Source organism: Streptomyces sp. NPDC048420, assembly GCF_040651535.1.
Lineage (GTDB): Bacteria > Actinomycetota > Actinomycetes > Streptomycetales > Streptomycetaceae > Streptomyces.
This window is the reverse complement of sequence record NZ_JBEZKG010000046.1, coordinates 1-44719: the sequence shown is the minus strand read 5'-3', so window position 1 is coordinate 44719 and position 44719 is coordinate 1. Positions and strand designations below refer to the sequence as shown.

The 44719-nt window shown below is 69.9% G+C and carries 40 protein-coding genes and 2 pseudogenes; 22 read left to right on the top strand and 20 right to left on the bottom strand.

What is annotated here, in order from left to right; genetic code table 11:
• The first annotated feature begins 146 nt into the window (after window positions 1-146).
• Window positions 147-539, top strand: a complete 393-nt coding sequence (locus AB0D34_RS44680; RefSeq protein ID WP_362673342.1) for a hypothetical protein — start codon at window positions 147-149, stop codon at window positions 537-539.
• A 2-nt stretch (window positions 540-541) separates the two neighbouring features.
• Entirely contained in the window at window positions 542-3013 is a 2472-nt protein-coding gene (locus AB0D34_RS44675; protein WP_362673341.1) for a DUF4132 domain-containing protein, read from the top strand.
• Window positions 3014-3100: 87 nt separating this feature from the next.
• On the opposite strand, the gene AB0D34_RS44670 is transcribed toward AB0D34_RS44675, so the two are convergent.
• Window positions 3101-3886 carry a hypothetical protein gene (locus tag AB0D34_RS44670; RefSeq protein WP_362673339.1) on the bottom strand — a complete coding sequence of 262 codons (786 nt, stop codon included), beginning with the start codon at window positions 3884-3886 and terminating at the stop codon, window positions 3101-3103.
• A 350-nt stretch (window positions 3887-4236) separates the two neighbouring features.
• Between AB0D34_RS44670 and AB0D34_RS44665 the strand changes: the two genes are divergently transcribed.
• Window positions 4237-5049, top strand: coding sequence for a hypothetical protein (locus AB0D34_RS44665; RefSeq protein WP_362673337.1), 813 nt, complete (start codon window positions 4237-4239; stop codon window positions 5047-5049).
• Here the strand turns inward: AB0D34_RS44665 and AB0D34_RS44660 are convergent.
• From AB0D34_RS44660 to AB0D34_RS44630, 7 genes are all read right to left on the bottom strand, one after another.
• Window positions 4987-5673: a hypothetical protein gene (locus tag AB0D34_RS44660; RefSeq protein ID WP_362673335.1), complete on the bottom strand. Its 687-nt coding sequence runs from the start codon at window positions 5671-5673 to the stop codon at window positions 4987-4989. The genes AB0D34_RS44665 and AB0D34_RS44660 overlap by 63 nt on opposite strands.
• A 425-nt stretch (window positions 5674-6098) precedes the next feature.
• Complete coding sequence (locus AB0D34_RS44655) at window positions 6099-6719, bottom strand: hypothetical protein (RefSeq protein WP_362673333.1); 621 nt, start codon at window positions 6717-6719, stop codon at window positions 6099-6101.
• 149 nt (window positions 6720-6868) lie between these two features.
• Entirely contained in the window at window positions 6869-7648 is a 780-nt protein-coding gene (locus AB0D34_RS44650; protein ID WP_362673331.1) for a succinate dehydrogenase iron-sulfur subunit, read from the bottom strand.
• Window positions 7648-9402 carry a succinate dehydrogenase flavoprotein subunit gene (sdhA, locus tag AB0D34_RS44645; RefSeq protein WP_362673329.1) on the bottom strand — a complete coding sequence of 585 codons (1755 nt, stop codon included), beginning with the start codon at window positions 9400-9402 and terminating at the stop codon, window positions 7648-7650. Before sdhA ends, AB0D34_RS44650 begins: the two co-directional genes overlap by 1 nt.
• Before the next feature lie 22 nt (window positions 9403-9424).
• Complete coding sequence (locus AB0D34_RS44640) at window positions 9425-9907, bottom strand: succinate dehydrogenase hydrophobic membrane anchor subunit (RefSeq protein WP_362673326.1); 483 nt, start codon at window positions 9905-9907, stop codon at window positions 9425-9427.
• Between the two features lie 5 nt (window positions 9908-9912).
• Window positions 9913-10293, bottom strand: a complete 381-nt coding sequence (sdhC, locus tag AB0D34_RS44635; RefSeq protein WP_362673324.1) for a succinate dehydrogenase, cytochrome b556 subunit — start codon at window positions 10291-10293, stop codon at window positions 9913-9915.
• 252 nt (window positions 10294-10545) lie between these two features.
• Window positions 10546-11058 (bottom strand): 2-oxo-4-hydroxy-4-carboxy-5-ureidoimidazoline decarboxylase, encoded by a 513-nt coding sequence (locus AB0D34_RS44630; RefSeq protein WP_362673322.1) that lies wholly within the window; start codon window positions 11056-11058, stop codon window positions 10546-10548.
• Between the two features lie 155 nt (window positions 11059-11213).
• Here AB0D34_RS44630 and AB0D34_RS44625 point away from each other — a divergent pair, with 155 nt between their 5' ends.
• The 4 genes from AB0D34_RS44625 (at window position 11214) to AB0D34_RS44610 (ending at window position 15034) form a co-directional block, all read left to right on the top strand.
• Window positions 11214-12872 carry a glycoside hydrolase family 20 protein gene (locus tag AB0D34_RS44625; protein ID WP_362673319.1) on the top strand — a complete coding sequence of 553 codons (1659 nt, stop codon included), beginning with the start codon at window positions 11214-11216 and terminating at the stop codon, window positions 12870-12872.
• Window positions 12873-13014: 142 nt separating this feature from the next.
• Entirely contained in the window at window positions 13015-13749 is a 735-nt protein-coding gene (locus AB0D34_RS44620; protein ID WP_362673317.1) for a DUF4328 domain-containing protein, read from the top strand.
• Between the two features lie 87 nt (window positions 13750-13836).
• Window positions 13837-14376: a hypothetical protein gene (locus AB0D34_RS44615; protein WP_362673314.1), complete on the top strand. Its 540-nt coding sequence runs from the start codon at window positions 13837-13839 to the stop codon at window positions 14374-14376.
• Window positions 14377-14452: 76 nt separating this feature from the next.
• Window positions 14453-15034, top strand: coding sequence for a hypothetical protein (locus tag AB0D34_RS44610; protein WP_362673312.1), 582 nt, complete (start codon window positions 14453-14455; stop codon window positions 15032-15034).
• A gap of 264 nt (window positions 15035-15298) precedes the next feature.
• On the opposite strand, the gene AB0D34_RS44605 is transcribed toward AB0D34_RS44610, so the two are convergent.
• The gene (locus AB0D34_RS44605) at window positions 15299-15760 is read right to left on the bottom strand and encodes a DUF1877 domain-containing protein (RefSeq protein WP_362673310.1); all 462 of its coding nucleotides are present in this window, start codon (window positions 15758-15760) and stop codon (window positions 15299-15301) included.
• Window positions 15761-16005: 245 nt separating this feature from the next.
• Between AB0D34_RS44605 and AB0D34_RS44600 the strand changes: the two genes are divergently transcribed.
• Together AB0D34_RS44600 and AB0D34_RS44595 are read left to right on the top strand one after the other, a co-directional pair.
• On the top strand, window positions 16006-16401 hold the full coding sequence (locus tag AB0D34_RS44600) for a hypothetical protein (RefSeq protein ID WP_362673349.1): 396 nt from the start codon (window positions 16006-16008) through the stop codon (window positions 16399-16401).
• A 74-nt stretch (window positions 16402-16475) separates the two neighbouring features.
• Window positions 16476-17948 (top strand): MFS transporter, encoded by a 1473-nt coding sequence (locus tag AB0D34_RS44595; RefSeq protein ID WP_362673308.1) that lies wholly within the window; start codon window positions 16476-16478, stop codon window positions 17946-17948.
• Between the two features lie 4 nt (window positions 17949-17952).
• Here AB0D34_RS44595 and AB0D34_RS44590 read toward each other — a convergent pair whose 3' ends face one another.
• The gene (locus AB0D34_RS44590) at window positions 17953-20070 is read right to left on the bottom strand and encodes a peptidoglycan recognition protein (protein ID WP_362673305.1); all 2118 of its coding nucleotides are present in this window, start codon (window positions 20068-20070) and stop codon (window positions 17953-17955) included.
• A gap of 269 nt (window positions 20071-20339) precedes the next feature.
• On the opposite strand from AB0D34_RS44590, the gene AB0D34_RS44585 reads away from it, so the two are divergent.
• The 4 genes and pseudogenes from AB0D34_RS44585 (at window position 20340) to AB0D34_RS44570 (ending at window position 22987) form a co-directional block, all read left to right on the top strand.
• Window positions 20340-20957 carry an RNA polymerase sigma factor gene (locus AB0D34_RS44585; RefSeq protein ID WP_362673302.1) on the top strand — a complete coding sequence of 206 codons (618 nt, stop codon included), beginning with the start codon at window positions 20340-20342 and terminating at the stop codon, window positions 20955-20957.
• Window positions 20954-21706 (top strand): hypothetical protein, encoded by a 753-nt coding sequence (locus tag AB0D34_RS44580; protein WP_362673299.1) that lies wholly within the window; start codon window positions 20954-20956, stop codon window positions 21704-21706. The genes AB0D34_RS44585 and AB0D34_RS44580 overlap by 4 nt, the downstream gene beginning before the upstream one ends.
• Window positions 21618-22862, top strand: a pseudogene (locus AB0D34_RS44575) (ATP-binding protein); the annotation flags it as partial. The gene AB0D34_RS44580 and the pseudogene AB0D34_RS44575, both read left to right, overlap by 89 nt.
• Complete coding sequence (locus AB0D34_RS44570; RefSeq protein WP_362673296.1) at window positions 22793-22987, top strand: LuxR C-terminal-related transcriptional regulator; 195 nt, start codon at window positions 22793-22795, stop codon at window positions 22985-22987. The pseudogene AB0D34_RS44575 and the gene AB0D34_RS44570, both read left to right, overlap by 70 nt.
• Before the next feature lie 53 nt (window positions 22988-23040).
• Here AB0D34_RS44570 and AB0D34_RS44565 read toward each other — a convergent pair whose 3' ends face one another.
• From AB0D34_RS44565 to AB0D34_RS44555, 3 genes are all read right to left on the bottom strand, one after another.
• The gene (locus AB0D34_RS44565) at window positions 23041-23418 is read right to left on the bottom strand and encodes a tetratricopeptide repeat protein (RefSeq protein WP_362673293.1); all 378 of its coding nucleotides are present in this window, start codon (window positions 23416-23418) and stop codon (window positions 23041-23043) included.
• 500 nt (window positions 23419-23918) lie between these two features.
• A complete protein-coding gene (locus tag AB0D34_RS44560; protein WP_362673291.1) occupies window positions 23919-24308 on the bottom strand; it encodes a hypothetical protein in 390 nt (129 codons plus the stop codon).
• Between the two features lie 79 nt (window positions 24309-24387).
• Window positions 24388-24891: a transposase gene (locus tag AB0D34_RS44555; RefSeq protein ID WP_362673346.1), complete on the bottom strand. Its 504-nt coding sequence runs from the start codon at window positions 24889-24891 to the stop codon at window positions 24388-24390.
• 214 nt (window positions 24892-25105) lie between these two features.
• On the opposite strand from AB0D34_RS44555, the gene AB0D34_RS44550 reads away from it, so the two are divergent.
• Window positions 25106-25768: an RNA polymerase sigma factor gene (locus AB0D34_RS44550; RefSeq protein ID WP_362673289.1), complete on the top strand. Its 663-nt coding sequence runs from the start codon at window positions 25106-25108 to the stop codon at window positions 25766-25768.
• Window positions 25768-26901 (top strand): hypothetical protein, encoded by a 1134-nt coding sequence (locus tag AB0D34_RS44545; protein ID WP_362673287.1) that lies wholly within the window; start codon window positions 25768-25770, stop codon window positions 26899-26901. Before AB0D34_RS44550 ends, AB0D34_RS44545 begins: the two co-directional genes overlap by 1 nt.
• A 232-nt stretch (window positions 26902-27133) precedes the next feature.
• Here AB0D34_RS44545 and AB0D34_RS44540 read toward each other — a convergent pair whose 3' ends face one another.
• Window positions 27134-27991, bottom strand: coding sequence for a L,D-transpeptidase family protein (locus AB0D34_RS44540; RefSeq protein WP_362673285.1), 858 nt, complete (start codon window positions 27989-27991; stop codon window positions 27134-27136).
• Window positions 27992-28103: 112 nt separating this feature from the next.
• Between AB0D34_RS44540 and AB0D34_RS44535 the strand changes: the two genes are divergently transcribed.
• Together AB0D34_RS44535 and AB0D34_RS44530 are read left to right on the top strand one after the other, a co-directional pair.
• Window positions 28104-29684, top strand: a complete 1581-nt coding sequence (locus AB0D34_RS44535) for a methylmalonyl-CoA mutase family protein (RefSeq protein ID WP_362673282.1) — start codon at window positions 28104-28106, stop codon at window positions 29682-29684.
• 38 nt (window positions 29685-29722) lie between these two features.
• Window positions 29723-29886 (top strand): annotated as a pseudogene (locus AB0D34_RS44530) (Uma2 family endonuclease); the annotation flags it as partial.
• Between the two features lie 3 nt (window positions 29887-29889).
• On the opposite strand, the gene AB0D34_RS44525 reads toward AB0D34_RS44530, so the two are convergent.
• Window positions 29890-31290 (bottom strand): FAD-dependent oxidoreductase, encoded by a 1401-nt coding sequence (locus AB0D34_RS44525; RefSeq protein ID WP_362673280.1) that lies wholly within the window; start codon window positions 31288-31290, stop codon window positions 29890-29892.
• 71 nt (window positions 31291-31361) lie between these two features.
• Here AB0D34_RS44525 and AB0D34_RS44520 point away from each other — a divergent pair, with 71 nt between their 5' ends.
• The gene (locus AB0D34_RS44520; RefSeq protein WP_362673277.1) at window positions 31362-32039 is read left to right on the top strand and encodes a TetR/AcrR family transcriptional regulator; all 678 of its coding nucleotides are present in this window, start codon (window positions 31362-31364) and stop codon (window positions 32037-32039) included.
• Here AB0D34_RS44520 and AB0D34_RS44515 read toward each other — a convergent pair.
• The 5 genes from AB0D34_RS44515 to AB0D34_RS44495 all read right to left on the bottom strand — a co-directional run bounded on the left by AB0D34_RS44515 (window position 32005) and on the right by AB0D34_RS44495 (window position 39445).
• Window positions 32005-32883, bottom strand: coding sequence for a class I SAM-dependent methyltransferase (locus AB0D34_RS44515; protein ID WP_362673275.1), 879 nt, complete (start codon window positions 32881-32883; stop codon window positions 32005-32007). The two genes, AB0D34_RS44520 and AB0D34_RS44515, sit on opposite strands and share 35 nt — an antisense overlap.
• Window positions 32884-32969: 86 nt before the next feature.
• On the bottom strand, window positions 32970-34112 hold the full coding sequence (locus AB0D34_RS44510) for an acyltransferase (protein WP_362673273.1): 1143 nt from the start codon (window positions 34110-34112) through the stop codon (window positions 32970-32972).
• A 166-nt stretch (window positions 34113-34278) separates the two neighbouring features.
• A complete protein-coding gene (locus AB0D34_RS44505; protein ID WP_362673271.1) occupies window positions 34279-36942 on the bottom strand; it encodes a glycosyltransferase family 4 protein in 2664 nt (887 codons plus the stop codon).
• A 173-nt stretch (window positions 36943-37115) separates the two neighbouring features.
• Complete coding sequence (locus AB0D34_RS44500) at window positions 37116-38459, bottom strand: alpha-2,8-polysialyltransferase family protein (RefSeq protein ID WP_362673269.1); 1344 nt, start codon at window positions 38457-38459, stop codon at window positions 37116-37118.
• Complete coding sequence (locus AB0D34_RS44495) at window positions 38459-39445, bottom strand: glycosyltransferase family 2 protein (protein WP_362673268.1); 987 nt, start codon at window positions 39443-39445, stop codon at window positions 38459-38461. The genes AB0D34_RS44500 and AB0D34_RS44495 overlap by 1 nt, the downstream gene beginning before the upstream one ends.
• 198 nt (window positions 39446-39643) lie before the next feature.
• Here AB0D34_RS44495 and AB0D34_RS44490 point away from each other — a divergent pair, with 198 nt between their 5' ends.
• The 4 genes from AB0D34_RS44490 (at window position 39644) to AB0D34_RS44475 (ending at window position 44488) form a co-directional block, all read left to right on the top strand.
• Complete coding sequence (locus AB0D34_RS44490) at window positions 39644-40987, top strand: DUF6716 putative glycosyltransferase (protein ID WP_362673265.1); 1344 nt, start codon at window positions 39644-39646, stop codon at window positions 40985-40987.
• Window positions 40988-41104: 117 nt separating this feature from the next.
• The gene (locus tag AB0D34_RS44485) at window positions 41105-42370 is read left to right on the top strand and encodes an N-acylneuraminate cytidylyltransferase (protein ID WP_362673263.1); all 1266 of its coding nucleotides are present in this window, start codon (window positions 41105-41107) and stop codon (window positions 42368-42370) included.
• An 11-nt stretch (window positions 42371-42381) separates the two neighbouring features.
• Window positions 42382-43323, top strand: a complete 942-nt coding sequence (locus AB0D34_RS44480) for an N-acetylneuraminate synthase family protein (RefSeq protein WP_362673261.1) — start codon at window positions 42382-42384, stop codon at window positions 43321-43323.
• Window positions 43324-43426: 103 nt separating this feature from the next.
• Window positions 43427-44488: a hypothetical protein gene (locus tag AB0D34_RS44475; protein ID WP_362673344.1), complete on the top strand. Its 1062-nt coding sequence runs from the start codon at window positions 43427-43429 to the stop codon at window positions 44486-44488.
• Window positions 44489-44719: the final 231 nt, after the last annotated feature.

Sequence of the window (44719 nt, the reverse complement as noted above, 5' to 3'; positions counted from 1 at the left end):
CCTCCGCCTTGCAGCTGCACGCACCAGACCCCGCTCACCTGCACTGACAAGGCGCCGTTCCTTGGAGCCGGCCTGATCCGCCGGACAGGCCCTAGCCCCCTCTCGTCCGGACCCCGTTGTCAGTGGTGCCTCGTACTGTCGTCGGCATGGGAATCGTGATGTTCGTCGACGAGACGACAAGCGGGAGCCGTAGCGACGGCTGGGGTCTGGAGATCGCCGAGGAGCGGCTCGCCGTGCGCGAGTTGATCCGGCGCCGGGTCTTCCAGGAGGTCGCCGAGTTCAACGCGCGCACACCCGCTGTCTTCCAGGGCCTGGTCCAGCCCGAGGACACCGAACGCGTGCTGAACGGCTACGCGTTGCGCGAGCCCCGCCGCATAGACCCCGAGACCCAGACCGAGCTCGCCCTCAGGGCCTTCGCGGGCAACGGCTTCCTGGTGCTCGTCGGCGACCGTCAGGTGACCGAGCTCGACGAGGAGATCGACCTCGTACTCGGCACCGAGGTCACGTTCCTGAAGCTCGTTCCGCTGGTGGGTGGCTGACGATGGCTCAGATTCAGAGGATCAAGGACCTGATCGGGCAGCGGGCCACCGACGGTGACCTGGAGGAACTCGCGGTCGACCTGCTCAAGGCCGCCATCGCCAACAACGGCAACTGGACCGGCCTGTGGGGCGGCGTGCTGACCCGGCTCCTCGAACTGCCGCCGGACGCGCGGTCGCGGGTCGCCGACGGCCTCGTCACGCAGTACCACTCGGAGCAGGCGGGCCCGAACGCCCGGGAGAACGCGCTGATCCTGCTGGGCATCGTCTCCCGGGACCTGCCACCCCACGACCGCCTGGCCGCGGAACGCCTGGCCCTGCTCGACAGGATCTCCCGGCAGCACTCCTTCTGGTACGGCGCCCGTTACGAGACCCTCATCGAGGCCGAGCTGGCCGCGGGCCGCCCGATCGCGCCCGCCGTCGTCGCCACCGTCCGCCGGGCCGTTCTCCACGCCTACCAGAACGAGGACCTGCCCAGGACGGCGAAGAAGCTGACCGAGCCGCCCCTCAACGTCGGTGAGGAGTGGGCCGAAGCAGCCCTGCGGGAGACCGACACCGCCTGGCAGGCGCTACTGACCCACATGGCGACCGCCACCGCGGCCAAGCCCAACGCCAAGTGGGACAAGCAGGCCGCCGCCCTCATCGACGCCCTCGGAGCCGACCGCGTCCGCGAGACCGCGCTGCCCTGGCTCGCCCTCGTCGGCCGCCCCCGTACCTTCGAACTGGAACGCGGGCGGTACGAACCCGACGTCAACAGCGCCTACGACCCCTACAACGCCAACGCCCTGCGCGGTCTAGCCTGGCTGCTCTCCCTCCTCCCACCGCACCCCCACACCGCCCGTGCGCTCGGCGCCCTCGTCGAGACCTCCCTCAAGAAGGTCGCCGGGCTCGGACCCCGCAACCCGAAGGTCGCCAACGCCGGGGTCAACGCCCTCGCCCGTATCGACAGCGAGGCCGCCCTCGCCGAACTGGCCCGGCTGGCCACCCGGGTGACCTACAAGAACACCGCCAAGCTGCTCGACACGGCCCTGGAGGCCCGCGCCGTCGCCCTCGGCCTGAGCCGCGAGGAGATCGAGGAACTGGCCGTACCGGCGTACGGACTCACCGAGGTCGGACACGCCGAGCACCGGCTCGGCGAGGCCACCGCCGTCCTTGAAGTCCAGGGCGCCAAAGCCGTGTTGACCTGGCACAACGCGAGCGGCAAGCCGGTCAGGAGCGTGCCCGCGGCCGTACGACGGGACCACGCGGAGGAGTTGAAGGAGCTCAAGGCGGCCGTCAAGGACATCGACAAGATGCTCTCGGCCCAGAGCGAGCGCCTGGACCGCCAGTTCCTGGCGGACCGCACCTGGTCCTACGCCACCTGGCGCGAGCGCTACCTCGACCACCCTCTGGTCGGCACCCTCGCCCGGCGCCTCCTGTGGACGGTCGACGGCACGACGGTCGGATACGCCGAGGGCTCCCTGCGCACCGTCACGGGCGCCCCGGTCACCGACGGCGCGGAAGTCCGTCTCTGGCATCCGGTGGACCACACCCCCGTCGAGATCGTCGCCTGGCGCGACTGGCTGGAGCGGCACGGAGTCACCCAGCCCTTCAAGCAGGCCCACCGGGAGGTCTACCTGCTGACGGACGCCGAGCGCACCACCGGCACCTACTCCAACCGCTTCGCCGCCCATGTCCTGCGCCAGCACCAGTTCCACTCCCTGGCGGCCGCCAGGGGCTGGCGCGACAAACTCCGCCTTGCCGTCGACGACGAGGCTCCGCCGCCCCGCCGCGACCTCCCGCGCTGGGGCCTGAGAGCGGAGTACTGGGTCGAGGGCGAGGGCGGCGAGGACTACACGGACATCACCGACTCCGGCACCTTCCTGCGTCTGCGCACCGACCAGGTCCGCTTCTACCCGATCGACGCCCCGGAGAACTCGGCGCACTGCTGCGGAGGCGAGTACCGCATGTGGCTCCGCGACGGAGCCGACCCGGTGGACCCTCTCCCGCTGACGGAGATCCCGCCCCTGGTCCTCTCCGAAGTCCTGCGCGACGTGGACCTGTTCGTCGGCGTGGCCAGCGTCGGCAACGACCCCACCTGGCAGGACGGCGGCCCCGGCGGCCGCTTCCGCGAGTACTGGACGTCGTACGGCTTCGGAGAGCTCAACCAGAGCGCCGAGACCCGCCGCCTCCTCCTGGACCGCCTGATCCCGAGGCTCGCGATAGCCGACCGCTGCACCCTGGAAGGCCGCTTCCTCCACGTCAAGGGCGACCGCCACACGTACAAGATCCACCTGGGCTCGGGCAACATCCTGCGCACGCCGAACGACCAGTACCTCTGCATCGTCCCGAAGTCCAACCCGTCCAACCCGTCCAGCCCGCAGGCCGGTTACCTCCCCTACGAGGGCGACCGCATGCTCGCGGTCATCCTCAGCAAGGCGATGATGCTGGCCGACGACACGAAGATCACGGACCCGACGATCCTGAGCCAACTGTGACCGGCCGAAGCGGAGGCCAGTGACCCTCGTGCCGTCCCTGGGTGCAGCAGTACGATCACGCCCGGCACAGCGGGCGCAATCCTCGGTTCAGCTCCCGTTTCCGCAGCCACCCACTCGCCGTGTGGACAGCGCGATGTCGTCCATGCGGATGTCGTACGACGACGGCGTCGGGTCGGCCTGATAGAGCTGCCAGCCCAGCTTCAGCCTGTCGAAGCCCGGGAAGACGAAGTCGTCCGCCGAACCGCCGTGGACCTTGGTGGACACGGTGAGATCGGACTGCTGCACCCCGCCCAGGTACACGGTGACGCGATTGTCGGTGGCATCGAGATGGAACTCGACGCACTGCCAGCCCCCGCCGACGGCCGGCGCGGACGTCTTCCAGGACGTCCAGTCACCGGTCGGCCCGAGATCCGACCCGACCCCCCAGAAGTTGCCGCCGTCCGTGGGCGCGTACTGCCCGCCGAGCGGCCGCACCAGCGTCGGCGAATCCGCCCCCGACGCCTCCGCGATGGTCCAGTGCGCCCAGTCGGGAGCGGTGGGAAACCCACCGACCCGCAACCGGACCCGCCCCCAGAAGCTGTTACCGGGCGCCGAGAGCCCGTCGAACACAAGGAAGGCCCGCCCGTTCCCCTCCGTACGAATCCGAAGCTCACGCCCGCGCCCGGTGGAACTGGAAGCGACGGTCAGCGTGCCGTTGTCGGTGTCGGCGGTCCAGCCACGTCCCTCGGTGACCTGCCCGAGGGGAAGGCGGTCGAAGTTCTCCCGGGCCAGGGTGCCGTAGGGGGTGGGGGTTGCGGAGGCAGTGGGGGGTATCGCGAGCAGCGCGGCCACGGCGACGGAGAGCGCGGCGGCGGCTTTTCTCATGAGTGCCATGGGGGCAGTCTGCGACTTCAGCCCCACAAGTCACAACAACCGCAGAGCACTTGACCCCGCTGGATACGCAGAACTGACTGGTGAGACTCCCTTACCGCGGACGATCTCACCAGTCGTTGTTCCGTCCATGCCACCAGCTGTGTCCTGAAGTCATACTGATGAGTGTTCAGTGACGTGTGAGACAGGTGAGCAAGTCAGCCGGACCACTGGGGGACTTCGTGCGGAGGGTGTTGGCGGTGCATTTCGTGCCGTGCGCTCTCTTCGTCGTGTCTTTCTGGGCTGCTCTTCAGGCAGATGCCTTCAGCGGGCCCAGCCATTGGCAGCGAGTGCTCCCGACAACGCCGGCGGCCATGGCTGGAACCCTGACGGTTCTCGTCGGGTGTACGTCGGTCCTGGCCTTGTTGCTCACACCGTTTCAGGTACGGGCGGTGCGGGTGCTGGAGGGGTACTGGTACCGCTGGTCTGCGACAGCCGGGCTGGCCGGCGTGCTGGTCGAAGTGCAGCGCAGGCGATGGGAGGCGCTGCGCCAGCGAGTGGGGGAATCGGCGCCAAGCGCACCCGCCCGTGAGGTGCGCGCGGACGCCGGTCGCCGACTGGGCGCCCGCCCACCGGTGGATCTTCTGCTGCCGACTGCGCTCGGCAATGCCTTGCGGGCCGGTGAGCTGAGTGCCGGTGAGCGGTACGGTCTTTCCACACTCGCCTCGTGGCCGCGCATCTATATGCAGATCTCGGACCGCATGTCCGAAGCACTGAATTCGACCAGGGACGCTCTGGACACCGCTGTCAATCTTTGCTGGAGCTTCCTGGCTGTGGCTCTGACATACGGAGTGGCTCTCTATGACGAGCCGAACTCATGGTGGCTGTGCGGTGGGGCGGTGATACTCGCGGGTGTCGCCTACAAGGGAGCGGTCATCGCGGCGCAGGCCTACTCCGGGCTGATGCATGTGGTCTACGATCTGCACCGGTTCGAGTTGCTCGACGCACTGCACCGCCCCTTGCCAAAGGACACGGTGACCGAGAAGGAGACCTTCGCCGAGGTCACTGCCCAGTTCACAGGACAAGGACACCTTCACGGCGACTACCGTCACGGCGAGGCCCGGTCACACGCGCACAATGCCGACCGATCCGCATACGCCCAGCACATGGATGACGAATCCGGTTGAGGGATCAGGCGGTTCACCAGGTGCGGGTCCCGTTTCGGTCGTGTGCGTCAGCAGGGCTCCCGAGGTGTTCACCTTGACCCACCGGTCGCGAGGGATGTCCACCCGCACATGACCGACGACAGTGGTGACATTCACTGTGGTCAGGCTTCCCGCCGACTTTCGTGTCAGATCGGCCCTCAGCTCACCGAGCACAGACCGGAGCGTGAGGGTTTCGCCTGCGTCCGCGGGTATGACGACCCTTCCGGTCGTCAGAGTCCGACTCCAGCAGTTGTTCCGGCGGTTCGGAACCGCCGAGCCGATGAGCAGGGCACCGCCGAGTGCCAGCACTGCGGGCAGCCCGAAATCGATGATGATGCGGGTGCTGATATCGCCGGCCGACAGCAATGCGGCCGTGGACACGGCAGCAAGCACAAGCGGAGCGATGAGGGAGGCGGGAGACACGGCAGCGCGCAACAGATTGAACGCGGCCAGGCCGAGCAGCGCCCAGGGCCACCATCTGGCACTGAACTCCCAAGCAGAATGGGCGCGTTGTGCGGGGGCGCCGATGAGATAGCAGCCGACGACCACCGCGAACAGTCCGAGCCTCCTTCTCGCCCGCGACGCCCGCTGCGCGTCCTCCACCATTGCCGGCCGACTCCCACTCTCGCCGCATTGCGGCGGCGCGGCGTCATCGTAGCGGGGCGGGGAGACGGGACGGGCAGCGGGTCGGGGCGTCATCCGGTGGAGCGTTGGCGGGCTTCCCAGAGTTTTTGGCGGTAGTGGAGGGCGGTCGGCCTGTGCATGAACCACATGACGACAGGCGGGAGTTCACCGTATTCGCACTCCGGATGGTGCCTTGGTTCCTTGCCGAGCGGGTCCGGGAACACCGGACCGGGCGATGACAGTGTGGCTTCCCAGTCCTGGAGATGCTGCGGCTGGTAACCGGGCCAGTCCGCTGGTTCGTCGGGGACGATGAGCCGCTGACATTGGAAGCAGACGGGTTGCTTCCTTTGATTCGGTGGAGGCAAGGGCGGCGGGAATCCTGGTAGCTCGGTGTGGATGAACAAATGTCATCCCCTCCTTCTCAGTCGTATCCGGGCGAGTCGTCGCACGGTTGTGTAGAACCAGTTACTCGTCCTTCCGAATGCGCTCATGTGCATGTAAAGCACCCAGACCGCATCGGCCAGCGTGGCCGTCAACACGACTGCGGCCGCAGCCCACCGGCACTCGATCTGTTTGCCGCAGTCCGGCGGTACCAGCGCGGCAGCGATGCCGAGCCCCAACAAGATGGTGCCGAAATTGAAGGCGTGAACTGCCCACAGCTGATATCTGGCCCAGACCTCCTGATCCTTTTCCTGTTTCACCCGCAGGTCCGAAGCGAAGGCCTTGACGTGCGCGGGCCCCAGCCAGCACTCCAGATCGTCGTAGGAATAGAGATACAGGCGGGCGTGATAGGCGAACTGAATGCTCGCGATCAGCGCAAGGGCTGCGATGACAAGGAGGAGCAGGGTGGGACCGGGCCATTGGAACTCGTCGTCGGCACCCCCGACCACGCCGGCCAGCCCGAGGGCAGCGGCCGTGAGGAGAGGTGCTGCGATGAAGAGGGCTGATGTGCTGCCTTGTCCGTAGCCGTACGGCTCAGGCGCAGCCCAAGGATCTCTCTCGCCTGTCGGCGCCAGGTATTCCGCCACACCTCCCCCTCCGGCAGCGCTGCAGAACACGCGCTTCGGAGTGTGCCGGTGAAACCTGCTCAACGGTAGGAGCGCGAACCGGCCAAAAACACCAGAGGGCCCTGTTTCCGCAGTGACGGAAACAGGGCCCTGAGGTCAGAGCTGGAAGATCAGAAGCGGCGCGTGATCAGCGCCCTCTTCACTTCCTGGATCGCCTTCGTGACCTCGATGCCGCGCGGGCACGCGTCCGTGCAGTTGAACGTGGTGCGGCAGCGCCACACGCCGTCGCGGTCGTTCAGGATCTCCAGGCGCTGCTCGCCCGCCTCGTCACGCGAGTCGAAGATGAAGCGGTGGGCGTTGACGATCGCGGCCGGGCCGAAGTACTGGCCGTCGTTCCAGAAGACCGGGCACGAGGAGGTGCAGGCGGCGCAGAGGATGCACTTCGTGGTGTCGTCGAAGCGCTCGCGGTCCTCCGCCGTCTGGAAGCGTTCCCGCGTCGGCTCGTTCGTGTCCTTCGTGATCAGGAAGGGCATCACGTCCCGGTACGCCTGGAAGAACGGCTCCATGTCGACCACGAGGTCCTTCAGGACCGTCAGGCCCTTGATGGGCTCGACCGTGATCGGCTTCTCCGGGTTGATGTCCTTGATCAGGGTCTTGCAGGCCAGACGGTTCTTGCCGTTGATCCGCATGGCGTCCGAGCCGCAGATGCCGTGCGCGCAGGAGCGGCGGAACGTCAGCGAGCCGTCCAGGTCCCACTTGATCTTGTGGAGGGCGTCGAGGACACGCTCCTTCGGGTCGATCTCCAGCTGGAAGTCTTCCCAGACCGCTTCCGCCGAGACCTCGGAGTTGAAGCGGCGCACCCGGACGGTGACCGTGATGTACGGGGAGTCGGCGAAGCCGGGCTCGGGCTCGCCGGCCGCGTCCTTCTTGTCCAGAACAGGGGTTGCCATCAGTACTTACGCTCCATCGGCTGGTAGCGGGTCTGGACGACCGGCTTGTAGTCGAGACGGATCGACTCGGCGCCGTCGTCGCCCACCTCGCGGTACGCCATGGTGTGGCGCATGAAGTTGACGTCGTCGCGGTTGGGGTAGTCCTCGCGGTAGTGACCGCCGCGGGACTCCTTGCGGGCCAGCGCGGAGACCGCCATGACCTCGGCGAGGTCCAGCAGGTTGCCGAGCTCGATCGCTTCCAGCAGGTCCGTGTTGAAGCGCCGGCCCTTGTCCTGGATCGCCACGTTCTTGTAGCGCTCGCGCAGCTCCGCGATCTTCTCGACCGCCGTCTTGATCGTCTGCTCGGTGCGGAACACCATGACGTTGGCGTCCATGGTCTCCTGCAGCTCGCGGCGGAGCACCGACACACGCTCGGTGCCCGTGGAGGACCGCAGCGCCTCCACCTGGCCGACCACCAGCTCCGCCGGGTTCTCCGGCAGCTCCACGAAGTCCGCCTTCTGGCTGTACTCCGCCGCCGCGATACCGGCCCGACGGCCGAACACGTTGATGTCGAGGAGGGAGTTGGTGCCCAGACGGTTCGCGCCGTGGACGGACACGCAGGCGACCTCGCCGGCCGCGTACAGGCCCGGCACCACCGTCGTGTTGTCCGACAGGACCTCACCCTCGACGTTCGTCGGGATACCGCCCATCGCGTAGTGCGCGGTGGGCTGGATCGGGATCGGGTCCGTGTACGGCTCGATACCGAGGTAGGTCCGCGCGAACTCGGTGATGTCCGGGAGCTTGGCGTCCAGCTGCTCCGGCGGGAGGTGCGTGAGGTCGAGGTAGACGTGGTCGCCCTCGGGACCGCAGCCGCGGCCCTCACGGATCTCCGTGTAGATGGAGCGGGACACCACGTCACGGGACGCGAGGTCCTTCATGACCGGCGCGTACTTCTCCATGAAGCGCTCGCCGTCCTTGTTGCGGAGGATGCCGCCCTCACCACGGGCGCCCTCCGTCAGCAGGATGCCCATGCGCCAGATGCCGGTCGGGTGGAACTGGAAGAACTCCATGTCCTCCAGCGGCAGCCCGCGACGGTAGACCGCGGCCTGGCCGTCACCGGTCAGGGTGTGCGCGTTGGACGTCACCTTGAAGAACTTGCCGCAGCCGCCGGACGCGTAGATCACGGCCTTCGCCTGGAAGACGTGGATCTCACCGGTGGCGAGTTCGTACGCCACGACACCGGCCGACTTCTTGACGCCGTCGACCTCGGTGATCAGCTGGTCCAGGACGTAGAACTCGTTGAAGAACTCCACGCCCTCCTTGACGCAGTTCTGGTACAGCGTCTGGAGGATCATGTGGCCGGTGCGGTCGGCCGCGTAGCAGGAGCGGCGGACGGGCGCCTCACCGTGGTTACGGGAGTGACCGCCGAAGCGCCGCTGGTCGATCGTGCCGTTCGGGGTGCGGTTGAACGGCAGGCCCATCTTCTCCAGGTCGAGGACCGAGTCGATGGCCTCCTTCGCCAGGATCTCGGCGGCGTCCTGGTCGACCAGGTAGTCACCGCCCTTGACCGTGTCGAAGGTGTGCCACTCCCAGTTGTCCTCCTCCACGTTGGCGAGCGCGGCGGCCATGCCGCCCTGCGCGGCGCCCGTGTGGGAGCGGGTGGGGTAGAGCTTCGTGAGCACGGCGGTACGGCTGCGCTTCGTCGACTCGATCGCGGCGCGCATGCCGGCGCCGCCCGCGCCGACGATGACGGTGTCGTACTTGTGGATCTTCATCAGGAATTCCTCAGCCCCGTGCCTAGCGGATGTTCGGGTCGAAGGTGAAGATCACCAGCGTGCCCAGCAGGATGGTGAACACCGTGGCGGTGTAGAGCAGGCCCTTGACCCACAGCCGGGTGTTCGCGCGCTCCGCGTAGTCGTTGATGACCGTGCGCAGGCCGTTGGCGCCGTGCAGCATCGCGAGCCACAGCATCAACAGGTCCCAGACCTGCCAGAACGGGGACGCCCAGCGGCCCGCGACGAACGCGAAGCCGATCTTCGAGACGCCGCCGTCCAGCACCAGCTGGATCAGCAGGTGGCCGATGACCAGGACGACCAGCACGATGCCGGACAGGCGCATGAACAGCCAGCCGTACATCTCGAAGTTGCCCCGGGTGGACTTGGGGGACTTCTTGGTGCGCTTGCGCGGGGCCTCGATGAGGGGCGCCGGGTTGTCGACGCCGATGCCGGAACCGCCCTCGACGGGGCCGATGCCGGACGCGGTGGTTTCAGTGGTCGCCATCGGTATCAGCTCCCGAACAGTTCACGAGCGGCGTGGCCGAGGACGGGGTAGATCGCCCCGATCATGAGGATGACCCACAGGCCTACGACGGACCAGAGCATCTGCTTCTGGTAGCGCGGTCCCTTCGACCAGAAGTCGACGGCGATGACGCGCAGGCCGTTGAGCGCGTGGAAGAGGATGGCGGCCACGAGGCCGTACTCCAGCACAGCGACGATCGGGGTCTTGTACGTGTCTACGACCTTGTCGTAGTCCTCGGGGGAGACACGGACGAGAGCGGTGTCCAGCACGTGAACGAACAGGAAGAAGAAGATGAGGACGCCGGTGACTCGGTGAGCCACCCAGGACCACATTCCTTCCCGGCCGCGGTACAGCGTTCCAGCCGGCACGGAAGTCCCTCCGGGAGCGGGGTATCAGGGCCTGCCGGCTTGTGCTGTCGGTCGGCCCGGCCGGGTACGGTCCACCGGCCCCCAGCATCGTAGCGACGTGTTGTCGGAACGCTTACGCCGGGCCTATCTGTGTGATCAAAGTGGCACGCGGATGGGGTAACTGGGCGGCAAATAGGGTGGTCTCGACTGTTATGCGCCGGGTGCGGGCTCGTGGTGGCTGGTCGCGCCCACGCGGCGGTAGCCGCAAATGGACTAGAGCCCCGCACCCCTGAGTGAAGACACCAACCGGCCCCTTGCGATGCGGCGGAGCTCCTCTGCCGCCACCACCCGCTCCTCTTCCGGATCGTTTGTCAATCGTGACCGGATGCCTGCCAGGACGTGGTCGAGGGCCTCGCCCGGCGGTAGACCGTCCAGGCAGATGACGAACGCGTGTCCGAAACGGGCCTCGTAGGCCGCGTGGGCCGCGTCCATGGCCATGTGGGCAGCCGAGTAGGCGCCGTCCGGCAGGGCGGGCAGGGTCTCGGCCGCCAGGGCCTCGGAGAGATCCGACACGGTCAGGTCGTACGCCGCCTCGTCCGCGGCCGCGAGCAGCGCGTCCACGGTCGGATAGGGGCGGTGGGCCACGACCCGCTCCGCCCAGCGGAGGCTGCGCAGGCAGTCCAGAAGGAGGCCCCGGGCCTCGTCGGCGGGGGCGGAGTTGAAGGCGTCCAGCATGAGGGGCAGGGACGGTATGGCCAGTCGGCCGGGAGAATGTGTGGGCGTCACGTGTGTTTCGGCAGGGGAAGCTGTGAGCGATGTGACGTCACGTTATCGAGAGTGGACATGACCTGTCCGACGGATGCCCGGATTTCACCCGGACGGGAGAGTTTCGGAACGTGCCGTGGACGCGGACGTTTTACCGAGGCCCTAGCGTGGACGGTGTGAGCCAGCACAAAAAGCGACCGGAGAAGCAGGCGCGTGGGCTGATCGCGGGAGCGGTCGCCGTGACCGTGGCGGCCGGGGTCGGCCTCGGACTGTGGGCCGGGGGCGACGACAGCGAACCCAGCGGATCGGCACAGACGCAGGCACAGGCACAGTCGCGGGCCCCCTCCGCCGCCGAGTCCGCCGCCTCACAGGGCCGCCGGACCCCCACCCCCAGCCCGACCCGGTCCTACCCCCTCTCCACCACCCCCCGCACCATCCCGGCCGTCCGCGCGCACACCCCGGCCCGCGGGCCCGGCTGGCGCCCCGCCGCCGGGCTCCGCGTCGTCGTGAACGACGCCGGCCTCGCCGACGAGGGGCGGCTGCTCGCCGGTGAGCTCGGGATGACGTACGCCGGGAAGAAGGCCGACACCCGAGCCGGGGACGTACGACTGGCGCTCAGCAAGGGCAGAGGAGCGGACCCGGAGTCGTACAGCATGACCGTGCGCGGCGGGCGGGTCGTCATCAGCGGGCCGGGCGAGGCCGGGGTGTTCTACGGCACCCGCACGCTCAAGCAGGAGGTGCACGGCGGCGGTACGGCGCCGGAGGGCGTCGTGCGCGACGAGCCGGCCAAGCCGGTGCGCGGGTTCATGCTGGACATCGCGCGCAAGCCTTTTACTGCCGGGTGGATCGAGGACCGGGTGCGGGAGCTCGGTGATCTGAAGTTCAACCGGCTGGGTCTCCACTTCTCCGACGACCAGGGGTTCCGGATCGAGTCCGACTCGCACCCGGAGATCGTGTCCGAGCAGCACCTGACCAAGGCGCAGGTGAGGAAGATCATCGCGCTCGCGGCCCAGCGGCACATCACCGTCGTACCGGAGATCGACTCGCCCGGGCATCTGGGCGCCGTCCTCGCCGCGCACCCCGAGCTGCAACTGCGCAGCGCGGCGGGGTACGTGGCGCGCGGGGCCGTCGACATCTCCAATCCCGCTTCCGCCAGGATGGTCGACGACCTGCTGAACGAGTACGCCGACCTGTTCCCCGGGGCCGACTGGAACCTGGGCGGTGACGAGTACCGCGCGCTGATGGTGTCCAACCCGGAGGGGACCTATCCGCAGCTCGCCACCGCCGCCCGGAAGGCCTACGGCACCGGCGCCACCGTCGAGGACCTGACCACGGGCTGGCTCAACGACCGCGCCGACACCGTCCGCGCCCACGGCAAGACCCCGCAGGCGTGGAACGACGGCTTCTTCCGGGGGACGTCCGTGCGGCCCGCCGGCGACATCCGGGTCGGATACTGGACGGGCAAGGAGATCGGTGCCCGGAAGCCGGTGGAGTACCTGAGCGCGGGACGCAAGGTCGTCAACTACAACGACGAGTTCCTCTACTACGTCCTCGGGCAGCCCAACAAGTTCTACTACCCGACGGGACAGCGGATCTACGAACAGTGGACCCCGAGGGTCGTACGCGGCACCGTGGCCGTCTCCTCGAAGTACGACGGCCAGATCCTCGGCGGGACCTTCGCGGTGTGGGGCGACTTCCCGAACGCCCAGACCCAGGACCAGATCGCCGCCGGCATCCGGATGCCGCTGCGGGCGACCGTGCAGAAACTGTGGGACCCGGACAAGCCCGCGCTGACCTGGACGCAGTTCAAGGCGCTCGGAGACCGGCTGAGCTGAGGTTCCGGGGATTCGCGTTGGACGTACCAGCCTGGCGGATCGTATGTTCCGCATGCCGCGCGTGAGGCTTTGGGGAGAACTCGCGCGGCCTGTGGAACATCCACGGCTCGCTGATCATCCAAGTCTCCGGGGGGACCTCACCGTGCTCTGCACGCGCTGCCATCAATTCGAAGCGGCACCGGACGGCGTCCTGTGTGCCCAGTGCGCCGCCGCACCGCAGGTCTGGCTGCGCTCGCCGGTCGGGCTCGGGTGGGCGACCGTGGTGCTGCTCGCGGTGGCCGCGGCCGTCGACCTGTTCGCCCTCGGAACGGACCTCTACCTGTACGACGCCACGGGCGACCTCCTCGCAAGCGGCGCCGGGGACGCCGTACGGGACCGGTCCGACCTGGCGGACGTGCTGACCGACGTGGCCGGTGTCGCCCAGGGGCTCATGCTGTTCGTCTGCGCCGTCGTCTTCGTGATCTGGCTGTGGCGGGTACGGCGCAACGCCGAGGTCTTCGCCCTCGAGGGGCACCGCAAGGCGCGCGCCTGGGTGATCGCCGGCTGGGTCGTGCCGATCGCGAACCTGTGGTACCCGCGCCGGGTCGTGGTCGACATCTGGGACGCGAGCAGCACGGGGGAGAAGCCCGCGGGGCACGCCCTGATCAACGCCTGGTGGACGCTGTGGCTCATCTCGAACACCGTCGGGCAGGTGCTGTACGCGGCGTTCGAGGAAGCCGACACCTCTCGGGAGATCCACGACTCCATGACGCAGATCATGGCGGCGGACGCCCTCGACCTCGTGGCCGCCCTGCTCGCCGCCGCCCTGGTGCTGCGGCTGACCCGGATGCAGGACGAGAAGGCACGCCGGGGACCCGCGGTACCCCTCGCCGTGTGACGGAACGGGTCCTTCCTGCTGCGAACTGCCGTACGACTGTGGTGTATTCGGCGCCCTAGCCGTACCGAGCAGCCAGGGGGAACCGGGATGGGCTACTGGGGTTACTTCGTCGTGGGCCGCGGGGAGCGACCGCTCGCCGAGCTGGACGCGCTGGCCGGCGCCGAGGGCATGGTGTTGCGCGAGTCGGCGCCCGGCGGATGGCAGGTCTGGGAGTACGCGAGCGGCGAGGGCGACGTCGGGAACATGAACGCGCTCGCCCTGGAGACCGGTTCGCCCGCGCTCTTCGGGTACGTCATGGACAGCGCGGCGGTGGTGGTCGAGGCGGCGGGGCCGGAGAGCGGGGCCTGGACGACCTGTCTGGCGCGGGCCGCCATGGCGGAGTTCGTCGGGGGCGGTGACGAGGGGCTGACCCTGGAGGACTACTTCCTCGAACCCCGGGACGCGGCCGCGCGGGCCGTCGCCTGGGCCGCGGAGGCGGGGCACGAGGTGGCCGAAGAGCCACTGCTCGACGTACTGGGCGCCGACCCCGACCCTCCCCCACTCTCGACTTCGCTCGAGCGGGGGGACCCCCAGGCCGAAAACCTCTTCTTCCATCTGCTCGACCGGCTCGGCGTGGTGCCCCTGTGACACTCCCGGGCCGTCGCACGCAGTAAGGGGAAGTGCGGGTTCCGTTAGGGGATACCGCTCGGCGAGGGAGGCGTGGATGAGTCTGGTGGAGCTGATCGGCCAGGCCGACGAACGTGGCCTGGCCGCCAGCGGGTTGGCTTGTTTGGATCGCTGCGTGTCGCTGCTGGGCGGCGACGACGAGGTCCTTCGCCCGCTGTGGGCCGGGCTCGCGGACGACGCCGGGGCCGAGGAGTGGGGCGAGCGGCTGGAGCAGGTGCGCGGGAAGCTGGGTGGGGACGCGGAGTTCGGAGCGGCCGACGCGAAGTCGGGGGAGGACGAGGCCGTGCTGCTGGCCCGTCGGATGCTCGCCGCCGCGCCGGTCGAGCGGTCCGCCGCCGAGGTACGGGTGTGGGCCGACGCCTGCTCGGTCGCCGCGCTGCGGATCCACCGGCTGCTCGACCCGTTGAAGGACGCCGGCGACTCGGTCGACGCCCGCCGCGAGGGCCGTACGGAGGGCATGTCCCCGCTCGTCGCCGCCGAACTGCGCCGCCAGATCACCGTCCTCGAACTCCTCGCCGGCCACGGCACGGCGGGCCTGCGCCCCGCGCTGGAGGTCTCGACGGAGGGCCGCCGGGTATTGCGGGCGGTGGTGTCACGGAGGAGCCGGCGGAGGGGGTGAGGGGGTGAGGGGGGCGGGTTGCCGGCGGTTGGTGAGTCCGGTGGCCTTGCGACTCACTGGCTCAGCCACGAGTCCACGGTGGGGTGGCGCGGGGGTCCAGTCGCCTGGCGGTTCGGGTGGCCTGGCGGCTCACCTTCAGCCACCAGTCCCGGTGGTCCGGCGGCTCAGTGGCTCATTGGCTCAGCCACTCGCCCACGGCTCAGTGGCCCAGCCACCAACCCAATCAACCAACCCGCCGGCCCAGCGCCCCCGTGGCTCACCCCCTCACTGGATCAGCCACTTGACCACCGCATCCCCGTACACCGCCGTCTGCCCGTAGAACGCCGTCAGATCCCGGTGCGCCGCTGCGAACACCCCCCGCGCCTCCCGTTCCGCGCCCGCCCCGCCGTGCCTCGGCAGCAACTCCTCGCGGGCGAGGCGCCACAGCGTCTCGAAGTCGGCCGAACCGAGGTATGCCGAGACCCGGTTGGCCCGGGCCGCGGTCAGGAGCAGGAACGGCGGCTTGTCCCGGTCGCCCGGGTAGACCGGCAGGCCGCCCAGGACCACCTCGGCGCCGGCGTACAGGAGTTCATGGTCCAGGTAGGACTTGTCCAGGACCTCCTCCCGGTGCCGTCCGATGCGTTCGCGCACGGCGTCCCAGTCGTCCTCGAACAGCCGTTGCAACCAGTTCGCGCTGTTGCGCAGGGCCGAGGGCGGCACCGCGCGGAGATGGAAGTAGTCGCTCATCAGAGACAGGAGCGCACGGGAGGGGGGAATCGTCACTCCGGCGTCAACCTCGGTACCGCAAGGGTCCTGTGACCGTCCGGGGAGCGATGCGGTGAAGGTGCGTCGGTCCTGCACCGGTCCCGCTGAAAGCCCCCGATCCGCGTGACGAAACACCCCGCCGAAGCGCTGTCCCCCATGTGACGACTGATGTGACGCCCCGCCAGGCATACGCGACCGCACCCACGACCGCCCCCATGACCAGCCCCATGACCACCCCCGAGCCCGCCCCCAGGCCCTCCGCCGCCACCAAGCCCGTGCGCTGGGCGGCCGACGCGGTGTCGGCCCTGCGGGAGGGGGCGCGCGTGCGGCTCGACTACTCGGCGCAGAGCCTGTGGCGCGTCGACCGGCTGATCGAGGAGATACGGCGGGAGGGGGCGCCGTACGCGGCCGTGGAGACCGTGCTGCGGGGACTCGGCGCCTACGCCGGTGAGGTCGTCGTCCGGCAGACCGGTGCCGAGTGGTGGACGAGCGGGGGTGAGCACTGGGTCCGTACACCCGACGGCCGGCTGTGGGATCCCGTGGACGAGGCGCGTCGCTGCTACGCCGGGGACGGCTCGCTGCGGCTGCTGTGCCGGGACGCGACGAGCGTCGGACGGCACTGACCGCGGAGGCAAAAACACCGTAATAAGAGACGCTGTCGTTCCCAAAGGGGTGAGGGCGGGAGCACGATGGGGACATGGCCGACAACCGTCGTTGGTGGGCTCTAGTCGTCATCGCGCTCGCCCAGTTGATGGTCGTGCTGGACATGACCATCGTCAATATCGCCCTGCCGTCTGCCCAGGCCGACCTGAACATGTCGGACGGGAACCGGCAATGGGTCATCACCGCCTACACCCTCGCCTTCGGCGGCCTGCTGCTGCTCGGCGGCCGCATCGCTGATCTCGCCGGGCGCCGGACCACCTTCATGGTCGGGCTCGTCGGCTTCGCCGCGGCCTCCGCGCTCGGCGGCGCCGCGAACGGCGAGGGCATGCTGTTCGGGGCCCGTGCCCTGCAGGGCGTGTTCGCCGCGCTGCTCGCGCCCTCCGCGCTGTCGCTGCTCGCGACGACGTTCACCGACCCGAAGGACCGCGGGAAGGCCTTCGGGGTGTTCGGGGCGATCGTCGGGGCGGGTGCCGCGATCGGACTGCTCGCGGGCGGAGTTCTCACCGAGTACCTGGACTGGCGCTGGTGCCTGTACGTCAACGTGCCCATCGCGCTGGTCGCGTTCGCGGGAGCGTGGGTCCTGCTCGACTCCGGTGGCCGCCACCCCGACGCGCATCTGGACGTCCCGGGCGCCCTGCTCGGCTCGGGCGGGATGCTGTCGCTGGTGTACGGCTTCTCCGAGGCGGAGTCGAGGAGTTGGGGCGACGGGCTGGTGGTGACCCTGCTGGTCGCCGGAGTCGTCCTGCTCGCCGCGTTCGGTCTGTGGCAGACGCGGGCCCGGGTGCCGTTGCTGCCGATGTCCGTCGTCAAGGACCGCCAGCGCGTCGGCGCCTTCCTGACCGTCCTGTTCGTCACCGTCGGGATGTTCGGCGTGTTCCTCTTCCTGACGTACTACCTCCAGGGCGTCCTCGGCTGGTCGCCGCTGAAGACCGGGCTCGCCTATCTGCCGATGTCGGCCGCCATGATCGTCGGCTCGACGCAGATCGCCGCCCGGCTGCTGACCAGGGTGGCGCCCAGGGTCCTGATCGTGCCCGGACTGCTGCTGGCCGCAGGCGGGTTGTCGGTCATCGCGCAGGTCGGCGTGGAGCCGGCGTACGCCTCGCACGTGCTGCCCGGGATGCTGATGCTGGGCCTCGGTATGAGTACGGCGATGATGACCTCCATCTCGCTGGCCACCGGAAGTGTCGCGCCGCGCGACTCGGGGGCGGCCTCGGCAACCTTCAACACCGCGCAGCAGGTGGGCGGTTCGATCGGTACGGCCCTGCTGAACACGATCGCGGCGAGCGTGACCGCGACCTACCTGACCGCGCACGCCGGTCCCGGCGTCGACCGGAAGCTGCTGCAGGCCGAGGCGACCGTGCACGGCTTCAACGTGGCCACCTGGTGGGCGTTCGGCGCACTGCTGCTGGCCGCGCTGATCGCGGGAGTCGTGGTGAACGCGGAACGGGCGCCCACTCCCCAGGGTGCGGGGGAGCGGGCGCCCGAGCCGGTGGATTCGGCGCTCTAGAGGGCTACTTGACGTACACCAGGCCGTCCGTCGTGATCGTCGGGCGGCCGCTGGTGCCGACCACCACGATCTTCACGGTGTGCTTGGCGCTGCTCGACCAGGACTTGGTCCAGATCGCCTGGCGGTACTTCGTGGTCGAGGACTTCAGGTCCACGGTCGCGACCTTCGTGCCGTCCACGTAGACGTACGCCTGCCCCGACGTGGACGCCCGCGAGACCACCCAGGCCGCGGACCGCCCGGTGAACGTCCAGGTCAGGCTCGCGTTCTTGGAACCGCTGGAGTACGACTTCCCGCCGAGGTAGCTGGTCGACGAACGGGTGGTCCAGCTACCGGACTTCGTCGCCGAGGTCTCCTGGAGGATCATCGGCGTGTACGACGGCGACGACGTACGGGTGTTGCCCGCGAAGTCGTACGCCTTCATCGACCAGGTGCTCGCGGTACCGGGCTTGGCGGTACGGCTGGAGCTGGTGGTGGTCGGGCCGAAGGTGGCCGTCGTCGGGGAGAGCAGGCCGACCTGCTTCAGGGCGGCGTTGTCGGCGGCCTTCCAGCCCAGGGTGACCGGGACGGCGGTGGTGCTCACCGTGCCGGTGCGCAGGGTGATCTTCGGGGTGGTGGAGAAGGTCGGCGCGGTGGTGTCGGCGACGACGGTCAGGGCCGTGGTGGTCGCGGTCTTGCCGGACTGGTGCACGGCCCGTACGGCGACCTTGTGGGTGCCCGCCGCGAGGGTGGTGGCGGCCGAGGTGGCCGTACCGGCGACGGAGGTCACGACGTTGCCGTCGACCAGCAGCTCGAACTTCTTGATCAGCGAACCGGGCGTGGTCGTCGACCACTTCGCCGTGATCGCGCCCTTGGTGTAGTACGTCGAACCGGACAGGGCGGCGCCGGACAGCGAGGTGACCTTCAGGCCCTGCACCGGCCCTGACGCCCAGGCGCGGATGGTCGGCAGCTGGGCGTACAGGGAGTTGCCCGGGCACTCGGTGGCGTAGCCGTCGCGGTGGCCGGAGATCCGGTTGAAGGTGTACAGGGAGCCCTGGGTGAAGCTCGTACCGGCGAGGTTCTTCTGGGTCGCGCCGGCCTTCAGCTGGACCGTGGAGTTGGGGTCGACGCCGTACTGGCCGAGCTTCCAGGCGGCGATCCGGGCCACCGAGGTGAGGGCGGCGTTCGAGGCGCCCGCGGCGGTGTAGTCGCCGAGGACCGCGATGCCGGTGGACTCACGGTTCCAGCCGTAGGTGTGCGCGCCGAGGACCGGGAGGTCGACGCCGCCCTTGCGGCCCTCGAAGATCGTGCCGCACTTGTCGACCAGGAAGTTGTAGCCGATGTCGTTCCAGCCGTTGCCGTCGGGGGCCGGGGCGGTGTGGTACGCGTAGATGGCCCGCACGATCGACGCCGATTCGGCGCAGGTGTAGTCGTTCGACCCGGCCGTGTGATGGACGAAGACGGCCTTCACATCAGCGTTGTACTCCGACGGGTCGGGGCTCAGCGACTCGTCGGCGCCCCAGTCGGCGCGCGAGACGATCGGCGGCTCGGGAACCGTGGATGCCGGGGCGGTGGGTGTGGTGGGCGTGATGGCCGTGGGGCTCGGGGTCACGTCCTCCGTGTAGGCCGCCGGCTCGGTGGCGGCGTCGGCCGCTTCGGCGGCGGTCACGCCCGGGTCGACCAGGTTGACCTTGAGGCCCGAGGGCAGTCCGGCGCTGGCGGTGCCGTCCTCGTGGACGACCTGCACCTCGACACCGTCCGAGGGGCCCACCCACAGCGGCTCGGACGCGCCGCGTGCCCCGGCCCGCTCGTCGGCGTCCTCCACCGGGTCCGCGTCCGTCTCCAGGTCCTGCCAGGACGTCCACGCGCCGGTGTCGAGGCTCCGGGTGCGTACCTGCGCCTTGCCGTCCAGCCGCTTGGTTGCCCCCGTCCAGGAGATACCGAGCAGCGAGAACTGCTTGGTCTCGGTGCGCGGCAGCTCGCGCTCGCCGGTCTCGGGAGCCTTCAGTGCGAGGTCGTAGACCTTCACCGGCCGCTGCTCGATCGTGTCCGTCGAGTTGTCGGCCGGGCTCGCCGAGGCGTAGGTCGCCACCCCGCCCCCGCCGAGGACCACCGCGCCGAGCGTCAGCCAGGCCCGCCGCTTCATGCTGAGCGGTCTGTACGCACGGCTCTTCCGACTACTCACTACCCCACCCCTGTTTGGTCACAGAAACACCACCCGTCACACAGGTGGCACTCACACAGCGTTCGAACGATGCCAGATGTCACAGTCGGCACCTCAAGGGGCGCCTGGGATCGTCGACAGGCTGTGACACTTCCGTGGGGTCAGGCGCTGTTGACCGTGGGGGACATGGGCAAGGGCGGCCGCGCCGGAAGGTGCGGAACCGCCACGAACCGGTACGGACAGGAAAGTTCTTGGGCCAGGGAGGGGAACCCCGCCGCGTGCAGGCGTACGACGGGGAACTGGGCGCGGCCGTCGCGCGGGCCCAGGACGGCGACGAGACCGCCTTCGCGGTCGCCTACCGGCTGGTGCAGCCCGGACTGCTCGGGTATCTGCGGGGGCTGGTCGGGGACGACGCCGAGGACGTGGCCTCCGACGCCTGGCTGGAGATCGCCCGGGACCTGGGCCGGTTCAAGGGGGACGGGGCAGGTTTCCGCGGCTGGACCGCGACCATCGCCCGGCACCGGGCCCTGGACCATCTGCGCCGGCTGAAGGTGCGGCCGCGGTCGGCGGCGCAGGAGCAGGTCATGCTGGATCTGCCCGGCCCGCACAACACGTACGACCAGGCGCTGGAGTCCCTGTCCACCGAGTACGCCCTGCAACTGGTCCGCGGGCTCCCGCGCGACCAGGCCGAGGCGGTCCTGCTGCGGGTCGTGGTCGGCCTTGACGGCCCCGCCGCCGCCCGCGTCCTCGGCAAACGCCCCGGAGCGGTGCGCACCGCGGCGTACCGGGGCCTGAAGCGGCTGGCACACCAGCTCGGCGCCGAGAGTGTGACGGATGACGGCCCCCGGACGCTGGGGGAGTCGACATGACAGGCGAGGACGGCACGTCGGACAGGGACGGACACGGCATGGGTGACGAGCGGAGCGGCCGAGGCCGACGGGGGCCGGCCCACGGCGACCGCACCACCCCGGGGCCGACGCCGTCGTACGACCAGGAACTCCCCTACGACGACAGCACCCTCGGAGCGTTGCTCGGCGCGGCCATCCGCGGGGAGAAGACCGAGGGCGAGGCGGAGCGGCGGGCCGTCGACGCCTTCCGGGCCGCCCGGGACGCGGGGGCGCACCGGGCGCGGACCCGGCGGCGGGACGACTGGCGGCCTCGCGCACGGCGGCGGACCGTACGGTCGTTGCGGACGACGCTGTCCGTGCTGCTCGCGAGTCTCACCCTCGGCGGTGTCGCCTACGCGGCGATCGGCTCGGTGGGCGGTGGTCCGGCCAGGGGCGCGGCGGGCGACGGATCCGACCGCCCGAGCGTCACGGCGAGCACCCCGGCCGAGTCGCCCGGCGCCCCGACACCCTCCGCGTCCGCCGACCGGCCGCCCACCGCGAAGGACACGCTGGCCCGCTGCCGTGTGTACGAGCAGCTCAGGGGCCGCGGGAAGGCGCTGGACTCCACGGCGTTCCAGCGGCTCGCCACTGCGGCGGGCGGGGAGGCGAACGTCAGCGCCTACTGCGCGGCGCTGACGGGCGGTGGCACGGCCGACGCGAAACCGGGGAAGCAGAAGGCGAACGCGAACGCCGGGAAGAACACGGACAAGAACAGCTCCAGGAAGCACTGACCGGACCCGTCCCGGTCAGCCCTCACGACCGCGCGGCCCTGACCACGGTGACACCCGTGCCGAACTGTGGGCGTCCAGTTCTCGCCATGGCCCAGCGGCCGGCGCCGCGCACAGCGATCCCGGCAGTTCCACCAGCGCCGGTTCCTCGGTCTGGTGCTGTCGGTGGCGTGCGATAGAAATCTCCCAGGCAGCAAGATTCTTGGGAGGGCACGTGGCTGAGCCGTATGGCGAACATGCGGCCGGCGAGCACCGTGCTCCGCTGGTGAGCCGGTCGGCGGAGATCCGGCGGCTCGACCATGTGCTCGACGGGATGCGGAAGGGCGGCGGCGGGCCGGTCGTCGTCGACATCACCGGTGAGGCCGGGATCGGCAAGAGCCGGCTGATGGGAGAACTCTGCATCGGTGCTCCGTTGGCCGAGCGGGCGCACCACGCGGAGCGCTCGCTGACCGGCTGGGACCCGCAGGCCGCCGCCGTGCTGACCGAGGCCGCGGAGCAGGCCGCGCAGACGGCTCCGGCCAGCTGCGCGCACTGGCTGGAGGTGGTGCTCCGGCACTTGCCGCACACTCCCGAGCGCCGGGCGCGGCGGCGGGATCTGATGCAGTTGCGGGCCCGCGCGTTGGGCGTGTGCGGCGGGCTGCGAGAGAGCAGGGACCTGCTGCACGAGGTGATCGCCCTGGCGGACCGGCACGACGACTCCGACTTCGCCGCCGACACCGGGTCGCGGGCGTCGGCGGTGGTGCTCTGCGCCGTGATGGAACGCCACCTCGGACGGTATGCGGAGGCCGTCGCCCTGCTGCGCCGCGAACTGTCCCGGAGCCCGGGCCCCTCGCCGTCCGCCATGGTCGCCCTGGGGATGGAACTGGGGTCCTCGGCACCGCATCACACCTCGTATCCGACCGTACGGGCCGAGATCGCCAGAACGCTCTCGGTGGCCCGCGTCCTCGGGGACGAGGTCGCCGAGGCGGGAGCACTGGCGGTCTGCGCTCTGGGAGAGGCGTACGAAGGGGACATGACCGCGGCCGGCGGATTCGCCCGTCAGGCCGCCGGGATCGTGGACGCGCTGCCCGACAGCGACCTGACCGGTCTGTGCGAGGCGCTGGGGAGACTGGGCTGGGCGGAAGCGTTCATGAACCGCTTCGCCGACGCCGAACGGCACACCGGCTCTACATCAGCCGTCGTACGGTCGAGACCCACATATCCAAGATCTACCGCAAGACCGGCGTCGCCTCCCGCGTCGCGCTGGCGGCACTGATGGCCCGCCGGACGCCGGACAGGCCGTAGCCCGTGCTGCGGCAGTGAGCCAGAGCATTTTCGGGATTCGGGATACTGAAGCCCTATACGCCGCTGCCCGCCCCTGTGTTCTGCCACTGAGTGAGAAGTCGCCTGGTGGAGGCTGCCGTCGGATGGGCGGGGCCGAGGGTCCGTTCCATGTCGGCTACGAGGGTGGCCATGGCGTCGACGGCCGCACCGCTGTCGGGGCCGCCGCGGTTGTAGCGCAGGATGGTGAGACGACTGCGGGCTATCAGGATGAGGTTGTGGTCGGCGCCCAGATGCTCGGCGCCGGTGGCGACGACATCCTCGTACGCCGCTTCGGCCTCGTCGGTGCGGCCGTCCTCGTTGAGCCACTCGCCGAGGCAGTGGTGGGCCGCCAGGGTATCGGGGTGGCCTGGCCCCAGGACCGGTGTGATGTCGCCGATCAGTTCCCGTATCACCCGTCTCGCCCCGCACCTGCAGGCTCAGCAGACGGGCCGACAGGGTGTCGGGGTGGCCCGCTCCCAGAACGCGGGCCAGGTCCGGCGGGACCGACTTCAGCCGTTGGGCCGCGAGTTCGAGCCTGCCCTGCTCCAGCCACGCCGCGGCCGAGGCGCAACTGCGCCAAGGCCACCGGGAACGGGACCTCGCGATGCGCCAGTCGCACGAGCACCACCACCGCGCAAAGGGCCACGAGCAGGTGAATCCAGAGAATCCCGCCGACGGGGAACGAACAGGGCGCCCGCACCGGCAAGGACCGCCGCGGCGCTAGGGGAGCTTGTGGCCTTTTGTCAGCGGGGACACAGAGCCGTCAGGTTTTACGAGGCGCAGTTTCTTGATGCCCGAGTATTTGCGGCCGCTTACTGTAGAACTCGTAACACGATCATGCGGGCGTGGAGCGGCTGGTCGGGGGTGCTGTTGAGTAGGGTGCCGCTGCCAAGTTTCACAGGGTTCGCCGGAGTCATGCAGGGATGAAGCTCGGCCACCAAGGTGGGACGTTGCCCGGGCACAACGGTGCAGGGTAGGAGTCCGGCATGCCGAGCCATGTGACAAGGAACCAGGTGAACCACAGGGTGAAGATGAGCCCTGCAGTCAGGGCTGTCCTGCGATGACGTCTTCCGATGGTGCTGTGCAGGATCACCCACGGAACCGCAGCGGCGATCCATATGAGAGGGACAAGAAACAGCAAGGTCATGCCATTGGTTACGCCGTTGCCGATGTCACATACAGCCCATGCATTCCCAATGGCAGCAGTGGACACCACTGCGGTCAGTCCACCGAAGAGGATCCCAAAGCCAGTTCCTCTGAACCAGCGGCTCGGAGGACTCGACGGCTCTGCTCCCACGATCATCTCCCCTCCTCGCCGTAGATGCGGAGCGTACCAACGTGCTGAAGCAGCCTGCTGGCGTCCTGGCCTGCCCTGAGACCGGTCAGTCGTTCTTGGGCTTCCGAAGCCGTCGCCAGCAGATGAGGAAGCAGGCGAGGGAGACGAAGGCGTCGTGGACTTCGGTGCGGCGTTCCCATCGCACGGCAAGGCGTTTGAAGTGGTGGAGCAGGGCGAAGGTCTGCTCCACGACGTAGCGGAGTTTGCCCAGGCCCTGGACGCTCGGTGCTCCTCTGCGGGGGATGACGGGCAGGATCCGGCGCTTGCGCAGTTCGAGGCGGTTGGCCTGGGAGTCGTAGCCCTTGTCGCCGAGCAGGGTGTCGGGGCGACGGCGTGGTCTGCCGGGACGGCCTGCAACGGGCGGCATGCCGTCGACGAGGGCCAGGGTCTGGGTAATCGCGCTGGACCAACGACCTGGACGCGGGCGAGGAGCCGCAGAGGGCTTGCCCTTGAACCGCGGAGACGGCCGGAGCCGCCACCCCCCACAGGAGAGGCCCCGGCCGTCGCGCGGCACGGGCCGCGCGGCGGCCCGTACTTTCTTCAGCGCCATGAGTGCGGTTTCTGTCACACCCCCGGCCCCTCCCAGGATCACGAGGTAGTTGCATTTTGTACGGACATGGACGAGCAGCGGTTTCAGGTCGTAACGTGCCTTTCGCGCCGCGCGTGGAAGGTGGCTGATCACGCGACTCTTGAACGATCACCACACCCCCTCGACGGCTCGAAGCGGCGACCATCGATCGCGACCACGTATTGAGGACTCACGGGTGCTGGGGGACGACGCGGAGTTGACTGCCGCGGTGCTTGCGGCACAGGACGGGGACGAGACCGCGTTCCGGACTGTGTACCGCGCCGTGCACCCGCGGTTGCTCGGTTACGTCCGGACGCTGGTCGGCGACCCGGACGCCGAGGACGTGGCCTCCGAGGCCTGGCTGCAGATAGCCCGTGACCTGGACCGCTTCGACGGTGACGCGGACCGCTTCCGCGGCTGGGCGGCCCGAATAGCCCGCAACCGCGCCCTCGACCACATCCGGATGCGCGGCCGCCGCCCCGCCATCGGCGGCGACGAGACCGAGCTCACCGGCAAGCCCGCCGAGTCGGACACCGCGGGCGAGGCCATCGAGGCGCTGGCCACCGACTCCACCCTCTCGCTCATCGCCCGGCTGCCCCAGGACCAGGCCGAGGCCGTCGTCCTGCGCGTGGTCGTCGGCCTGGACGCCAAGACCGCGGCCGAGACCCTCGGCAAGCGGCCCGGCGCGGTACGGACGGCCGCGCACCGAGGTCTGAAGCGGCTCGCCGAACTCATCGGCGAGGATCCGGAATCGGTTGGCGCCCTCGACGCCCTGCCTCCGCAGCGAGAACCGCAGGACCGTGCGGTGACGTCCGCGACTGTGACGCATATGCGTCCGCGGACGCAGAAGGACATGTGATGGCCGACGAGCGCTGTGTCTATCCGGAGGACGCGGAGTCCTCCAGCGGCTCCGGCGCGGGCCGCAGCCCCGACCGGTGGCTGGACGCCAGGACAGCGGAACGACTGCTGCGCGGCGAGTCGCTCGAAACCGTCGACGCGGCCGTCCGCGACCAGGCCGAACGGCTTGCGAAGACCCTGGAGGCCCTGACCGCGGAACCCGTGTCGGCCGACGACGGACTCCGCGGCGAGGAGGCCGCGCTGGCCGCGTTCCGCAAGGCGCGCGCGGACCGGGCGGACGACTGGGTCAGCCCGCCCGCCCGGGGCAGGCACCGCACCGGAGCCCGTCCGGCCGACGCGGCCCCCGCCGACGCCGGTCTCGTGCGGATCGGCGCCCCGGACGATGCGAGGGCCGTACGACCGCGCCGGCGCCGTCCCGCGCACCTCGCCCTGGCCGCCGTACTGGCCGCCGGAGTGGTCGGAGGAGCTGCGGTCGTGGCCGGAACCGGAATGCAGGGGCGGTCGGGACACGACGATCCGGACCCCGGCACCTCGGTCTCGGCGGCCGTCACCCCGGACCGCCCGCTCATCTCGCCCACGGCCCCGGTCCCGGAGATCGCACCTTCGCCCAAGGGCTCCCCCTCCGGCGCGACGGGCTCGCGCGACACGGCACGCGGCGACATCAGGACCACCCCCGGGACGAGCTCCGAGGGGTTCGGGGTACGGCCCGAAGGCGCCTGGAACGGAGCCGCCTCGGCCTGCCGCGACCTGCGCGACGGCAGGAACCTGAGCTCCGGCCGCGCGCAGTCCCTGGCGGACGCGGCGGGCGGGCCCCTGCGGGTGCGGACGTACTGCAGGGGCGTCCTGGCCGGCACCGGCACGGGTACCGGCACCCAGGACGACCCCAGGGTCGCCCCCGACGACCGCAAGGACACCCGCGACGACGGGGACGGCGGCGACAAGAGCGGCTCCGGCGACGAGAACGGCCAGGGCGACGAGGGCGGCCACAACGGCGGCCAATTCATGGCCCCCGGTCGCAACCACCACGGCCCGGACGGCGGCACCTCCGAGACCCCGTTCGCCTCCCACCGGGCAACGATGTCACCGAGTCAGGAACCGACCCCGGACCCGAGCCCGACGTACAGCGCGCTCTGACCCCTGGGACTCCCTGAAACCCCGCTGACCTGCATGTTTCGCACCCGCCCCGGTTTCGGCCGCGGCGGGTGTGACGTTTTCGGCCGCTGCGGCGCAGTACTGAGTGAGCCGACTGGTCATCGGCCGTCGCACAGAGCCGGGGTTCCCCCCGTACCTACGGCTCGTGCACCTCGGCGCGGGCGGGACACGTTCCCCCGGTCCCGTCCGCGCCCCAAAAGCCCCCCGGAGCGCCTCACCAGTGGACGACGACCTTGTCGCCGTTCCGCACCTGGGCGAACAGGTCCGCGATCGCCGCCTCGTCCCGTACGTTGACGCAGCCGTGCGAGGCGCCCGCGTACCCGTTGGCGGCGAAGTCCGCCGAGTAGTGCACCGCCTGGCCGCCGCTGAAGAACATCGCGTACGGCATGGGGGAGTCGTAGAGCGTCGACACATGGTGCCGTGACTTCCAATAGACGCTGAACACACCCTCCCGGGTCGGTGTGCCCACCGAGCCGAAACGGACCGGCACGGTCGTCACCGTCTGCCCGTCGATCATCCAGCGCAGCGTCCGGCTCGTCTTGCTGATGCACAGCACCCGGCCGGTCAGACAGCGCGGGTCCGGCGCGTCGGCCGGCTGGCCGCCCATCAGATACAGCTCCCACTTGCCCGGCTCGCGGGTCATGGCCTTCAGCCGCTTCCAGGTGACCGTGTCGGTCTTCCCGGTTTTCGGCAGCCCTCGCTTGCCCTGGAACCCCTCGACCGCCCGCTCGGTGAGATCGTCGTACGACCCCGTCGGCCCGTCGTAGAGCCACGCGACCTGCCGCAGCCGGGCCTGGAGCTCCCGTACGTCCCGCCCGGAGTCGCCGCGCGACCACAGTACGGCGGCCGCGGCGGGCGCGGTGGGTGCGGCAGAGGAGGGTGTCCCGCTGGGCTTCGGGTCCTCGTCCGCCGGTGGCGTACTGCGCTTGGGGATTTCGATCCGCACGGGCAGATGCCGCTTCCCGTCGCCGTCCCCGTCGCCGGTCTGCACCGTACAGCCGCAGGTCACCGCCAGGACCAGCAGCGCGGCGAACGCTCTCCCCCTGGCCGAGCTCATGCCCCTACTACGCATCCGGACCCCCTGTCGTCTCACCGGAACCCCCTGGGATGTCTCCCCCCGGACGGCAGCCCGCGAACGACCCGACAGAGCGGCGTTTCCCTCAGGGTCGCCCTACCGTGGTGACATGACGCGTGAGTCGGAGTCCGGACTGCCCATCGAACCCGTCTACGGTCCCGAGTCCCTGGACGGCTGGGATCCGTCCGAGAAGCTCGGTGAACCGGGCGGGTATCCCTTCACGCGGGGTGTGTACCCCTCGATGTACACCGGCCGCCCCTGGACCATGCGCCAGTACGCCGGTTTCGGTACGGCCGTGGAGTCCAACGCCCGCTACCGGCAGCTGATCGGCCACGGCACGACGGGCCTGTCCGTCGCCTTCGACCTGCCCACCCAGATGGGTCACGACTCCGACGCCCCGATCGCGCACGGCGAGGTCGGCAAGGTCGGCGTGGCGATCGACTCGGTCGAGGACATGCGGGTCCTGTTCGACGGGATCCCGCTGGACCAGGTCTCCACGTCGATGACGATCAACGCCCCAGCGGCCCTGCTGCTGCTCATGTACCAGCTGGTCGGCGAGGAACACGGCGTCGGCGCCGACCGTCTGACCGGCACGATCCAGAACGACGTACTGAAGGAGTACATCGCGCGGGGCACCTACATCTTCCCGCCGAAGCCCTCCCTGCGTCTGACCGCCGACATCTTCAAGTACTGCGGGGCGGAGATCCCCCGCTGGAACACCATCTCGATCTCCGGCTACCACATGGCGGAGGCGGGCGCCTCGCCCGCGCAGGAGATCGCGTTCACGCTGGCCGACGGCATCGAGTACGTCCGTACGGCGGTCGCGACCGGCATGGACGTCGACGACTTCGCCCCGCGGCTGTCCTTCTTCTTCGTGGCCCGTACGACACTCCTGGAGGAGGTCGCCAAGTTCCGTGCCGCCCGCCGGATCTGGGCGCGGGTGATGCGCGAGGAGTTCGGCGCGAAGAACCCCAAGTCCCTGATGCTGCGCTTCCACACCCAGACGGCCGGCGTCCAGCTGACGGCCCAGCAGCCCGAGGTCAACCTGGTCCGGGTCGCCGTGCAGGGCCTGGCCGCGGTCCTCGGCGGCACCCAGTCCCTGCACACCAACTCCTTCGACGAGGCGATCGCGCTGCCCACGGACAGGTCCGCGCGGCTGGCCCTGCGCACCCAGCAGGTGCTGGCGTACGAGACCGACGTGACGGCGACGGTCGACCCGTTCGCCGGCTCGTACGTCGTCGAGAGGATGACGGACGACGTCGAGACGGCCGCCCTGGAACTGATGCGGAAGGTCGAGGACCTCGGTGGGGCGGTCGCCGCCATTGAGCACGGCTTCCAGAAGAACGAGATCGAGCGCAGCGCCTATCGGATCGCCCAGGAGACCGATTCCGGAGAGCGGGTCGTCGTCGGCGTCAACCGCTTCCGGCTCGACGAGGAGGACCCCTACGAGCCCCTCCGCGTCGACCCCGCCATCGAGGCCCAGCAGGCGGAGCGGCTGGCCCGGCTCCGCGCGGAGCGCGACCAGTCGGCGGTGGACATCGCCCTCGCCGCCCTGAAGAAGGCGGCCGAGGGCGAGGACAACGTCCTGTACCCGATGAAGGAGGCGCTCAGGGCTCGGGCGACGGTGGGGGAGGTGTGCAACGCGTTGCGGGAGGTCTGGGGGACGTACGTCCCGTCGGATGCCTTCTGAGCCGGGCGACTCCCTCGAATAAATGATCGGGGGCGGAAGTCTTCCGGATGGTGTTGGAGGTGACCTCCTCCGATTGGTCCGACGACACACTCATAAAGCCTGAGGTCTACGCCGAAACCGGCATCCCCGTGTACCTGGCCCCGAGTCCGTAGGCGTCACCCTCGAACTCTCCGTCGACACCCTCCTCGACGGCGACGACTGACGACTAGCGGAGCCCGAACCGGCTCAGGTACTTCCCGAGCCCGTCCGCCCGGTCCCCGGCCCAGCCCACGTAACCGTCCGGACGCACCAGGAACAGTCCCTTCCCGTACGACTCCTGCTCCTCGCCCTCGATCACCCGCACCGAATCCGGCAGCTCCGGTGCCTCCACCCCCACCGCCACCAGCGTCCAGTGCGGTCCCCGGAACGCGTCGAAGAGGCGGGTGTCGCCGAGCTTGCCGTCGGGGGCGCGGTCGCCCGCGTGGAGGCCGTTCACCGTCGTGCGGGTCTCCTCCGTCAGGGACGACTCCCGGTATCCCAGTCCCAGTTGGCGGGTCGCCTCGCCGCGGCGGACCTCGCCCCGGTGCACGCCCGTCGAGATGCCGAGCATGGTCGCGGCGATCGGCCGGCGTTCCTCCTCGTAGGTGTCGAGGAGGGAGGCGGGAGCGCCGCCCCGCAGCACCGCCCCCAGCTTCCAGCCCAGGTTGTACGCGTCCTGGACGCTGGTGTTGAGGCCCTGACCGCCCGCCGGGGAGTGGACATGGGCCGCGTCGCCGGCGAGGAAGACCCGGCCGGCGCGGAAGCTGTCCGCCAGGGCCGCGCGGGGCCGGAAGTCGGAGGCCCAGCGGATCTCCGTCACCGACTCGGGGGCGAGGTGGGAGCGGGCCGCGACGACCTCGCGGATGGCGCCGGGGGACAGGTCGACCGACGTGCCCTCCGGGAACTGCGCCACCACCTGGAAGTCCTCGGTACCGGCCAGCGGGCAGATCGAGAGGTAGCCGGCGCCCTCGCCGCGGGGCGGGAAGATGTGCCAGTTGTCCCGGTCGAGGCCGGTGATACGGGCGTCCGCGACGAGCAGCGGGTTGGGGTCGACGGTCTCGCCGGTCATGCCGACACCGAGGGTCCGGCGGACGACCGAGCGGCCGCCGTCGGCGGCGACCACGTACCGGGCACGGACGTCCGGGCCCGCCGTGAAGCGCACGGTCACCCCGTCCGCGTCCTGCTCGAACCCCACGACCTCCCGGCCGAAGGAGACCCGCCCGCCGAGCTCCTCCAGCCGTGCGTACAGCACCTCCTGGGTGCGCCACTGCGGCACCATCCAGGGCGCGTTGTACGGCGAGTCCTCCGTCGCCTCGGCCGGGTCGAACATCCGGTGCTCGCCGACCCGCTCGCCGTCCTGCCAGACCATGCCGACCGGGTAGGTCCCGCCGACCGCGAGGATCGCGTCGAGCACACCCAAGTCGTCGAAGAGCTCCATCGTGCGCGGCTGGATGCCCTTGCCGCGCGAGCCCGGGAACAGTCGGCCGGCCTTCTCCACGACCAGCGCGTCCACGCCCCGCCGGGCGAGGTCGATGCCGAGGGCGAGTCCCGTGGGTCCCGCGCCGACGACCAGTACGTCCGTGTCCATGCCCTGTCTCCTTAACGTTGTTAAGTGCCGTTGGGGTCGAGCGTGCCCTTAACGCTGTTAAGCTGTCAAGCGTGAGTACGGAGAAACGCCCTCCCCTCGACCGCGCGAGGGTCGCCGACACCGCCCTGAAGCTGCTGAACGAGGTCGGTCTGGACGGCCTGACCCTGCGGGCCATCGCCAGAGAGCTCGACGTCAAGGCGCCCGCCCTGTACTGGCATTTCAAGGACAAACAGGCGCTGCTCGACGAGATGGCCACAGAGATGTTCCGGCGCATGGTCGCGGGGACCGAGCTCGACCCGTCCGACACCTGGCGCGAACGGCTCCTCAAGTCCAACCGCGGCCTGCGCACCGCCCTGCTCGGCTACCGCGACGGCGCCAAGGTCTACAGCGGCTCACGCTTCACCGGCCTGGTCCACGTCGAGCAGATGGAGGAGACCCTGCGCCTGTTCACGGCCGCCGGCTTCACCCTCCCGCAGGCGGTCCGGGCCACCTCGACGACGTACCTCTACACCCTCGGCTTCGTGACGGAGGAGCAGGGCGTGGAACCACTGCCCGGCGAGCGCCGAGAGGGCTTCGACATAGAAGAACGCGCCCGCCTGATGGCCGACTTCCCCTTGTCGGCCGCGGCGGGCGCGGAGATCTTCCAGGACTGGGACCAGCACTACGAGGAGGGGCTGGCCCTGGTGCTGGCGGGTATCGAGAAGCAGTACGGGTCTACCGGGCCCGGACCTTCCGCACCGCGCGCGTGACGACGGGCGGCAGCAGGTCCACGGCGATCCGCCGGGCCGGAGACCGACGCGGCTTCGGAGCGGGCGCCGACGCAGGCGTGACCACAGGCTCGACATAGTGCCGGGACCGGGGAAACTCCGGCGCCTGCATCTTCTGCGCCCGCGCCCGCACCAGCCGGTGCCCCGCCGCCTCCTGCACACTGAGCCCGACGTCCGTGCGCTCCCGGAGCATGGCCAGCAACTCCTCCTGGAGCGGCTCCGGGTCACCCCAGGTCCCGTACAGCTTCTGCGTGCTGAGACAGATCGGCCGGAGCCCGCGGTTCAGGACGGCCTCCCACACGGCGACGGACACCCCCGGGGTGTGCTCGGACCGGAAGTCGTCCAGGACGACGATCCCGTCGGGGAGCAGGATCTCCTTTGCCGCGCCGATGTCGCCGTACACGTGCTCGTACAGATGCGAGGCGTCGATGTGCACGAAGCGGCAGGTGTTCGGTGCCACCTCACCGGAGATGACCGAGGTCGGGCCCTCGATCACCCTCGGCAGGCTGTCGTGGAAGGAGAGGTAGTTCCGCTCGAAGGCCTGGCGGGTGAGCGAGGAGTACGACTTCGTGGTCTCGGCGCGGTTGGCGCCGTCCGGTGCCTCACCGCCGAACAGGTCGCAGACGGTGAAGCTCTCGCCGTTCCGCAGATACCGCGCGGTCAGGATCGCGCTCTTGCCCATGTACGCGCCCAGTTCCAGCAGGTCTCCCGGTTTCTCCTGGCGTTCCAGGAACCAGGAGAACAGGACCTGGTCGAGCGGCGGGAACCACCCGGGTACGTCACGGAGTTCACCGGGGTATGTGTACGTCTGCTGTGCGTCACCCATGAGACCAGTGTGCTCACCTGACGGCGGCCGAGCAGGCAGAGAAACGAACGTCAGGTGAACAGCTCCGCACGCCTTGTCTCATTGCCTCAGCGGGCCTTGTTCAGTGCCGCCCGCAGCCGTGGTGTCAGCGGTTTCTCCACGAGCCGGTGCAGCAGATAGGCCAGCGTCAGCATCAGGGCGATGGTCAGGGCGAAGGTCGCCGCCGACGGGAGGCCGAGGTCCTGGTGGAGGGCCTTGATCACCACCCAGCCCAGGTGCTCGTGGACCAGGTAGAAGGGGTACGTCAGCGCCCCGGCCACCGTCAGCCAGCGCCAGTTGGCCCAGTCCAGCCAGCCGACCGCGATCGCGGCGACGGCGACGAAGCCGAAGGCGACGACGAGGATGATGCCGAACGAGGTGCGGTGGGCGAAGGCGTTCGGGTCGGAGGCGTTCCACAGTTCGCGCACCATGTAGTGCTGGCCGACCAGGAAGCCGGCCACGGCGATGCCCCAGGCGTAGGCGTCCTTGCGGTCCCGGTGGACCAGGTAGAGGCCCATGCCGCCGATGAAGAACGGCGCGTACTCCGGCATCAGCACGATGTCCAGCAGGGGTTCGTTCGCTCCCTGCGCGACCGCCGCCGCCAGCAGCCAGCACACCGAGAACATGATCACCCGGCGCCTGGTCACCCCCGGCAGGACCACCAGCAGGGCGAACAGGGCGTAGAAGCGGACCTCCGCCCACAGCGTCCAGTCCACGCCCAGGACCCGGTCGACGCCCAGCGGCTGCTGGAGCAGCGTCAGGTTCACCAGGGCGTCGCTCGGCGAGACCGTCTTGTACGCGACCACCGGCAGCGCGAACACCGCGGTGACGAGAATGACAGCCACCCAGTACGCGGGCATCAGCCGGGACACCCGGGAGGCGAAGAAGGAACGCAGGGAACGGCCCCAGCCGCTCATGCAGATGACGAACCCGCTGATGACGAAGAAGACCTCGACGCCGAGACAGCCGTAGGCGAACGGTGTGTGCAGGGTGGGGAACTGCTCCTTGGGGGAACTGCCCCACGCCTGCGTCACGAAGCCGCCGCGGCCGCCGTAGTGGTAGAGCGCCACCATCAGGGCGGCCACCAGCCGCAGTCCGTCCAGGGCACGGAGCCGGCCGCCCCCCTGCTTCGTGGGCGGGGCGGCCGGAACCTGAAGCGGCGCGGCCTCGGCGGGCTGCGACCTGGGTGTGCTCACGACCGTCTCGGTCACGGTGGTACCTCTCGGGGGATAAACGCGTCCACCAAAAGCCTAGGCACCCCCCTGGGCACTCGTGTTCGAGGAGATGGCCCTTTGCTCAGTCCTCTCCAAGGGTTCACCTGGCTGTCGTACAGGATTCCCGCAGTTTTCCCGGGTCCCGAGGGCAACCGCCGTGGTCCTACTCGGACTTCAGCAGTCGCGCGGACCGGTTGCCGACCTGGATGCGGATCGCCTCCTTGCGGGCGAGCTGGCGGATGGAGCGCCCCCGGGTGCCGAGCAGTCCGGCCACCCGGGCCACCTCCGTCCAGACCCTGGCCCGCTCGCCGCCGGCGATCGCCGCCGCCGAGAGCAGTCGGGACGCCTCCCCGATCTGCCCGCGCCTGGCCCTGATCTCCGCCATGCCGAGAAGGATGTCGACGGGCTGCCTGCGGCGCAGTATCTCGGTGCCCACCCGCAGGGCGTCGTCGTGCTGGCCCTTGTCGAAGTGCCGGGTGAAGTCCTCCGCGAGGTACTTGCCGTGCCGGGACAGGACGGCCGAGAAGGCACCCGGGGTCTCCTCGTCCGCAGTGCCTTCGACGTCGTCGGCGACCGCGGTCCGCACGCCCTCGCCCGGCCCCGGCAGACCCAACGCCGTCGTCATCCGGGCGGTGAACGCGGGGATGTCGAACAGGTCCTCGACGTCCTGGTAGTCGGTCTCCGAGACCTCCTCGTCGAGCACCCGGCGCAGCGCGTCCAGCGCCGCCTCGGGCGTGTACTCGGCGAACGAGCGGTAGCCGGCCACGCCTTCCAGGACCTCCCGGGAGCCCACCCGGTGGTAGGTGACGGCCCGCAGCCGCTGCTGCACGGCCTCCACCACCGACAGCGGCATCGGGTCGTCGACGCTGGAGAGGAAGAAGACGTCCGAGGCGGCGAGCTCCTCGCGCACCCGGTCCCGGGAGAGCGCTCCCATCCACTCGACGCGGTCCGACAGCAGCGTCGACGGCCCGATCCGCCACGTCTTGTGGCCGATCCACGCGAACCGCCACGGCAGACCCTGCGTGTACGCCAGCTCCGCGACCCGTGAGAACAGGTCGAGGCCCTTGCGGTCCTGCATCGAGCCGACCATCACGATCCGCGGCCGCTCACCCGGCGTACGGCGGGCCCGGGCACGGTGGGTGTCGCGCGGGACCGTGTTGTAGACCACGACCGGGTCGCTCACCCCGAGCGCGCGGAACATGTCGGCCTGGGAGGTGGAGACGCACAGCACCTTGAGCTTCGGCAGCAGCTTGAGCATCTCCTGGTGGCGCAGGGTGTGCTGGCCGCCCTCGAAGTTCATGACGTACTCGGTCTCGTGGGCGTACAGCACCACGGACTTCCCGGCGTCCTGCAGCGCCTGCACCAGCTCGTTGGCAAGCGGCGAACGCCAGAACGGGGCCAGGCTGTTGACCAGGACGACCTCGGTCCCCTCCAGTTCCGCCATGACGTCCTCGGCACGGCTGTAGGCGCCGAGGTCGAAGTAGCGGATGTCGACTGGGCTCTGCGCGAGCAGGGCCTGGGTGTAGGTGAGGACGGGGATCGCCACGCCGGTGACGTAGGAGAAGCCGAGGCCGAGGACGGCGAGCGAGCGGGGCCTGACCACTCGTCGCTGAACGGCGTGCAGGGCCCGCTCGGCGCGTGAGAGACCGACCTGCGCGTCCTCGGCGGCCGTCCAGCGCGGGGCGGGGGACTCGGCGGGCACGGCGGCCTTCTCGACGATGGCGAGGACGCGGGCCGGGACGTCGTCGTGGAAGCTGATGAAGTGCTCGACCGGCTCACCGTGCACGTTGGCCGTGAACTTGCCCGAGCGCTGGAGGTCGGCGACGACGTCGACGAGTTCGCCGACCGTGCCGACGTTGCGCAGCAGCGGGTGGTTGATCGTCGGGAACACGATGTTGAGCGGGGGCGGGCTGAACAGGATCAGCGGGGTGCCCGCGCGCAGTGTCTGGAGGTACGTGGTGGAGAAGAACGTGACGGCGAGGTCGTAGCCGTCGAGCGCCTCGGCGCCCAGGAGCGCCTTCTCGTCCAGGACCGTCACGTCCGGCAGGGTGCGCAGCCAGTCGAGGTGCCCGTCGAGCGTGGAGGGGTGCGGCTTGATCTCCACCTCGCCGAACTCGCCGAGCGCGGCGCACAGTTCGGTCAGCTGGGTGCGGTGGTCGCCGCGGGAGAGCTTGTTCTGGTTGCTCAACGGCTGGTCGAGGACCACGATCCGCAGCCGCTCGCCGGGGTCCCTGGCGTGCCGGTGGGTGGTGGAGCGGGCGGCACGCAGCAGCGCCGGGTCGTCGCTGTGGCCCAGCGCGCCGGTGATGTGGACCGGCGGGTCGGCGTCCGCCGTACGGAACGTCAGGTGGTTGGCGGTGGCCGGACCCCACACGCAGACGGCGGCGGGGGAGGAGGAGCCGTAGTACCAGTTCTGGTCGTGCAGCCCCGCGTCGGTCTTCTTGAAGTGGAAGTCCAGGTGGCCGTCCTGGACCAGGATCAGCGGAACCGTGCGGCCGAGCGCGCCGGCGACCCGTCTTCCGCGCTGCGACTGGTCGTTGAAGAACACCAGCCGGTCGATGTGCTCCCGCTCGGCGAAAGCCCGTATTCGGTAGCCGAGTTCCTCCAGGAACTCATCCGCGCTGAACGCCTCGTCCACCGTGAACAGGTTGCGTACCGCGAGGTCGTCGAAGCGGGCCGCGGCCTCCCCCTCGATCCATGCGGCGACATCGCCGTCCCGGTCGGCCGTGACCAGGTGGAAGGAGTGGGAACCGGCTCCGGGCGCCTTCATGATCTCGGAGGCCAGTCCGACGCCGTTGCGGTTCTCGACGAATACAGCGATACGCATGTATGTACCTGCCCACACTTGGGGATAAGTCTTCAACTTCGTGAATGAAATACGACCTTTTGATGATCATGCCCAACCTGAAGAGAACGGTTGGTGAACAACGGCTCCGAACAAACGCGAACGGGGCATGACGGAAGTCCGTCATGCCCCGTTCGAACGGGATCAGCCGTCCCCTATCGCCGTACGGCCTTCTTCAGTGCCCGTGCCCGGCGCACCACTCGGCGTGCGGTCGCGTTGCGGGGCAGGAAGGCCAGCCGCTCCGGGATCCCGCCCGGCAGACCGAGCGCGGTCAGGCGCTTCTTCCTGAAGTAGCGCCGGGTGCGCGGGCCGAAGTGCTTCGAGAGATAGCGTTCCGCGGCCGGGCGCAGGGGCGGGTGGATCTGCGGTTGCAGGGTGAAACTCAGCGCGGTGATCAGGGGGTTGAGCAGGTCCGCGGGGACCGCCTCCTCGCCGTCCCGGCCCTCCAGGTCCGGCAGCACCGCGTCGGCCAGCACCACCGGGACCCGGTTGCTGTTCTGGTAGGGCGTCAGCCGCTCCAGGAGCAGCTCGGTGCCGATGCGGGCGGCCGGCAGGTCGTAGAGCGCGGAGGCCGTGAACAGCGCGGTGGAGAAGCAGCCGACGACCAGTGCGGGCCGGGCCTTCTCGAAAAGGACCTCGGCGAGCACCGGCGTGTCCAGGACGGTGAGGTCCACGCCGAGCTTCTCGGCCTCGGCCTCCAGGGCGCGGCTGAAGCGGGCCGGTGCGCTGGGATGCGGCTTGAAGACGACCGTGCGGTGACCCTTGGTGACCGCGCCCTTCAGCATCCGCACGTGCAGGTTCTCCTCCTCTTCGGGGGAGAGGATGTCCAGCGCGGAGAGGTACTGGCCGAGGAGCAGGGCGGCGTTGTCCGGCAGCTGCGGCAACTCCTCGACGGAGGCGGTGAGTTCGCCCATCGCCTTGAGGAAGGCGGACGTCGGCACGACGACCGGCGGTACGCCGAACTCGGTCAGCAGCATCGGCGTGAGGCCCGCGATCAGGTCCAGGTGGAGCAGCCGCCGAACCCGGGTGCCGACCAGCGGGTCGAGCTTGTTGCGGGTGGGGCCGTAGCTCATCAGGCCGTCGGCGTAGACGTCGATGGGGGCGCCGGTGAACAGCTGGGCCACGGTGAGGGCCGGGGTGACCTGGATGGACTCCAGGACCAGTTCGACCCGGTCGTCGCCGAGGCCCCACAGCAGGCGCAGATAGCGCTCGAAGAGGGGGATGTCGTCCGGGCGCGGGGTCCAGGAGCCCGGGTGGAAGGGGCGGATGGCCTCGTTCCAGGAGAGCACCTCGTCGAAGTGGTCGCGCAGCGGCTCGAAGCCCGGCATGGCGTCCAGGGGCAGCGAGGTCTCCGGTGTCGCGGTGTTGTTGAACACCAGCAGCACCCGGCGCTCGGGCTCCTCGAAGAGGTCGGAGTCGATCGCGGCGGCCAGCGTGACCGCGCCGTACAGCGTCGAGGCGCAGAAGATCTGGGTCGTACGGGAACCGGTCGGGGACATCACGCGGCCGCCTTAGCAGAGGTGACCCGCCGCCGCAGCCGCCGCAGCTTGGCGGAGCGGTGCAGGTCCATGGTGTCGAGCACGTCACCGAGCATGTCCTGCGGCATCCGCTTTATGGCCGCCGCGCTCATCGCCCGCAACTGCTTGGCCACGGACGGTTCCCACTTGGACTCGTCGGAGAGATGGTGGGCGATGATCGCGCAGTAGGTGCGCACCGCCTTGGGCAGCAGCTTGTCGGCGTCCCGGTCCGCGGCCGTCTCCTCGATCACCTGGTCGAAGGCCCGGATGAAGTCGAGCTGGCGGGCGTCGCCGATCTGGGTGAGGGAGGAGGCCACCCCGCGCCGGTAGAACACGCCCAGCAGGCTGACCACGGCGAACGACTCGGCCTCGCGGTGCAGCTTCCAGATCCACGGCCGGTCCTCGGCCGTCCGCAGCCCGTCGGTGAAGTGCAGCAGGCCCTTGTCGAGCAGCCGGCGGTGGTAGGCGCCGGCCCACGCGTACGCGTAGTCCACGGAGGTCGAGCGGTCGGCGGGCAGGATCGCGTCCCGCGGGTTCAGCACCTCGTTCCGCCGCCCGATCGGGACCCGGTGCACGGTGCGGGCGCGCGCGACCGTCTGCACATGGTCGGTGCGGACGAAGTCGCAGCCCAACTCCTCGATGGCGGTGACCAGTTCCGTGAGGTAGCCCGGCGCGAGCCAGTCGTCGCCGTCCAGGAACGTCAGGTACTCGCCGCGCGCCGCGTCCAGGCCGGTGTTGCGCGCGGTGGCGAGCCCTCCGTTCGTCTCGTGGTGGAGGACCCGCACCTGGGCGACGTCCGAGAGTTCCTCGGCCGCACGGTCCAGAATGGCCGGAGTTTCGTCCTTGGATTTGTCGTTCACCAGCACGAACTCGAAGTCCCGTCGGGCATTCATGCGAAGACTTCGGAGGGTGTCCGGGGCGTATTGCTGCACGTTGTAGAACGGCACGATGACGGAGAGCTTAGGCACCCGAGGAACGCTAGAAGGCGGTCCGGCAGCGGAACTTTCCGGCAAGGGGACTGTGGGTGAACTCGATGTGTCGGAACGGTGCATCCCGTCTACTTCCCGGTCTTCGGCGGGCCAGTTCGGCTCTCGGTGGGCTGTTGTTAACTTTTCGTTGATTCGCGGTTGGGCCGCACCTAGAAATTGCTTCCTAGCGTTTTCGTCGTGCCGCCAAGTACAACGAAGTCCCTCCGAATCGCCGTCCTCGCGGACTCCGACACCCGCTGGAAATGGGGTGCGCTGACCGCCGACCGCATCGCCCCGGGTCCGTCCATGGAAGCCGGACCCCGAGGCGGGGCGCAAGTCGGCCTCGCGCTGGACGGATACCTGCTGCGCGGCCGGGCCACGCCTACCGCACGCCAGCTCGAAGAGGTGGGCGTACGCGCCGACTCGATGCGGGAGGTCACCGCCGTCGAGTTCCTTCGCGCCATGGCCGAGACGTCGTACGACATCGTCGTGCTGGCCCTCGTCGGCGGCGGCGTCCAGGCGATGCTGCACGGCCTGGCGCGGGTCTGGGACGGACTTCAGGAGCGGCCCGTCGTCGTCACCGGCTATGTCGGCGTCGTCTACGAGAAGCTCGCCGACGGTCTGCTCCTGCGGCACGGGGCCGACCTGGTCCTCGCCAACTCCCGCCAGGACGCCGAGCGCTTCCGCGCGGTGTACGAGGGGGTCGGCGCCGACGCCTCCGCAGTGACCGAGGTGGCGCTGCCGTTCCTCGGCGGTGCGGCCTACGAAGGTGAACACGACCCCTACACCGTGGTGTTCGCCGTCCAGCCCTCCGTGCCGGACAACCGCAGGGACCGGGTGTACCTGCTGGAGCGGCTCGTCCAGCACGCCCGGCTGCACCCCGAGCGCGAGGTGCTGCTCAAGCTGCGCTCCAAGCCCGGTGAACACACCACCCACATCGAGGAGTTGCCGTACCAGAAGCTGATCCAGCGGCTTGATCCGCCGGCCAACTTCCGGCTGGTGTACGGCAACATGGGCGAGGTCCTCGACCGGACCGACCTGCTGGTCACCATCAGCTCCACGGCGGCCCTGGAGTCGCTGCACCGCCGTATCCCGACGGTCGTCCTGAGCGACCTGGGTGTGCGTGAGGTCCTCGGCAACCACCATTTCGTGGGCTCCGGCTGCCTCGCCTCCTGGGACCAACTGGACGCGGGACACCGGCCGGTGGCGGACGAGGAGTGGGTGTCGCGGCAGGGTGTCGCGGCGGACGGTTCGTACGCGCACGCCTTCGACGCGGCGCGGGAGCGGATCGCGAAGCTGCTCGCCTCGCCGGACCGCCCCCCGCTGGCCCCCTTCTACACACCGGTGACCGCCCCCGGCTACCTCCCTGGCATCCTCGCCCGCCACCACCTCGCTACCGACGGCACCCCGCTCCCCGGGGCTCCGGCCCACGACAAGGAGCCGGGCCCGGTCCGCCAGATCGTCCGCCGAGCAGCGCGGGGGGCGTATCGCCACGGCGTACAGCGGGTGGCCCCGGTGATCCGCCGGATGGGCGAGCTATGAACGCGGCTGAACTCCAACCCACCTAGGGGCGCGGGGAACTGCGCGACCAGCCCCCACAGACCCGCACCCGACAAACAACCCCCAGACTCTCCGCCCGCAGCCCAAGGAGCGCACCCCATGCCCCACCCGCAAGCCGGCCAACACGCCACCGTGCGCCGCGTGCTCGCGGTGATCCCCGCCCGCGGCGGCTCCAAGGGCGTGCCCGCGAAGAACCTCGCCCCCGTCGGCGGTGTGCCTCTGGTGGCGCGGGCCGTGCGTGAGTGCCTGGCCTCCCGCCTGGTGACCGACGTGGTCGTCTCCACCGACGACCAGGCCATCGCCGCCGCGGCCCGCTCGGCCGGCGCCGAGGTCGTACTGCGCCCCGCCGCCATCGCGGGGGACACCGCCACCTCCGAGGCCGCCGTCCTGCACGCCATGGACGCCCACGAGGCACTGCACGGGGCCACCGTCGACGTGGTGCTCCTGGTCCAGTGCACCAGCCCCTTCATCATCCGCGAGGACGTGGACGGAGTCGTCGGCGCCATCGTCGACAACAACGCGGACTCCGCGATGACCGTCGCCCCCTTCCACGGCTTCGTGTGGCGCGACGCCGACGACGAGGCCCGCGCGGGCACCGTCGAGGAGGCCGACGCGGCCGTCGGCGGCGGCTACGGCGTCAACCACGACAAGTCCTTCCGGCCGCGCCGCCAGGACCGCCCCCAGGACTTCCTGGAGACCGGCGCCGTCTACGGCATGGACGCCCCCGGCTTCCGCAAGCACCAGCACCGCTTCTTCGGCCGTACCGAACTGGTCCGCACCGACCCCGCGCGCGTGCTGGAGATCGACGACCACCACGAGCTGGCGCGGGCGCGGGCACTCGCGCCCCTGTTCGACGCGGACCGCCCCGGTTCGCTGCCCTCCTTCGAGGACGTGGACGCGGTCGTCCTGGACTTCGACGGCACCCAGACCGACGACCGGGTGCTGATCGACGCCGATGGAAAGGAGTTCGTCTCCGTGCACCGCGGAGACGGCCTCGGCATCGCCGCCCTGCGCAAGTCGGGCCTGAAGATGCTGATCCTCTCCACGGAGCAGAACCCGGTCGTCGCCGCCCGCGCACGGAAGCTGAAGATTCCCGTGCTGCACGGCATCGACCGGAAGGACCTCGCGCTGAAGCAGTGGTGCGAGGAGCAGGGCATCGCGCCCGAGCGCGTGCTCTACGTCGGCAACGACGTCAACGACCTCCCGTGCTTCGCCCTCGCGGGCTGGCCCGTGGCGGTCGCGAGCGCCCACGACGTGGTACGCGGCGCCGCCCGTGCGGTCACCACCCTCCCCGGTGGCGACGGCGCGATCCGAGAGATCGCCAGCTGGATCCTCGGCCCCTCTCTCGACTCCCTCGACAAGTAAGGAACGTCCGCATGTCTTCCAACACCCGCCTCCGCACCTTCGGCACCGAGCGCATCGCAGGACCCGGCCAGCCCGTCTACATCTGCGGCGAGATCGGCATCAACCACAACGGCGAGCTGGAGAACGCGTTCAAGCTCATCGACGTGGCCGCCGAGGCCGGCTGCGACGCCGTGAAGTTCCAGAAGCGCACCCCCGAGATCTGCACCCCGCGCGACCAGTGGGACATCGAGCGCGACACCCCCTGGGGCCGGATGACCTACATCGACTACCGCCACCGCGTGGAGTTCGGCGAGGACGAGTACCGCCAGATCGACGAGTACTGCAAGGAGAAGGGGATCGCCTGGTTCGCCTCCCCGTGGGACACCGAGGCCGTCGCCTTCCTGGAGAAGTTCGACGTCCCGGCCCACAAGGTGGCCTCCGCCTCCCTCACCGACGACGAGCTGCTCCGCGCCCTGCGCGCCACGGGCCGTACGATCATCCTGTCCTCCGGCATGTCGACGCCGAAGCAGATCCGCCACGCGGTCGAGGTCCTCGGCTCGGACAACATCCTTCTCTGCCACGCCACTTCGACCTACCCGGCCAAGGCCGAGGAGCTCAACCTGCGCGTGATCAACACGCTCCAGGAGGAGTACCCGAACGTCCCGATCGGCTACTCCGGCCACGAGACGGGCCTGCAGACCACCCTCGCGGCGGTCGCCCTGGGCGCCACCTTCGTCGAGCGCCACATCACCCTGGACCGCGCGATGTGGGGCTCCGACCAGGCCGCGTCGGTCGAGCCGCAGGGCCTGCAGCGCCTGGTCCGGGACATCCGCACGATCGAGGCCTCCCTCGGCGACGGCGTCAAGAAGGTCTACGACTCCGAGCTCGGCCCCATGAAGAAGCTGCGCCGCGTCTCGGGCGTCGTCGCCGAGGCGGAGATCGCCGCCGCCGCGGGCGAGCCGGTCTCGGTCTGATCCACCAAGTGCCGGGTCCTCGGCGGCTGTTCGTCTCTGCCGAGGGCCCGGTGTTGATCACGTGCGCCCCATGAGCGCCTTACGACGGGACGGTCGTACGTCGATGAGCCCCCGCGCCGGGAACACCGGCCCCCACACTCTCGCCTTCGTCGAGAGCCCGGTCCAGCTGCTGAACGTGCTGGAGTGGGCGCACGGCCACGCGCCCGGCGCGGAGCTCACCCTCGTCGTGCTGTCCCCGACCGACCCCATGACCCGCGGCCAGCTGCGCCGGATGGCGGAACTCGCCCGCGAGGAGGGCCACGAGGTCCGCTGGGAGGAGGCGAGGGGCGGCCCCGCGGCCCCCTTCCAGACCATCGGCGGCCTGGCCGGGATGCTCCGCAGGGCGGACCGCATCGTCCTGGGCGACCCGTTCTCGCGCTACGTACAGCTGCTGCTGACGATCACTCGCGCCCCTGACCTCGTCGTAGTGGACGACGGCACGGCCACCATGGAGTTCGTGGCCCAACTCGCCCGCGGCGAACGCCTCGTGCGCTGGCACCGCAAGGGCGGCCGCCCCAGCCCCCGCGACCTGGCCTTCGCGCCGATCTCGGCGGCGGCCCGCAAACGCCTGACGCCGGGCGAGGGCAGGGGAGTCGAGATTTTCTCCTCCATGCCGATGGCGCAGACCCCGGCGGGCGTCACGGTCTCCTCGAACACCTTCGCCTGGACCCGCGCCCGCTTCGGCCCACCGCGCATCACCAAGGGCGCGGACCTGGTCGGCACCTCGCTGGTGGAGACGGGGGTGGTCGACGCCGACCGCTACCTGGAAGCCGTCACGAACCTGGCCAAGACCCACGGCGCGACCCGCTACTTCGCCCACCGCCGCGAGTCCACGGAGAAGCTCCATCGGCTCGCCGTGGAGACGGGGTTGGAGATCGTCCGCCCGGATCTCCCACTGGAACTGATCGCCCGACGGGGCCCGATCGGCCGTACGATTCTCAGCTTCCCCTCAACGGTCGTCCACACGCTCCCTCTGGCCCTGGCCGGCACGGAGGTCCGCGTCTCGGTGTGCGACATCGACCCGGACTGGCTGACGGAGACGGCGTCGCCGCGGGCGCAGGGGTTCCTGTCGGGGGTCACGGGGTCGGCGCGGGATGTGCATCGGCTGTCGGCGGTGGCGGGCTGAGCCTCAGCTTCATCGTCTGGCCCGCCGTTCGCTTGTGCGACATTCGGCGAGTTCGATGGGGCTACGAAGGAGTGCTGGCAAGTGGCGAAGAAGTCGCGCGATTAATTCGGGAGGGAGGAGTGGTCTGGACTAACGGGCTAGAGGCAATACCGGTGATTTAGGTTGTCTTCCGGCGGGTCGGCCTGGTCTTGGTCGGCCCGACCAGGGTCACGCGGGGAGTGTCCGGCCGGG

Excerpts from the sequence above, each read along its gene's own strand:
- AB0D34_RS44680 (WP_362673342.1), top strand. The coding sequence starts at position 147 with ATGGGAATCGTGATGTTCGTCGACGAGACGACAAGCGGGAGCCGTAGC.
- AB0D34_RS44675 (WP_362673341.1), top strand. The coding sequence starts at position 542 with ATGGCTCAGATTCAGAGGATCAAGGACCTGATCGGGCAGCGGGCCACC.
- AB0D34_RS44670 (WP_362673339.1), bottom strand. The coding sequence starts at position 3,886 with ATGGCACTCATGAGAAAAGCCGCCGCCGCGCTCTCCGTCGCCGTGGCC.
- AB0D34_RS44665 (WP_362673337.1), top strand. The coding sequence starts at position 4,237 with ATGGCTGGAACCCTGACGGTTCTCGTCGGGTGTACGTCGGTCCTGGCC.
- AB0D34_RS44660 (WP_362673335.1), bottom strand. The coding sequence starts at position 5,673 with ATGGTGGAGGACGCGCAGCGGGCGTCGCGGGCGAGAAGGAGGCTCGGA.
- AB0D34_RS44650 (WP_362673331.1), bottom strand. The coding sequence starts at position 7,648 with ATGGCAACCCCTGTTCTGGACAAGAAGGACGCGGCCGGCGAGCCCGAG.
- sdhA (WP_362673329.1), bottom strand. The coding sequence starts at position 9,402 with ATGAAGATCCACAAGTACGACACCGTCATCGTCGGCGCGGGCGGCGCC.
- AB0D34_RS44640 (WP_362673326.1), bottom strand. The coding sequence starts at position 9,907 with ATGGCGACCACTGAAACCACCGCGTCCGGCATCGGCCCCGTCGAGGGC.
- AB0D34_RS44615 (WP_362673314.1), top strand. The coding sequence starts at position 13,837 with ATGGGCTACTGGGGTTACTTCGTCGTGGGCCGCGGGGAGCGACCGCTC.
- AB0D34_RS44610 (WP_362673312.1), top strand. The coding sequence starts at position 14,453 with ATGAGTCTGGTGGAGCTGATCGGCCAGGCCGACGAACGTGGCCTGGCC.
- AB0D34_RS44605 (WP_362673310.1), bottom strand. The coding sequence starts at position 15,760 with ATGAGCGACTACTTCCATCTCCGCGCGGTGCCGCCCTCGGCCCTGCGC.
- AB0D34_RS44600 (WP_362673349.1), top strand. The coding sequence starts at position 16,006 with ATGACCACCCCCGAGCCCGCCCCCAGGCCCTCCGCCGCCACCAAGCCC.
- AB0D34_RS44595 (WP_362673308.1), top strand. The coding sequence starts at position 16,476 with ATGGCCGACAACCGTCGTTGGTGGGCTCTAGTCGTCATCGCGCTCGCC.
- AB0D34_RS44590 (WP_362673305.1), bottom strand. The coding sequence starts at position 20,070 with ATGAAGCGGCGGGCCTGGCTGACGCTCGGCGCGGTGGTCCTCGGCGGG.
- AB0D34_RS44580 (WP_362673299.1), top strand. The coding sequence starts at position 20,954 with ATGACAGGCGAGGACGGCACGTCGGACAGGGACGGACACGGCATGGGT.
- AB0D34_RS44560 (WP_362673291.1), bottom strand. The coding sequence starts at position 24,308 with ATGATCGTGGGAGCAGAGCCGTCGAGTCCTCCGAGCCGCTGGTTCAGA.
- AB0D34_RS44555 (WP_362673346.1), bottom strand. The coding sequence starts at position 24,891 with ATGGCGCTGAAGAAAGTACGGGCCGCCGCGCGGCCCGTGCCGCGCGAC.
- AB0D34_RS44545 (WP_362673287.1), top strand. The coding sequence starts at position 25,768 with ATGGCCGACGAGCGCTGTGTCTATCCGGAGGACGCGGAGTCCTCCAGC.
- AB0D34_RS44540 (WP_362673285.1), bottom strand. The coding sequence starts at position 27,991 with ATGCGTAGTAGGGGCATGAGCTCGGCCAGGGGGAGAGCGTTCGCCGCG.
- AB0D34_RS44535 (WP_362673282.1), top strand. The coding sequence starts at position 28,104 with ATGACGCGTGAGTCGGAGTCCGGACTGCCCATCGAACCCGTCTACGGT.
- AB0D34_RS44525 (WP_362673280.1), bottom strand. The coding sequence starts at position 31,290 with ATGGACACGGACGTACTGGTCGTCGGCGCGGGACCCACGGGACTCGCC.
- AB0D34_RS44515 (WP_362673275.1), bottom strand. The coding sequence starts at position 32,883 with ATGGGTGACGCACAGCAGACGTACACATACCCCGGTGAACTCCGTGAC.
- AB0D34_RS44505 (WP_362673271.1), bottom strand. The coding sequence starts at position 36,942 with ATGCGTATCGCTGTATTCGTCGAGAACCGCAACGGCGTCGGACTGGCC.
- AB0D34_RS44500 (WP_362673269.1), bottom strand. The coding sequence starts at position 38,459 with ATGTCCCCGACCGGTTCCCGTACGACCCAGATCTTCTGCGCCTCGACG.
- AB0D34_RS44485 (WP_362673263.1), top strand. The coding sequence starts at position 41,105 with ATGCCCCACCCGCAAGCCGGCCAACACGCCACCGTGCGCCGCGTGCTC.
- AB0D34_RS44480 (WP_362673261.1), top strand. The coding sequence starts at position 42,382 with ATGTCTTCCAACACCCGCCTCCGCACCTTCGGCACCGAGCGCATCGCA.
- AB0D34_RS44475 (WP_362673344.1), top strand. The coding sequence starts at position 43,427 with ATGAGCCCCCGCGCCGGGAACACCGGCCCCCACACTCTCGCCTTCGTC.